This window comes from Mesorhizobium australafricanum, from assembly GCF_033977265.1.
Classification (GTDB): domain Bacteria; phylum Pseudomonadota; class Alphaproteobacteria; order Rhizobiales; family Rhizobiaceae; genus Mesorhizobium; species Mesorhizobium australafricanum.
In genome coordinates, this window is the sequence record NZ_JAVIIT010000003.1 from 1 (window position 1) to 54,659 (window position 54,659).

The following is a 54,659-nucleotide window of genomic DNA, read 5'->3' on the forward strand; positions in this document are numbered from 1 at the left end:
AGCCTCGCATGAGGCCTATCGGCCGCCGTGCCTTCCTGACAGTTGCTCCAGACACCAAGTTACTCAGCTCAATCAATACCCAAAAACAAAACCCCGCCGAAATCGACGGGGTTTGTCAGCAGTCTGACGGCCCCTAGCGGGGCCGTTTCTTTTTTTGCGGCCGCTTCGCCTGAAGCTATCCAGCCGAGGACGGAGCCTTACATCGGGCCCGGCATCATCTTGGTCGGCTTTTCCAGCATCGGGAACTCAGCCTTGGTGCATTTCACGTTCGGGTTCGTCGGGGTGAACATGCCGTTCGGATTGTCCCTGAACAGCCATGCATGCAGGTCGTAATGGACGAATTCCCTCGGGATGAGCGGGTAGTGTCCTTCCATCGGCCCCATGAATTTCTGGCCAAACAGTGTCGGAGCCTCCTTGGTGTCCGGGGTCAGCGGCACCAGCCATTCCACGCCGACCAGCTTCAAGCCTTTCTTGGTCGGCTCGTAGATCAGGACATTGGGTTTCATCGGGTCGAGCGGCCGGCCGATACTCGGCACGTTGACGAAATGGATGCCCATCGCGCCCTTCGGATAGTACATCGCACCGGCTATCTTCTCCCCGCTATAGTGGACGCAGCCGACGGTAGACAAATAGAGGTCGCGGACGGCGGCCGTATAGTCTTCATATTTCGCCAGCGATTTCTTCAGGGCTTCGATGTCGGCCTTGTTGGCGTCCTCGGCCCGGGCCGCCGCGGCGGCGAACCATGTGCCGATAAGACCCGCCAAAACGAGGACGCCGCAGCGCCCGAGACGAGCTGTTCTTGTCATGCATTCCTCCCAGATTCCCTTGATCTGGCCGTGCAAGACCGGGGCGGCAGATGTTGATTGCGCGGCCGATTGACCACCCCATCCCCTCTGGAACAACAGAATGGTAGTCTCTTCCGCGGTTCTGGAAAAGTATCAATTAGGGTAAGCTAATGTCCTAAGACCTTCGACCTATCTTTGGACCACGCCAAACAAAAACGGCCCCGTCCGGGGCCGTTTTGCCTTGATGGAGTTGCGCCCCTGCGAGCCGTTTTCGCTCAGGTGAGCGGCGACAGCTGGATTTCGACGCGGCGGTTCTGCTCGCGGCCTGCGGCGGTCGCATTGGATGCGATCGGGCGTGTCTTGCCGAAGCCGGTGACGGCGAAGCGGCGCTGATCGACGCCCTGGCCGGACAGATAATTGGCGACGGCAAGCGCGCGGCGCTGCGACAGATCGAAATTATGCTGGTCGCCGCCGGTCGAATCGGTGTGACCGAAGACGTCCACGGTGGTCTGGCGGAATTTCTTCAGCACCAGCGCGACCGAATTCAGCACCGGATAGAAGCCAGGCTTCACCGCGTCCTGGTCGACGTTGAAGGTGATGTCGGACGGCATGTTGAGGATGATCTGGTCGCCGCTGCGGGTGACGCTAACGCCGGTGCCCTGCAACTGACGGCGAAGCTCGGCCTCGTTCTGATCCATCGTCGCGCCGATCGCGCCGCCGGCGAGCGCGCCGATGCCGGCACCGATCAGGGCGTTGCGGCGGTCATTGCCGCCGGCGAGCAGACCAAGGCTGGCGCCTGCCAGCGCGCCAAGGCCGGCACCGGCCGCCGTGTTGGAGACCTTCTGGTCGCCGGTATATGGATCGGTGGTGGTGCAGGCGCTCACCAGCACAGCCGTCGCCACGGCGACGAGCACAGTCTTCTTCATGAGATTGGTCCCTCTCCAATTCGCGGCCTTTGCGGCCGCGCCAAATCAGCCCTTCCGCAGCCTTGTAGCATGAAATGCGGCGAAAAACGGAACGGGAATACGGCCGGCAAAGTTCGGCGGTCGTTCCCGCTTCGCCTCTACCACAAATTCCTGCCGTCGATGACCACCACCTCGACCTTGTCCAGATCGAAATCGTCGAACAGGCGGGAATTGACGCTGATCTTGGGATTGTCGAAATCAGGCTCGCCGGTCGACCAGTCCGGCGTTTCGGTGAAGGTGCCGCATCCGCAGGTGGCGCAGAAGCCGTGTTTGACGGTTCTCGAACCCCATTTGTAGAAGGTCACGTTTTCAGGCGGGCTGGTAAGCTTGAATTGCGACGGAACATAGTAGGCCCAAAGCGACCCGCGCTTGGAGCAGAACGAGCATGTGCATTGCGTCACGGTTTGCGGCGCTTCCGAAACCTCGAATGTCGTCGCCTTGCAGTGGCAGCTTCCCTTGATCGTCATCAAAATCACCTCTCCGTTGTCTGCCGCCACGCCGGAATTCCCCTTTGCGGCAGGGCAACATAAAGAAGCGATCCTGACAACTGTCTGTCAGCAGCCTCGGCAGATATCCCGCCGCGCGTGAAGATCCTCGCGCTTCGCGTTTGCGTCGCGAAGTCTAGAGCATTTCAGCGTTTCACGGAAACGCCGAACCGCTCTATCTCTTTGTTTAGACGCAATTCCGGACGGAAAACCGTTACACACTTTTCCTGGAATTGCTCTAATGCATGTCGCCCAGAAGTGTGCAGCGGTTCTGGGACAACGACATGCATCAAAACAAAGACTCAAAGCGTGTCGCCTGAATCCGGTTCAGCGCGACGCGCTTTAGTAAGAAGGCGGCGGCACAAACAGACAGATGGTCTTGCCGGCGTCGAGCCCAGCCTGGTGCGCGCACCAGTGAAACTCGCCATCGGGCGAGTTCTTAACCCGCTTGTCGGCATAGGCCACCACTTCGCCCGTACCTTGTATGACGTAGCCTTCGGGCCGCTCGCTGATCGAAGATTGCGGCACCTCTTTGCAGTCATAATTGGCGCAGCAGGCAAATGGGTAGCTCCAGCCCTGCGGCAATACCGCCGTGGGTTTGGCGTCGTGAGCGAAGGCAGGCGCGGTCAGCACCGCGATCGCCCCCGTCGCGAACAGGGAAAACAAAAGTCGGCCAGCCGGTCGAACGGCTTGGGCCGATCTTGATTTGGCAGCAGACATCGAAGCGTTCCTTTCGAGCATCAAGCGTTTTCGCTTGCCCGTTCCCGGAACGTGTCTTCCCAGTGGCCGGATCGTCGGTCGCAGATATGCCGCATCCGGCCATAAATGCTTTTAACCCCGGCATGAAGCTGGGCTGATTCCCTGGCTGGCGCAAGCATCCGCTTGCATCGGCAATGCCGCGCTTCACGCCAACCTCTGCCATCCAGAATCGTGCGCCGGCTTGGTTAACGAGCGGTTAGCCACGCGGAACTGGGTGCCGGACAACGAGATTCGGCTCAAGCTGGTTCCAGACGTTCAGCCGGGAACGTGCTCATCATACTGCGGCAGGTCGTCGGCGATTGTGAACCACTTCGCCTTGGAGCCGACAAAGATGTGCGCAGTCGGCCGAATGGTCGGATCGTCGACCAGCGTACCCATGGCCACATGGACGTAGGCGCCGTCGCGGACCAACGAATAGAGCAGCGAGCCGCATTGCCCGCAATGCGCGTCATGACCGCTCTCGTCGCCGAAGATCAGCAGCCTGTCGCCGCCCGCGCTGAGACGAAACTTGTCGCGCTCGATACCGGCGAAAGGCTTGAACGCGGAGCCTGTCGTGCGCCGGCAGTTCGAGCAATGGCAGTTCGCAGCGTAAACGAATTCGTCCGCCACCTCATAGTGGACGGCGCTGCAGAAGCATTTTCCCGCAAGCAGTCGCGTCATCGGCTTCCTCCGTCGCCCTGAGGCGAGGATGTGGCCTAAGCGCGTCGCGCTGAAACGGATTCAGGCGACGCGCTTTAGGTCTTTGTTTTGATGCATGTCGTTGTCCCAGAACCGCTGCACACTTCTGGGCGGCATGCATTAGTCGAGGTCCGCCACCGCTTCGCCAGCGCCGCCCTCGATGCGATGGGAGAGCGAGGCTTCCATGAACTCGTCGAGGTCGCCGTCAAGCACGCTCGACGGCGAGGTGCTTTCGACGCCCGTGCGCAAGTCCTTGACCAATTGATAGGGCTGCAGCACGTAGGAGCGGATCTGGTGCCCCCAGCCGATATCGCTCTTTGAGGCTTCGGTGGCATTGGCGACAGCCTCGCGCTTCTTCAGCTCTTCCTCGTAGAGCCGAGAGCGCAGCATCTCCCAGGCCTTGGCCTTGTTCTTGTGCTGCGAGCGCTCGGCCTGGCAGGCGACCGCGATGCCCGTTGCGATGTGGGTGATGCGTACTGCCGAATCGGTGGTGTTGACGTGCTGGCCGCCCGAGCCGGACGAGCGATAGGTGTCGATGCGGACGTCGGATTCGGAAACATCGATCTCGATCGTGTCGTCGATGACCGGATAAACCCAGACGCTGGCGAAGGACGTGTGCCGGCGCGCGTTGCTGTCATAGGGCGAAATGCGCACCAGACGGTGGACGCCGGATTCCGTCTTCATCCAGCCATAGGCATTGTGGCCCTTGATCAGCACGGTCGCGGACTTGATGCCTGCTTCTTCGCCGTCATGGACTTCCAGCACCTCGACCTTGAAACGGCGGCGCTCGGCCCAGCGCGTGTACATGCGCAAGAGCATCGAGGCCCAGTCCTGGCTCTCGGTGCCGCCGGCGCCGGCGTGGATTTCGAGATAGGTGTCGTTGGCATCGGCTTCACCCGACAGCAGGGTCTCGACCTGACGGGCCTTTGCCTCGCCCTGCATCGAGCGCAGCGCTGCCTCTGCTTCCGCGATGACGCCGTTGTCGCCCTCTTCCTCGCCGAGCTCGATCAGGCCGATATTGTCTTCCAGCGCCTGCGTCATTCCTTTGACGGCGGCGATACCGTCTTCCAGTTCCTGGCGTTCCCGCATCAGCTTCTGCGCTTCGATCGGTTCGTTCCAGAGGCTGGAATCCTCGGCGCGCGAATTCAGGTACTCAAGCCGTTTTACAGCCTGATCCCAGTCAAAGATGCCTCCTCAGCAGGGTTATCGCCTGCCTGATCTCGTCGACAATGTTGAGCGTTTCCGCGCGCATGGCTCTTCGTTCTGTCCTGTTCTTCTCGGTCTTTTCGGAATAGGCGCGATACATAGGCACGCCGTCGCGGCCTGTAAAGCGAAATGGGCCGGCGGTTTCTTGCCGGCCCATTTCGCGAATGCAGGACGTCAGTAAAGCCCGCCGCCGCCGTCCTGGATGGCCTGGTTGGCCTGCGGCGACAGCGCCCCGCCGGAACCGTTCGAGCCATCCGCGCCCATGCCGATCACCCAGTAGCTGTCGGCCGGGCCGGTGCCAGGCTTGAAGGCTTCGATGATGGTGTTCGGATCGCCTTCGGCGGCGCGCATGCCGGTCTTGCGGTTGATGGCGATCAGCTTCATCCCTTCCGGAACCTGGAAATCGGTGTTCGGCTTGCCGTCGAGCGCAACGCGCATGAAATCCTTGAAGATCGGGGCCGCCAGGCCGCCGCCAGTCGCGCCCTTGCCAAGGCCTTTCGGCGTGTCGAAGCCCATATAGAGGCCGACAACGAGGTTCGGGGTGAAGCCGATGAACCACGCGTCTTTCTCGTCGTTGGTCGTGCCGGTCTTGCCGGCGATGTGGCGGCCGAGCTCGCCGATGGTGGCGCCGGTGCCGCGCTGGACGACGCCTTCCATCATCGAGGTGATCTGATAGGCCGTCATCGGGTCGAGCACCTGCTCGGAATTGTCGACCAGTTCCGGCTCGGACTGGTTCTTCCATTCGGTGGCGTTGCAGCCTTCGCAGCCACGCTCGTCCTGCTTGAACACCGTCTTGCCGTAACGGTCCTGGATACGGTCGATGAGCGACGGTTTGATCGACTTGCCGCCATTGGCCATGATCGAATAGGCCGACACCATGCGCATGACGGTCGTTTCGCCGGAGCCCAGCGCCATCGGCAGATAGGGCGCCAGATGATCGTAGACGCCGAAGCGCTCGGCATATTCGACGACCAGCTTCATGCCCATGTCGTTGGCGAGCCGCACCGTCATCAGGTTGCGCGACTTCTCGATGCCGGAGCGCAGCGTGGCCGGGCCCGCGACCGTGCCGTCATAGTTCTTCGGCGTCCAGGTGGTGTTGCCGCTCTGGATGGTGATCGGGCCGTCCATGATCACCGAGGCCGGCGTGTAACCGTTGTCGAGCGCCGCCGAATAGACGATCGGCTTGAACGAGGAGCCGGGCTGGCGCATCGCCTGGGTCGCACGGTTGAATTCGGACTGCGCGTAGGAGAAGCCACCGACCATGGCGAGCACGCGGCCGGTATGCGGGTCCATGGCGACGAGGCCGCCCTCGACCTCCGGCAGCTGGCGCAGCATATAGGTGTCGTCGGAGCCGTCATTCTTCTGCACGAAGACGACGTCGCCGGGCTCCAGCACCTCCTCCGGAGACTTTGCCCTGACGGACTTGCCGTTGACGAAGTGGCGCATGGCGAAGCCCATGTCGTCCTTGCTGACGGTGCCCTGGACGCGTTCCTTGACGAGATCGCCGGAGGCCTGGCGCGCCGGCTGCAGGCCGATGGTCAGGCCGGAAGCCGAGCTGTCGAGCACGACGGCAAGCGTCCATTCCGGCACGTCCTCGAGACCCTTCACATTGCCAAGCGGCACGCCCCAGTCTCCCGAAACGTCGATATGCTTCACCGGCCCGCGATAGCCGCGCAGCATGTCGTATTTGAGCAGTCCGTTCTGCAACGATTTGCGGGCGATAAGCTGGATATTCGGATCGAGCGTGGTGCGCACCGACAGGCCGCCCTCGTAGAGCGCGTTTTCGCCGTAGCGCGCGATGATCTGGCGGCGCACTTCCTCGGTGAAATATTCGCCGGCGAACAGGTAGGAGCCGTTGCGGCGAGGCGTCACGCCGAGCGGCTCGGCCTTGGCCTTGGCGCCTTCCTCGCGCGTGACGTAGCCATTCTCGACCATCTGGTCGATGACCCAGTTGCGGCGCTCGATCGCGCGGTCGGCATGCTTGAAGGGATGATAATTGTTCGGGCCCTTCGGCAGCGAGGCGAGATAGGCCGCTTCGGCGACCGTCAGCTCGTTGACCGACTTGTCGAAATAGGTGAGCGCGGCACCCGCGACGCCATAGGCGCCGAAGCCGAAGAAGATTTCGTTGAGATAGAGCTCAAGGATGCGGTCCTTGGAATAGGCCTGCTCGATGCGGAAGGCCAGGATCATCTCCTTGATCTTGCGCTCATAGGTCTGGTCCGAGGTGAGCAGGAAGTTCTTCGCCACCTGCTGGGTGATGGTCGAAGCGCCGACCTGGCGCCGGCCCGAGCCAAGATTCTGCAGGTTGACGATGATGGCGCGGCCGAGGCCGGTGATGTCGATGCCGGGGTGGTTGTAGAAGTTCTTGTCCTCGGCCGACATGAAAGCGGCCTTGACGCGGTCGGGGATCGCCTGGATCGGCAGATAGAGGCGCCGCTCGCGCGCATATTCGGCCATCAGCGAGCCGTCCGAGGCGTGAATGCGCGTGGTTACCGGCGGTTCGTATTTGGCCAGCACCTCATAGTCGGGCAGGTCCTTCGCCACATGGCTGATATAGATGGCGACACCGGCAGCTACCAGCAGCGCCAGCGTCGTGCCGATGCCAAAGAAATAGCCGATGAGACGAATCATGCCCGCTCCAGTCCGAGGTTCGGGAATTTCCTAGACGAAGCCGACAGTCGCGCAAGCTTCCCGAGGCGGTCCCAATCCGCAATCAAAGACCCATGTCGCGACCATGTGGACAAAATACGGCAGCGCGAAATTTGAGGACTCGGTTCCTTGATAATAACGCCGGGTGTTGTCGTCATGCAACGCTGCTGGTGGTTGCAGTCATCCGGCGGTCGTGAGCGGGTGCGGCCGCTCAGCCACCCGTCACGGTTCCGGCCTTGGCCGCGGCAAACAGGGCAACGGCGTTGGTTATGCTTTGCGCCGCCTTGCCGCGCCAGTCGGCATTGAGCAGTTGCGCCTCGTCCCTGGCGTTGGAGAGGTAGCCAAGCTCGACCAGGACGGACGGCACGTCCGGAGCCTTGAGCACCTTGAAGCCGGCCGAGCGCTGCGGGTTGTTGATGAGGCCGACGCTGGTGGACAACTGGCCGACCAGCGTATGGGCGAAGCTCATCGAGAAACCGTGGGTTTCACGGCGGATCAGGTCGATCAGGATGTCGGTGACTTCCTTGTTGTCGTCCTCGATCTTCATGCCGGCGAATTGGTCGGACAGGTTTTCGCGATCGGCGAGCGCCTGGGCTTCGGGATCGGATGCCTTGTCCGACAGCGTGTAGACGGTGGCGCCGCGAAGACCTTTGACGGCGATCGTATCGGCATGGATCGAGATCAGCAGGTCGGCCTCGTGCTGGCGGGCAATGCGAACGCGCTCGTCGAGCGGCAGGTACACATCGTTGTCGCGTGTCATGTAGATATCGTATTTGCCCACCGCGGCCAGCTTGTCGCGCAGTTCCTTCGCAAAAGCGAGCGTGACATCCTTCTCGACCGTGCCGGCGTTGCTTTCGGCGCCGCCGTCGACGCCGCCATGGCCCGGATCGACAACCACCGTGAAGCGATGGCCAGGCGCCGAGACCGGTCCGGTGCCGACCCGTTCGCCCTTTTCGGTGGAAACCGTGGAGCCGGTCGTCAGCGACTGGTTGGCCAGCGCGTCGTCGAACTCCCGCTCCGAGGCCGCCGACATATCGATGGCGATGCGGTAGCCGCTGCCGTCGTCGTTCTTGAGCACGTCGAGCTTGTCGACGGTAAAGGGCCCCTTGCCGGTGAGGATGAGGCGCGAACCATGTCCCTGATCGCCGTAGCGGACAGCCCGCACAAGGCCGCGCGGCTTCACATCCCTGGCGTCAAGAGCGAATCGCGTTCGCGGCAGGTCGACGACCAGGCGATTGGGCCCGCGCAGCAGGAACCATTTGATGTCCGGCTCGCGGTCGAAGTTCACCACGATGCGCATCTTGGTGGCGTCGCCGGCCATCTTGCAGCCGGTCGCGCCAAGCGGGGCGTCGGCGCGCGCGGCGGCCGTGAAACAGAACAGGACCGCCAGCAGCAAGGCGGCCCAGGCCGTGCGCGGGAAATGCGCCGCGGCCCCACCCCTCTTGTCTGCGGTGCCTGCCAGTCCCATCTCTTTCCAGTCGCTCCCGGTTTGACGCATTGCGCCCAATCTTCTCGCAGAGTGCCTGTCAGGCCGCCAATTCGATTAACGATTGGTATTCAGAGAAGGTTAACCAAGCCTTTCATCGAGCGAGACGAGAGGCGCCTTCCCCTGCGGAAGCGCTTTTTGCCGGCATCCGAAATCGGGGTTGCCTTCCATCCCGCCAAATCATAAAAGCGACGTTGGATCACTGCAATCCTGGAACCGCTCGCCTCAGCAGTTTCCTGCCATAGGTCGGTCGGATGCAAAGGCGGCTCCTTACCGTTCCGGGCTCAGGTGGTCGCGACGATTTTCGCAGGCGTGCCCTCGTGGCGGGGGAATCGCTTGCGTGAGGAAAACGGCCGGGTGTGCCCCGCGCCGGCTCTTTGTGAGCAAACAAGCTGGTCCGGCTCTGCCCGGGCTTTGGTTCAAAAGGTTCTGCTGGTGCCGATGGCTTCAAGCGCAATCATGGAAAGGTCCGCATCAAACCGCGCCATAATGGCTGCGGGCGGCACCGCCATTGCGCTCAAGCGGCGGCCGGCGGACATTCAATTATCCGGCATGCACACACATACAGGCGCACAGCGGCGGGCTCTGCCACGCCAGCTGCGGCTGTCGGCTGCCGGCAGGAAACAAAATAATGCCCAACAAGATGCTGATAGACGCCTCCCACCCGGAGGAAACACGCGTTGTCGTCGTTCGCGGTAACCGCATCGAAGAATTCGACTTTGAATCTCAGGACAAGAAGCAGCTCAAAGGAAACATCTACCTGGCTCGGGTAACCCGGGTCGAACCTTCCCTCCAGGCAGCCTTTGTCGAATATGGCGGCAACCGTCACGGTTTTCTCGCCTTCAGTGAAATTCACCCTGACTACTACCAGATCCCGGTTGCCGACCGTCAGGCTCTGCTGCGCGCCGAAGCGCAGGAGGCCGAGGACGAAGACGACGAGGAGGCCGAGAGCGGCGAAGAGCAGCAGGCGCGCGATCGCGGCGGCAGGCGCAACCGCCGGCGCGGCGGCAAGAACCGCGACCGCGGCGAGCACAAGCACGCTGCCTCGGAAAATGAGGAAAGCCCGACCGAGGCCGTAGCCGAAACCGCCGCCGAGATTGCCGAGGAAGCCGGCGACGAGACGGCCGACGCCGCGGCAGAGAATACCGAGACAGTCTCCGAGGTCGTCGAGGCCGCATCGGAAACGGCTGAAGAGCCCGCCGCCGGGACCGGCGGAGATGACACCCCGGACGATGAGGAAGGCAAGCCATCCGAAGGTGGCCCCTCCTCGATTGCCGCGAGCGTCGAAGCCGATGTGATTTCCGAGGCGGTCGCGCAGGCGGATCAGCCCGAGCAGGTCGGCGAGGCCACCGCCAGCGACAATGATCGCGGCATGCTGGAGGAGGTCTCGGCCTCGCATTCGGACGAGCACGAGGTCGAATCGGTCGGCGCCGAAGACGCGCTCGAGGAGATCCGCAACCGCCGCAAGCCGGTTCGTCGTCAATACAAGATCCAGGAAGTCATCAAGCGCCGCCAGATCCTTCTGGTGCAGGTGGTCAAGGAAGAGCGCGGCAACAAGGGCGCGGCGCTGACCACCTATCTTTCGCTTGCCGGCCGCTATTCGGTGCTGATGCCCAACACCGCGCGCGGCGGCGGCATCTCGCGCAAGATCACCAACGCCCAGGACCGCAAGCGCCTGAAGGAGGTCGTGGCCGACCTCGAAGTGCCGCAGGGCATGGGCGTCATCCTGCGCACCGCCGGCGAAAGCCGTACCAAGGCCGAGATCAAGCGCGACTACGAATATCTGATGCGGCTTTGGGAAAACGTCCGCAACCTGACGCTCCAGTCGTCGGCGCCTGCCCTGGTCTATGAGGAAGGCAGCCTGATCAAGCGCTCGGTGCGCGACCTCTACAACAAGGATATCGACGAAATCCTGGTCTCCGGCGAAGACGGCTACCGCGAGGCCAAGGACTTCATGCGCATGCTGATGCCGAGCCACGCCAAGGTGGTTCAGCCGTTCCGCGACACCACGCCGATTTTCGTGCGCAACGGCATCGAGGCGCAACTCGACCGCATGCTGCAGCCGCAGGTGACGCTGAAGAGCGGCGGCTACATCATCATCAACCAGACCGAGGCTCTGGTTTCGATCGACGTCAACTCCGGCCGCTCCACCAAGGAGCATTCGATCGAGGAGACCGCGCTCCACACCAATCTGGAAGCGGCCGAGGAAGTCGCGCGTCAGTTGCGACTGCGCGACCTTGCCGGCCTCATCGTCATCGACTTCATCGACATGGAGGAGAACCGCAACAACCGCTCCGTCGAGAAGCGGCTGAAGGATCACCTCAAGAACGACCGCGCCCGTATCCAGGTCGGCCGCATCTCGCATTTCGGCCTGATGGAAATGTCGCGCCAGCGCATCCGCGCCAGCGTGCTGGAATCGACCATGAAGCCCTGCCCGCATTGCGGCGGCACCGGCCATGTGCGCTCCGATTCCTCCGTGGCGCTGATGGTGGTGCGGGCGATCGAGGAATTCCTGCTCAAGGATTCGCGCAGCCACATCATCGTGCGCACGCCGGCGGTGACCGCGCTTTATGTGCTCAACCACAAGCGCGCGAACCTGGTGGAGCTCGAAGCCCGCTTCGGCCTGACGATCACGATCGAGGCCGATGAAACGCTCGGCACCCAGCACTACTCGATCTTCCGCGGTGCCGTTGCCGACAAGCCGGAGGGCTTTGTCGAGGTGCGCAGCCTGCCCGCGTATGTCGAGCCGGAGGAGCCCGAGGACGAGATCGTCATCGAGGAGGAAGAGGAAGTTTCGGTCCAGGCCGAACAGCCGCGCCACCCGCAACAGGGCCAGCAGCAGCGGTCCGAGGACGGCGAAGGCCGCGATCGCAAGCGCCGCAAGCGCCGGCGGCGGCGTGGCGGCAGGGATCGCGACCGCGAGCAAAATGGCGATGCCGCGGCTGCACCGACGGAAGCTGGCGAAGCCGATGACGATGCAACAGATGAGGCCGCCGAGGAGGTGACAGCCGGTGGCGAGGAGGTGACCGCCGGTGGCGAGGCCGTGCTGGCCGCTGCCGAGGACGGTTCCGGCAAGAAGCGCCGGCGCGGGAAGCGCGGCGGCAAGCGCAACCGCCACGACGATGAGGCTTCGGAGGCCGTGGCCGGCGAAGCTGGCGGCGACATCGAGGACGAAGCGGCGCAAGGCGAGGACGCTGCCATTGCGCCATCAGCCGCAGCCCCGGCTGAAGAACCTTCGGCTCCGGCGGCGGCCAATGACGATGCCGAGGCGGTGGAGAAGCCGAAGAAGCCTCGCCGTTCGAGGGCTAAGAAGGCGGCTGAGGAAACCGTGGCCGAGAAGGTGTCCGAACCTGTCCCGGAAGTCCAGGTCGTATCCGTGGCTGCCGAGCCCGAGCCGGGGGCCGCCGCTCCCGCTGCGCCCGAGGCGGAGCCCGCCGCCAATGCCCATCCGACGCGGCGTAAGCCGCAGTCGGTCGATGCGCCGGCTGTCCCCGTCGTATCTTCGACTGTAAGCAACGAGGCCAAGACCGAAGACAAGCCGAAGCGCGCCGGCTGGTGGCAGCGCAAGGGTTTTTTCTAAACCTTTCAGGTCGTTAGACTAACTTTTTAAAAAAATCCCGCGCCGGATCCGGCGCGGGATTTTTCATTCCGTCGGCAGCCTTCAAAGGAAAACCGCTGCGCACTTTTCCTGGAATTGCTTTTTTGCCTCCGCAATTCCGGACGGAAGGCTACGGCGAAGTCGCCGAGCTCAACCGCTGCGCACTTTTCCTGGAATTGCTTTCAAGGCGCGAAGATCGACCAGTTCATCACGCGGGCGAGCTTCTCCAGGGCGATGGAGCCTAGTTTGGAGTTGCCGTTCTCGTTGAGGCCGGGCGACCACACCGCCAGCGAAGCCACGCCAGGCACGATGCCGAGAATGCCGCCACCGACACCGCTTTTGCCGGGAATGCCGACGCGGAAGGCGAAATCGCCGGAGCCGTCATAGTGGCCGCAAGTCAGCATCAGCGCGCCGATGCGACGCGCCCGCTCGGGCGACACCACGGAATGTCCCGTCGCAGGGTTCCTGCCGCCATTGGCGAGGAACCGGCCCGCCATGGCAAGCTGGCGGCAACTCATGGCGACCGCGCAATGATGGAAATACACACCCAGCGCGAGTTCCGGCGCGTGATGGAGATTGCCGAAGGATTTCATATAGTTGGCCAGGGCGAAGTTGCGGTAGCCAGTGGCCCGCTCTGATGCCGCCACGTCGCGGTCGATGATGATCGTCTCGTCATCGGCGAGGAACTGGATGAAGCGCAGGATTTCGCCGATCGCCTCGCGCGGCTGATGGCCGGCGAGCAACACGTCGGAGACGACGATGGCGCCGGCATTGATGAAAGGATTGCGCGGGATGCCGTTCTCATGCTCGAGCTGAACGATCGAGTTGAACGGATTGCCGGACGGCTCGCGGCCGACGCGATGCCAAAGCGCATCGCCGACCTTGCCCAGCGCCAGCGTCAGCGTGAAGACTTTCGAGACGCTCTGGATCGAAAAGGGTTGATCCGCATCGCCCGCAAGGATGACGCGGCCATCATTGGTGACGGCGGCGATGCCAAACTTCCCCGGATCGACCTTGCCGAGTTGCGGAATGTAGGTCGCCACCTCGCCGCGATCTGTGCGCTCCGCCATTTCGGCGGCCACCTCGGCCAATGCTTGCTCGAGTTCGGGCATGGCTTCTATTTCAGCCAGCGTTCGATGCGCGCCAGCGCCTCGACCATGTCGTCATGACTGCCGGCATAGGAAAAGCGCATGGTGCGGTGCCCCTGCAGCGGGTCGAAATCGCGGCCGGGCGTTGCCGCGACATGCGCTTCGGCAAGCATTTTTCGCGCAAAAGCCATGCTGTCATTGGTGTGGCGGGTGACGTCGCAGAAGGCATAGAAGGCGCCGTCCATCGGTGCGGCGAGCGCGAAACCGAGCTCCGGCAGACGCTTCATCAGAAGGTCGCGGTTCCAGGCATAGCGCGCCTTCACCTTTTCCAGTTCCTCGGTCGCCTTGAACGCCTCGATCGCGGCGATCTGCGACAGTTCCGGCGGCGAGATGTAGAGGCTCTGGGCGACACGCTCGACCGGCCGCACCAGTTCCTCCGGCAATACCATCCAGCCGATGCGCCAGCCGGTCATGCAATAGTATTTCGAGAAGGAGTTGATCGCGGTGACGCCGGCGCCGAGCGCCAGCGCGGTTACATCCGGCGCCGCATAGGCCAGCCTGTGGTAGATTTCGTCCGAGATCACGGCGATGCCGAGTTCCTCGGCCGTCTTCACCAGCGCTGCAAGTTCAGCCGCCGGAATGACCGCGCCGGTCGGATTGGCGGGGCTGGCGAACAGCACGCCCTTCAGCGGCTTCTCGCGATGCGCGGCCTTCAGATGCTCGGCATGCAGGTAGGCATCCGAACCGAGTTCGATTTCGACGACCTCGATGCCGAGCGCAGCCATGATGTTGCGGTAGGCGGGATAGCCGGGCGCGGCGATGGCGACGCGGTCGCCCGGATCGAACATTGCCAGGAAGGCGAGGTTGAAGGCGGCCGACGAGCCGGTTGTGACGGCGATGCGCGACGGCGCGACATCGATCCCGTAATGCTCGCCATAATGCGCCGCGATCGCCTCACGCAGATCGGCCAGACCCAAAGCGTCGGTGTAGCCGATGCGGCCATGCCTCAGAGCCGCGGCCGCGGCCTCGCGGACGCCGGCCGGCGCGGGATCGGACGGCTGGCCGACAGCCATCGACACCACGGGCACGCCGGCAGCCTTCAGCCGGTTGGCTTCGGCCAGGATGTCCATGGCGTGGAACGGCTCGACTTCCCCCCGGCGCGAAAACGAAACGACCATTTGACCTCTTCCAACTGCCTTTATTCGGCGAAATTCCGGACGCAAACCGTCGCAGACTTGCCCTTGAACTGCCCCGGTTGGAGGACAGCGCCGCACAAATGCCCGATTGATGTGGGGATCACAAGCGCGCAGGAAGTTACCGGCGCCGACTTTTCATCTTTCGCCCGCTCGTCTACCAGTGGACCTTATGTTGAGCCGACCCCGACCATTGATTGGCGAATCGAAATCCCTCAGCCGGACCGCGCGCGGCTTCGCGACGCTTCTGCTTGCCGCCACTGTTGCCGTCTCAAGCTCGGTCAGCGCCTTCGCGCAGAGCGTGCCGGTGGTGCGCGATGCCGAGATCGAGGCGCTGGTGCGCGACTATGCCCGGCCGATCTTCAAGGCGGCGGGGCTTGCCAATGACGGCATCGATATCGTTCTGGTCAACGATCAGAGTTTCAACGCCTTCGTTACCGGACGGCGCCTGTTCATCAACACCGGCGCGCTGGTGACTGCCGAAACACCCAACGAGATCATCGGCGTCATCGCGCACGAGGCCGGCCATATCGCCGGCGGGCACCAGCAGAAATTGCGCGACCAGCTCGACCGCGCCAAGACCATGGCCATCATCGCCACGCTGCTCGGCGCCGGCGCCATGGTCGCCGGCGCCACCACCAAAAGCAGGGACCTAGCGGGTGCGGGCATGGGCGTCGCCGCGGGCGGCGGCGAGATGGCGCAGCGCTCAATCCTCGCCTATCAGCGTACCGAAGAGATCACCGCCGACCGGTCGGCGATCGCCTATCTGAACGCCACCGGCCAGTCCGGCATGGGCATGCTGAAGACCTTCGCCCGCTTCCAGAGCGCGCTGTCGCTTGCCGGCACCCAGGTCGACCCCTACCGGATCAGCCATCCGATGCCGCAGGAGCGCATCGCCAACCTCGAAGTGCTGGTCAAGCAAAGCCCCTTCGTCAACGCTGTCGACCCGCCGGCGCTGCAGCAGCGGCATGACATGATGCGCATCAAGATCGCCGCCTACATGCAGGGCCAGGCGGCCGTTGCGCGCCTGATGCGCAAGAACCCGACCAGCCTCGCCTCGCGCTATGGCGACGCGCAGCAGACCTATCTCTATGGCAATCCGGGCGCCGCGCTGACCAAGACGGCGGCGCTGATCAAGGAGCAGCCGAAGAATCCCTATTTCCAGGAGTTGCGCGGCGATATCCTGATGAAGATCAACAAGCCGCAGGACGCGGCGGACGCCTATGCCAAGGCGGCGAGCCTCGATCCCGCGCGCTCCGGACTGCTGTTGGTCTCGCTCGGCCAGGCGCTGATGGCGGTCGGCACGCCCGATTCGCTGAAGAAAGCGGTCACCCAGCTCAACAACGGCGTCGGGCGGGATAAGGAAAATTCCGATGCGTATCGCTTTCTGGCGCAGGCCTATGGCGAACAGGGCGATATCCCGGCCGCCGACCTCGCCACCGCCGAGGGCCATTACTATGCGGGCGACTATAAGAACGCGAAGATCTTCGCCATGCGCGCTCAACAGAAATTGAAGCGCGGCGAACCCCGCTGGGTCCGCGCTCAGGATATCATAAACTACACGCCATCGAACAAACTCAAATGAACCTCCCGGACGTTGGCGACGACCAAGGCGGACCGGAACAGGCAAAAGGAACGATGATCATGAACAAGGCAATCCTGCTTGGCAGTGCCGGCGGTCTGGCAGTGGCGCTCGGCATGCTGGCCTTCGGCTTCGTGGCGGGAAACCCGCAGGCCGCGAAGGCCGACACCGTGCAGGTGGCCCAGGTCACGTCCTCCACCGACACCAAGGCCTCTGTCGACACCAAGATCGACCGCAAGGAAGTCGAAGGCATCATCCGCGACTACCTCTTGAAGAATCCGGAAGTTCTGCTCGAGGTGCAGGACGCGCTCGAGGCCAAGCAGAAAGAGGAGCAGCGGCTCGCCGCGCTCGGCGTCATCAAGGATTCGAAGGACGAGATCTTCAACTCCACCTTCGACGGAGTCGTCGGCAACCCGAAGGGCAAGGTCACGATCGTCGAGTTCTACGACTACAATTGCGGCTTCTGCAAACGCGCCATCGAGGACATGCAGGCCCTGACCAAGTCCGACCAGGATCTGCGCTTCGTGCTCAAGGAATTCCCGATCCTCAGCCCGGATTCGCAGAAGGCCAGCGTCGTCTCCATGGCGTTCCATCTTATGAAGCCGGAGAAATATGGCGAGTTCCATACCGCGCTGCTCGGGGGCCAGGGCCGCGCCACCGAAGCGACCGCGATCAAGGTGGCGCTTTCGCTCGGCGCCGACGAAGCGACGCTGCGCGAGAAGATGAAGGATCCACGCATCGCCGAAACGCTTTCACGCACCTACGACCTTGCCACGAAACTGTCGATCACCGGCACGCCGTCCTATGTGGTCGGCAACGAGGTGATCTTCGGAGCGCTCGGCAAGCAGGTCCTGGCGGAAAAGATCGAAGAGGCAAAGAGCGCGCTCTGAGCGCTTGCGAGTGCAAAAGCCGGCCGCTGTGGACAGCGAAAGAACGCACTTGCGCTCTTTTCGCGGGCGGCTATGCCCATTATAGAGGCCCAGTGCGCCGGCTTGGGGTCGGCGTAGAACAAGGTCGGCATATTGAAAACGATTTTCGTCCTCAACGGTCCCAATCTCAATGCGCTCGGCAAGCGCGAGCCGGGGATCTATGGCGGCAAGACGCTTGCGGCCATCGCCGAGGATTGCAAGGCGGCGGGCGCCACGCTCGGGCTGGAGATCGATTTTCGCCAGTCCAATCATGAGGGCGACCTGGTCGACTGGATCCAGGAAGCCGGCGACAAGGCGGCAGGCATCGTCATCAACCCCGGCGCCTACAGCCATACCTCGATCGCCATCCACGACGCCATCCGCGCCATCGCGCCGCTGCCCGTCGCGGAAGTCCATCTTTCCAACATCCACGCGCGGGAGCCCTTTCGCCACGTCTCCATGGTCTCGCCGGTCGCTGTCGGCATGATCTGCGGGTTCGGGCCGCTCGGCTATACGCTTGCGCTGCAGGCACTGGCGGCACGCCTGTGACCGGCCCCCAAACAGAAGGCTCGAAAATGTCGATAAAAAAGACCGGTGTTGACCAGCAGTTGATCCGCGACCTGGCGGGCATTCTGAACGACACCAACCTGACCGAGATCGAGGTCGAACTCGGCGATCTCAAGGTGCGCGTCTCGCGCCAGGCGCAGGCCGTCCATGCGGTTGCCGCGCCATTGCCCGCGATCGCCCCAGTTCCCGCAGGCCCGGCGGTTCAGCCGGCCGCGGCCGCCGAGCCGTCCAAGAACGCAGTGCCCTCGCCGATGGTCGGCACGGCCTATCTGGCGCCCTCGCCCGACGCCAAGCCATTCGTCGAGATCGGCCAGAAGGTGAAGGAAGGCCAGACGCTGCTCATCATCGAAGCGATGAAGACGATGAACCAGATCCCCTCGCCGCGCGCCGGCACGGTGACGGCGATCCTCATCGAGGATGCCCAACCGGTCGAGTACGGCATGCCGCTGGTGGTCCTTGAGTAGAGCCGGGACCAGCCAAGAGATGTTCCAGAAGATCCTCATCGCCAATCGCGGCGAAATCGCCCTGAGGGTGCTGCGCGCCTGCAAGGAGCTCGGCATCCAGACGGTGGTGGTCCATTCGACGGCGGATTCGGACGCCATGCATGTGCGGCTTGCCGACGAGAGCGTCTGCATCGGCCCGCCGCCCTCGCGCGAAAGCTACCTCAACATCCACCAGATCGTCGCCGCCTGCGAGATCACCGGCGCCGACGCTGTGCATCCGGGTTACGGCTTCCTGTCGGAAAACGCCAAGTTCGCCGACATCCTCGCCGCCCACAACATCACCTTCATCGGCCCGTCGGGTGACCATATCCGCATCATGGGCGACAAGATCGAGGCCAAGCGCACCGCAAAACGGCTCGGCATCCCCGTGGTGCCTGGATCCGACGGCGCGATCAGCGACGAGAAGGAAGCCAAGCGCGTCGCCGCCGAGATCGGCTATCCGGTGATCATCAAGGCCTCCGCCGGCGGCGGTGGCCGCGGCATGAAGGTGGCGCACACCGAAGCCGATCTCGAAGTCGCCTTGCAGACGGCCAAATCGGAAGCGGGCGCGGCCTTCGGCGACGACGCCGTCTATATCGAGAAGTATCTGGAGAAGCCGCGCCATATCGAGGTGCAGGTGTTCGGCGACGGCGCCGGCCGCGGCGTGCATTTCGGCGAGCGCGACTGCTCGCTGCAGCGTCGTCACCAGAAGGTCTGGGAGGAAGCCAATTCACCAGCGCTCAATGCCGAGGAGCGTTCGCGCATAGGCGGCATCTGCGCCACGGCGATTGCCGATCTCGGTTATTCGGGTGCCGGCACGATCGAATTCCTCTATGAGAATGGCGAGTTCTATTTCATCGAGATGAACACGCGCCTGCAGGTCGAGCATCCGGTGACCGAGGCGATCACCGGCATCGACCTCGTGCATGAGCAGATCCGCGTCGCTTCGGGCGGCGGGCTGTCGGTCAGGCAGGAAGACATCAAGTTCAACGGTCATGCCATCGAGTGCCGCATCAACGCCGAGGATCCGCGCACCTTCACGCCCTCGCCCGGCACGATCACGCATTTCCACACGCCCGGCGGCCTTGGCATCCGCGTCGATTCCGGCGTCTATTCGGGCTACAAGATCCCGCCCTATTATGACAGCCTGATCGGCAAGCTGATCGTGCACGGTCGCAACCGCGTCGAATGCATGATGCGGCTGCGCCGCGCGCTCGACGAATTCGTCGTCGACGGCATCAAGACGACGCTGCCGCTGTTCCGGGACCTTGTCGGCAATCCCGACATCGCCAATGGCGACTATGATATCCACTGGCTGGAAAAATACCTGGCCAAGGGTGAATAGCACGGGGATGCGATGACCCGCCCCTACGCGCCAGGCTATCGCATACCGACCGACCTGCTGCTCAGGGCTTACGCTTCGGGCGTCTTTCCGATGGCCGAGAGCGCCAACGACCCGGAAGTGTTCTGGGTGCGGCCGGAAACGCGCGGCATCATTCCGCTGGACGGGTTCCACACACCGCGCAGCCTCAGGAAGACGATCCGCAAGCATCCGTTCGACATCCGCTACGATTTCGACTTCGAGGCGACGATCGACGGCTGCGCCGAAAAGCGCGAGGAGCGCCGCTCGACCTGGATCAACGCGCCGATCCGCGAAGCCTATGTCGAGCTCTATCGCCAGGGCCATTGCCATTCGGTCGAAGCCTGGCGCGAGGAACGGCTGGTCGGGGGCCTTTACGGCGTCTCGCTCGGACGCGTGTTCTTCGGCGAAAGCATGTTCGCCAGGGAGACCGACGCTTCGAAGACCTGTCTCTACCATCTCGTCGAGCGGCTGAAGGCGCGCGGCTTCGCGCTGCTCGACACGCAGTTCACCACCGAGCATTTGAAGCGCTTCGGCGCCGTCGACGTGCCGCGCGGCCAGTATGAGAAGCTGCTGGCCGAGGCGCTGAAGGGCGAGGCCGTCTTCTACCCTTGAGCCTCGGTTTCCAACGGCGTCTGAGCATGGAACATCATCTTCCAGCCGTCGGCGCGATGGACATAGCCGGTGCTGACCAACGCCGCATAGGGCTCGCCCTTCTCGCGCCTCGCTCGCGCCTCGTAGGTCAGCACGACAATGTCGCTACCGGGTTCGACCATGCCCTTCAGCTTGATGTCGAGACCACGCCAGCGGTTGGGCTTGCTGGCCGTCTCCGCCAATTCGGCATTGGTCATCGCCTTGGCCATCTGCGGAAAAGCGACCAGGCATTCCGTGTCGGCGTTTGCTTCATAATAGGCAGAATCGCCTGTCCAGAAGCCTCTCTCGATATCGAGAAGCTCCTCCGTGTTGGCAGTAATCGGCTTTTTGGTGATCATCGCGGAATCCTCCTCGCCTTGCCGATTGGAACGGCTCAAGGGCGGGCAGGTTCCGAGATCAGTTGGCGGTGGCGGGCTCGTCGTCAGCCGGCTCGGCGGCGTCGGCCGGTTGCGGCGCCGGAGCCTTCGGCTTGGCGGCTTCGGTCTTCGGCTTGGCCGTATCGGCCTTGGCCGCGGTCGGCGCCGGCACATCCGACTTCTGCTTGCAGCCCTTGAGCCAGACGTCATAGACGGCGTGCTCGACGGCGTTGAGGCCGGGACTTTCGGCAAACATCCAGCCGGTGAAGATGCGGCGGATCTTGCGGTCAAGCGTGATCTCGTCGACCTCGACGAAGGAATCGGTCTTGGGCTGTTCCGTATCGGGCCGCGAATAGCAGACGCGCGGCGTCACCTGCAAAGCGCCGAACTGCACGGTCTCGTCGACATAGACATCGAAGGTGATGATGCGGCCGGTGATCTTGTCGATGCCGGCGAACTCGGCCACCGGATTGGCGATGCGTTCGGCGGCCGGAGGAGGCGCGGCCGGCGCCTGCGCGGCGGCGAAGACCGCCGTCGAGGCAACCAGAACGGATGTCGCCGCGATCAGCGCCTTTGAAATTTGGCCAAAAGAACTCATGCAAATACCGGTGGTTGTGCCCGGGTGATTCTTCAATGCCCAAGGCTAATCATGGCTGCGCAGTCAGCAAGCAGCTAAATGCCAATTGTGGCGATAAAGGACCGAAGCGGCGCCTTAGATTATGATCCGGGGATTACGATCCGGGCGTCCAGGCGTCGTAATCGCCGGTCACCTGCGGGCGATGCTGGTTGGTCAGAATCGACCCCTTCGGCCGATAGGCCAACGGTGTCCCGGTCGGATTCGCCTGATGCGGCTTCTGCCATTCACGTGGCTTGTAGCCTTCGCTGGAGGGGGCCGCGTCGACGCGATGATGGATCCAGCCATGCCAGCCGGGCGGGATCTTCGAGGCTTCCGAATAGTCGCGATAGATGACCCAGCGGCGGGTGCGGCCTTCCGAATCGATACCGCCCTCATAATAGACGTTGCCGGCTTCGTCCTCGCCGACCCGCTTGCCGAAGCGCCAGGTGTGAAAGCGGGTGCCGAGCGTCTGGCTGTTCCACCAGGTGAAAAACTGCAGCAGGAAAGTTTTCATCCAGATCCTCGCGGCGGCAGCGGCTGCGCCTTTCTCCTGCTTATGGCGTTCCGCCAGCACGAAGGCAAGGGTTTTGCCATGGTGTGCGTATAGACGCTTCGTGCGCTAAATCGATACAGCCGTGCCGCGAGCCCCAGCGCGGCTTGCCAAGCGCTGCCTGTCTTTCTAAAGCTCGGCCAGCCCGTGTCGGGCGCGCCCTTGAGGGAGGTGACATTGACCCGGGATCCGTCCGCCGACAACCGGATCAACGCCGAAGACATTCGCCGCCGCAAGGGCGGCGTGCCGATCGTCTGCCTCACTGCCTACACCTACCCCATCGCCCGCCTGCTCGATCCGCATGTCGACCTGCTCCTGGTCGGCGACAGCGTCGCCATGGTCCTGCATGGCCACGCCACGACGCTCGGTGCCTCGCTGGAGATGATGATCGCCCACGGCCAGGCCGTGATGCGCGGCTCGGCCAAAGCCTGCGTCGTGGTCGACATGCCGGCCGGCAGCTATGAGACCTCACCGGCCCAGGCCGCGACGTCGGCGAGGCGTATCGTCGAGGAAACAGGCTGCCAGGCCGTGAAGCTCGAGGGCGGCGTCGACATGGCCGCCCAGATCGCGGCGATCGTCACGGAGGGAATACCGGTGATGGGCCATATCGGCCTGCAGCCGCAGTCGGTGGAGAAGGACGGCGGCTACAAGATCAAGGGCCGGACGCAGGACAATATCGCTGCCCTCTTGCGCGATGCCGAAGCGGTCGAAAAAGCCGGAGCCTTTTCCGTCGTCATAGAGGGCACGATGGAGGCCGTGGCTGCCAAGCTGACCCACCATATTTCCATACCGACCATCGGTATCGGCGCCAGTGCCGACTGCGACGGCCAGATCCTGGTGATCGACGACATGGTCGGCATGACCGTCGACCGCGTGCCGAAATTCGTCAAGGAATATGCGGACTTGCGCAGTGTGATCGCGGATGCGGCGGCGCGCTACGCCGCCGAGGTGCGCAGCCGCGCCTTTCCCAGCCCCGACCACGTCTTCACGACGGCAGCCGGCAAGGACGAGACATGAACGAGCCGATCGTCGTCGACAGCGTCACCGCCCTTCGCGCGCAGGTCCGGGACTGGCGGCAGGCCGGTCTCAAGGTCGCCATGGTGCCGACCATGGGCGCGCTGCATGACGGCCATATCTCGCTGGTCAGGATCGCGCTCGAACGGGCCGAGCGCTGCGTCGTCTCGATCTTCGTCAATCCGACCCAGTTCGCGCCGACGGAAGATCTCGACAAATATCCGCGCCAGCTGGCGCGCGACCTCGACCGGTTGCGGGATGCGGGCGCGCATCTCGCCTTCACGCCGGGCGTGACGGAAATGTACCCCGCCGGCTTCGCCACCAAGATCTCGGTTGGTGGACCCTCCGGCGGCCTCGAAACGGATTTCAGGCCGAGTTTCTTTGACGGCGTCGCGACCGTGGTGGCCAAGCTCTTCCTGCAGGCGGCACCCGATTGCGCCGTGTTCGGCGAGAAGGACTACCAGCAGCTTTGCGTCGTCAGGCAGCTCTGCCGCGATCTCGACCTCCCCGTCGAGATCATCGGCGCGCCGACCGTGCGCGACGCCCATGGCCTCGCCATGTCGTCGCGCAACGCCTATCTCGGCGAGGCCGAGCTCGAAATCGCGCGCAAGCTCAACCTAATCCTGCGCCGCACGGCGGCGGCGCTTTCAACCGGCGCGGATGAGGCCGCGGCCACCGAAGATGCGGCAAAGGCGCTTGTCTCCGCGGGCTTCCGGAAGGTCGACTATGTCGCCGCCCGCGCGAGCGTCACGCTCGAACCCTGGCAGCAGAACTTCAACGGCCGTCTGCTCGCGGCAGCCTGGCTTGGCACGACGCGGCTGATCGACAATGTGGAGATTCCCTCCGCCTGAGCGCCCGCGCCCGATCGGCTGCCGATCCGCGGGCCTGTCGCCGCAGGACGCGCCACCGAAGTTATCGGGTTGCTCATGCGTCACTGGAACACGCGGTGGGTTTCACACCCCGCGCTTCTTAAGGCCGTCGGTGAGAATCTTCATCACCGTGCCGAACATGGCGTCAATTTGCGCGGCGTCCGCCCGCAGGCTGTCGGTGCGCCACATCAGGCTCAATACGCCATTCATCATGGTCCATAGGGCGGTGGAAGTGAGTTCAGGGGCGAACCCGCCATCGATGACCGCCTCGTCAATGCCCCGGCGGATCAGGGCGCCCAACTTGGCATTTTGCTCCCGGATCAAGTTCGCGATCCGCGTCAGCGCCTCAGGCTCGTTCGGCGGCTCGACCAGGATGCGAAACTGGTGCGGGCGTTCCTTGGCGAAGTTGGTATAGGCCGCAGCCACCGCGTACAAGCGATCTTCCACCCCGCCCGGCGAGGCATACGCGGCGTCCATGTATTGCCGATTCTCTTCCAGCGCGCGCTCGGCCACGGCGATTAACAGCGCCGAGAGACCGCCGACCCGGTTGTATAGGGTCTGCACCGCCACGTCGGCACGTGTTGCGACCGCCTCCAGGGTGACCGCTTCGCGCCCCCCTTCCGCCAGCAAAGTCTCCGCAGCTTCCAGGATCGACAACCGGGTAGCCTTGGCCTTGCGCTGGCTTCGAGTCTCCTTTTCCCGGCCCGCTTCGTTCTTTATTGGATTGACTTCCATGTTTAGAACCTATTACAATATCGTGTTGCAATTTTGTCGATGACCCCTAATGTTCTCACACATCGACATATCGGGGGAAGAATGAGGCGCCGAGCGAACGTAGAGTTCTTTTCTGGCCAGCGAGGAGAGCGGTGCCGGGGCTGGCTTTATGAACCGGAGGGGAACGGGCCCTTCCCCGTCATTGTCATGGCGCACGGCCTGGGCGGCATCAAGGAGATGCGCCTGGATGCGTTTGCCGAACGCTTTTCCGACGCCGGCTACGCATGCTTGGTCTTCGACTACCGCAATTTCGGGGCGAGCGAGGGGGCTCCCCGGCAGTTGCTGGACATCGGCAAACAGTTGGAAGACTGGTCCAGCGCAATAGCCTTTGCACGGCAGCAGCCCAACCTAATGCGCAACAAGGTAGTCCTGTGGGGCACCTCCTTCGGCGGCGGCCATGTCATTGCCTCCGCCGCGCGCGACCAGAAAGTGGCGGCTGCCATTGCCCAATGTCCCTTCACCGACGGCATCGCCTCCGCCCTTGCGATGGATTTGCGCAGCAGCCTCAAAGTGACGGCGATGGCCATCTTGGACAAGCTGCGCGGCATAGTCGGAATGACACCCTTGATGGTGGCCACTTCCGGCCCGCCACATTCCGCCGCCCTCATGACCGCGCCCGACGCTCATGGCGGCTATCTGGCCCTGGTGCCGAGCGAATTTTCCTTCCGCAACCACGTCGCAGCGCGCTTCGCGGTGAACATCCTGCGCTACCGTCCCGGCCGCCGGGCAGCAAAGGTGTCCTGCCCGATTCTTTTCTGCATCTGCGAGACCGACTCTGTCGCGCCCGCCGGGCCGACCCAGCGCTATGCCAAGAAGGCGCCGCGCGGCGTAGTGTGCCTGTATCGGGCCGGCCATTTCGACATCTACGTCGGCGAAGCCTTCGAACGGGTGGTGGCCGATCAGCTCGATTTTCTCAAGCGCCATATCCCCCTGAAAGGATGAACCTTGTCGAAATATGATTTGATCAATCGGGTCGTGGCCATCACCGGCGCCACCGGCGGCTTAGGATCAGCGCTCGCCGCGGCACTGCTCGCCAAGGGCGCCCGCCTGGCATTGTTCGACCTGGACTTGGCCAAGGTCGAGGCGCAGGCAAAGACCTTGGGCGGCCTCTCCCTAGCCCGCGGCTGGACCGCCAACGTGCGCAGCATGGAGAGCCTGGAGGCGGCCATGGCGGAAGCCGCGGCGCATTTCGGCCACATCGACGTGGTGATCGCCAACGCAGGCATCGACACCATGGCGCCCATGGCCACGCTCAATCCGGAGGCATTCGAGCGCGTCATCGACATCAACCTTAACGGTGTCTGGCGCACCTTCCGCGCCGGCCTGCCTTATGTGCAGAAGCGGCAGGGCTACCTCTTGGGCGTTTCGTCGATGGCTGCCTTCGTCCATTCGCCGCTCCAGGCGTCCTACACTTCCAGCAAGGCAGGAGTTTGGGCCCTGTGCGACAGCGTCCGCCTGGAATTGCAGCATCTGGGAGTCGGCGTCGGCAGCGTGCATCCCACCTTTTTCCCCACACCGATGATGGACGACGTAGTGGCCGATCCCGCCGGCCGTGCCTTGTGGGGTGGAAATGACAAAGGCGTTTGGAAAATGGTTTCGCGCGAAGCAGTCGTGCGCGACATTGTGGCTGGCATCGAGCGGCGCGCGGACATGGTGGTCGTGCCCAAGCGAAATACCATCATCGCAAAAGCGCCCGGACTCTTTCGGCGCTTTATCGAGCGCGCCGGGTTCCGTGGCAAAAACATCCAGCAAGCCATCAAGCTGGCATCGTCCACCGGATGGAACTTGCCCGCAAAAGCTCATGGGGGTCATTCCGGCAATGTTGACGTATCGATGAGCCCCGCTAAGCGCAGCAGCGTTGGATGAATCGGCGAGGAGGTGAAGAGGCCTCATCGCGCCACGCACTCCGCCCAGCGCTCCCACGGAGCGAGGCCGGCTGTTTGTCAGCGGTTTATTTGTAGGCAGTCTATCAAACACGCCTGTCCGGCAGGAATTGATACCCCTGATACGCCGAGCTAGACGCCTTCCTGCAGCTGCAAGCCACGATTCCCACGACTACTAGAGCAATGCGATCAGCTGTCCTGGCAGGATGGGCTCATGGAACTAGACGATACCGACCAACGCCGCTCCCACTGCACCCATTCCTGCCCATACCGCATAAGCAGCCCCAAGGGTAAGACCTTTAATGTGAAGGTCATTTGCCACGGCTGATCGACAATGTGGAGATCCCCTCCGCCTGACCGCTCGCGACCCGATCGGCTGCCGATTCGCGAGCTGTCGCCGCGGGGCTCCGCAACGCCTACTCTTCCGACGGCATGTGCAGATACATCGACTGGATGCCGACGCGGCCAGGACCGGTGAAGCGGTTGACGACGAAGTTCATGTTGGCGCCGAAGAAGCCGCTGGAAAGGCGGTCGATCCTGGTGTTCATCCTGACCGAGGCATCCTTGAACAGCCAGCCGCCCGGCTCGATGTCGATGGTCTCGCCGGCCGCCAGCATCTTTTCGAAGACGTTGCCGTAGCCATGCAGCCAGACGATGCCGTCGCCGGTCTCGCCACGGAAGCGGTCGATGAAGAAGCCGCTCTGGCCGAACAGCATCGTCCCAAGGCCACGCACGCGCTCGAAGGTGTAGTCGACGCTGGCGGTGGCGGCGAGAAACTGGTGCTCGCGCACCTGGATCTCCTCGCCGCGCCGAAGATGGATCGGCACGATATGGCCCGGGCCGTCACGGCTGAACGCGATGACGCCCGGCCCTGACGCTTCGGTGACGAAAATCTGCATGCCGGCGATCATGCGCTTCAGCGCGCCCTTCAGCGATTTCAGCCCGATCGTGATCGTGGTGTTCTTCCACAACAGGATGTGATGCTCGAAATAGACCGGCATGTTGGTCACATCGACCGACAGCACCGGCACCAGTTCGCCGGCGACGTGATAGGTCACGCCGCCAAAAGTCTCGTCCGACACCTCGGTCGGCATCAGTTCTGGCAAGCTCGGCATGGTTGTCCCCCTAGCGGGCAACGCCCTGCCTTATGGAGGGTACGGCGCCGGCGAGAGCAGCCTTGATCATCTGGATCGGCGCGATCAAATCAAAACCGCGCGATGAAATAGGGATGCTCGCCGGCGATCTAGCCGAGCCGCTTTTCCAGGATAAGCGCGGGCAATCCCGAACTGCCGCCGCAATCCGCTGTCCTGCCTACCGGCCGGAACCCGTTCGCCTCATAGAAGATGATCGCCGCGGCATTCGCCTCCTCGACCTCGAGGCGCAGCGTACGCATCTCGGGAAAACTGGCCACGACTTCGGCGAGCAGCGACTGTCCAATCCCTTGTCGTTGACAGGCCGGATGCACGTAGAGTTGGTTCAGGAGGACTGTCTTCGGGTCGGTGGTGGCGGCGGCGAAAGCCATGCCGCCAAGCCGCTTGCCGTCGTCGGCTACCAGGAACTCGGAATTCGGCCGCGTCAGCCGTGCCTTGAGCGCGGCGATCGAATGCCAACCGTCGGTGATCGCAGTAACCCGCTCGACGCCGTAGATGGCGTCATAGGTCGCGTGCCAGGTCTCGACCAGCAGCGCCCGGATGGCGCCCAGATCACGCTCGCTGGCGGTGCGGACGAACACTGCCCTATTCGATGCCGAGCTTGGCCTTGACGAGGTCGTTGACCGCCTGCGGGTTGGCCTTGCCGCCTGTGACCTTCATCACCTGGCCGACGAACCAGCCGGCCATGGTCGGCTTGGCGCGCGCCTGCTCGGCCTTGTCCGGGTTGGCGGCGATGACCTCGTCGACCGCCTTCTCGATGGCGCCGGTGTCGGTGACCTGCTTCATGCCGCGGCTCTCGACGAGCTCGCGCGGATCGCCGCCTTCGTTCCAGACGATCTCGAACAGGTCCTTGGCGATCTTGCCGGAGATGGTGCCTTCCTTGATCAGGTCGATGACGGCACCGAGCTGCTCAGGTGAAAGCGGAGCATTTTCAATGTCCTTGCCGGCTTTGTTCAGGGCGCCGAGCAAGTCGTTGATAACCCAGTTGGCGGCGAGCTTGCCGTCGCGACCCGAAGCCACCTTCTCGAAATAGTCGGCGATCGGCTTTTCCGACACCAGCACCGAGGCGTCGTAGGTCGACAGGCCGAGCGACGAAATCAGCCGCGCCTTCTTGTCGTCGGGCAGTTCCGGCAGGTCCTTGCCGAGCGCTTCGACATAGGCCTGGTCGAATTCCAGCGGCAAAAGATCCGGATCCGGGAAGTAGCGATAGTCATGCGCTTCTTCCTTGGAGCGCAGCGAGCGCGTCTCGCCCTTGCTCGGATCGAACAGCCGCGTCTCCTGATCGATCTTGCCGCCGTCCTCGAGGATGGCGATCTGCCGGCGCGCTTCGGATTCGATCGCCTGGCCGATGAAGCGGATCGAGTTGACGTTCTTGATCTCGCAGCGCGTGCCGAAGGCGCCGCCCGGGCGCCGCACAGAGACATTGACGTCGGCGCGCAACGAACCCTCGTCCATGTTGCCGTCGCAAGTGCCGAGATAGCGCATGATGGTGCGCAGTTTCGTCACATAGGCCTTGGCCTCGTCGGCCGAGCGGATGTCGGGCTTGGAGACGATCTCCATCAGCGCGACGCCGGAGCGGTTGAGATCGACATAGGACATGGTCGGATGCTGGTCATGCATCGACTTGCCGGCGTCCTGTTCCAGATGCAAGCGCTCGATGCCGACCTCGATATCCTCGAATTCGCCCTGGCGGTCGGGCCCTACCGAGACGGTCACCTTGCCCTCGCCGACGATCGGCTGCTTGAACTGCGATATCTGGTAGCCCTGCGGCAGGTCCGGATAGAAATAATTCTTCCGGTCGAAGACCGACTTGTGGTTGATCTCGGCTTTCAGCCCGAGCCCGGTGCGGATCGCCTGCTTGACGCATTCCTCGTTGATGACCGGCAGCATGCCGGGCATCGCCGCGTCGACCAGGCTGACATTGGCGTTGGGCGCGGCGCCGAATGAGGTCGAGGCGCCGGAGAAAAGCTTGGCCTCCGAGATCACTTGCGCATGCACTTCGAGCCCGATGATGATCTCCCAGTCGCCGGTGGCGCCGGGGATCAGACGTTTTGCGTCGGGGGTGCGGGTGTCGATGATGCTCATGGAGTGCCTGCGTATCTTAGAATTCGCGAATATGCGCAAACGGATAATTTGACGAGCAACTTCGCTAGTGCAAACCGCCTTGCGAGACAAGCGCAAAGCCCACTCGCTGGCCTTTTCCGCCACGTTCGCCTATAGGACGCCCATCCCAATGGAGAGTGGATGTCCACTTACGCTCAGTCCCGGTGAAGCCCTGACCTCGTAGCGAGGCAGGGCAGAAAAACCTGAAACCCCGTGCCGCGATGTCTCGCGGCGGCGGCTTTTGTTGTTTTTCCCGGGACTTTCCTCAAATGGACATTTCGCGCAGCGCATGACCCCGAAAATCGGAACTGATTTTCGGAAAGGATCATGCGCCAACTAAAAGTGCCACAGCGTCCTTGGCGCGTCCAAGAGGACGCGCGGCGCTGTGGGACACAGCGCATCCTGCACCTGCTCGCGCAAGGCGGGCGTATCGAAATCGAAAAGAACGAAAGCAGGAAGATCGCCTCGGTCCGGTGCCTGACCCGAGACGGCTGGCGCTATCCGGGCTTCGATCTGGAGCTGTTTCGAAAACTGAGGCGGAAGAAGGCCGTCTCATCGATCGATGGCGGGCCCTACCGCATCACCCGGCGCGGGCTCGAGCTCGTCCGCGCCGAACTCGACAACCGATAGAACGCGCCACACGCCGCCGGCTGGAAACAGCCGGCGGTTTTCTCGCCGTGCCCGCTAGGCGGTGGCGATGTAGGCCCTGATCTCCTCGGCTTCGCGCTCGACATCCTCGATGCGGCGCTTGACCACGTCGCCGATGGAGACGATGCCGTCGAGCATACCGCCCTTTTCCACCGGCAAATGGCGGAATCGGCCCTTCGTCATGATCTCCATGACCTCGTTGACGGTGTGGCTTTCGTTGCAGATCTTGACCTTTGGCGTCATCGCGGAGCGCACGGCTATGTCGAGCGCGGCGGCGCCCTCCTTGGCCACCACCCGCACGATGTCGCGCTCCGAGAGAATGCCGACGATCTTGCGGTCGCCATTGGTGATGACGAGCGCGCCGACCCGATGCTCGGCCAGCATGCGAATGGCCTCGCTGAGTTTTTCATTGGGCCCGAGCGTGAACACGTCATGGCCCTTGCTTTCAAGAATTGCCTTAACCGTCATGGCGTCCTCCACTGCCTTTGACGCCGGCTCATGCCCTGACCGGCTTTCCGCCCCGGCGCCTTAGGAAGACACCGGGTGGCTTAAAGCGCGTCGAAGCGCGCTTTAAGTTTGTGTTTTGATGCATGTCGTCCTCCCAAAACCGCTACACACTTTTGGGCAACATGCACTAGCAACATCGTGCGCCGTCATTGGTTGCATTTCAAGTGGAAGCGGGTCTCAGACCGCAGGCAATGGACGGTCGAAAAAACGCAGCCCGAAAAAGCCGGCGACGAAGCCGCCGATATGGGCTTCCCAAGCGATCTGGCCGTCGATACCCGGCGCGAAGCCGAGCAGACCGGTAGCCAGATTTATGAGCATCCAGACGCCCAGAAAGGTCATGACGCCACGCGAGCGCAAAACGGCCGCGATCGGCAAGGGTTCGCCGGCGAAGGCCGCCGTGCCGGACGAGCGGTCGACGTGGAAGCCATAGCGCGCCGCCGCGCCCATCATTCCTGAAATGGCGCCGGACGCGCCGACCAGCGGTACCTCGCCATACGGGTGCATTGCCCAGAACAGAGCGACCGAGGCCAGCCCCGTCACGGCGTAGAACACCGCGAATCGTAGCGCACCGAGACGATTGGCGAGCGGCGAACCGAAGGCAGCAAGCCAGATCATGTTGATGGCGATGTGGGCAACGCTCCCATGCATGAACGCATAGGTGAACGGACGAGTGAACAGGAACCAGTCGAAGCCGTATTGGCCGGTGTACAGCACCGGAATAAAGGCCCCGTCATAGAGCAGCGTCATTTGCTGCGCTTCGTTCAGCACATATTGCTGCAGCAGATAGACGGCCGCGCAAATGCTGATCACCGCAAGCACCACCCGCGGCAAGTTGAACACAGGCTCGCGGCGCGGTTCCGGCGCCTCTTCATCCGGCTGCGGTTCGGTTTCAGTGGGGCTTACCGGTTCGCTCATGCGCCCTTGCAGGATTGGGACTCGGGGTTTTCGGCGAGCATGTAGATCACGCCCGTTCGAATCACAAACAGCGAATCGCCACAGCTGCCGAGCGGAAAGGGAGCGAATCAGACCGGGACGAATCAAAAAGAAGGCCGTCCAGGATTTCCCTGAACGGCCGGTCGAGTCCCCTGCTCCCCATAAACTCGTGACTGAAGTGCTGCCGATCGCTGCGAGAACGACCGTTTTGGAGTGGTTTTGATGTGCCACAGGCTTCAGCGGCGCGCAATGTAAACCATTTGTTAACCTTAACGACCCCGAGGCGTGAACAAACGTTAACGATACTGGCACGCATCCTGCTCCGCACCGCATGAAGGTCATCGGAGGGCGCCCTGTCTGTTCGCCGATGGGACATCAAAAGACAGATTGTGCGGAGCGGAACGGAAATGAATGAAAAAGGATCGGTCGCGCTGTTCCAATATTGGAACCGGCTGCGTGATGGTCGCCTCGCCCCTAAGCGATCGGAGGTGGAACCGGCTGACATCAAGTCGCTTTTGGCCGACACCTTCATCCTCGAGCGCGATACGCGTGGCGAAGCGGTGTTCCGGCTGGCCGGCACGAGGCTCTGCGCCTATTACGGCCGCGAGCTCAAGGGCTTCTCCTTTCCTTCGCTCTGGCGCGAGAAGGACCAGCGGCTGGTGTCGCGGCTCATGCAGGGCGTCTTCCATCAGAAATCAGTCCTGCTCATGACTTATGAGGGGTTCAGCCGCAACGGCCGCTCCAACGGATTCGAGATCCTGGCGCTGCCGCTAGACGGAGGCGCCGAGAACCCGCGCTGCCTCGGCATCATCAGCACCGCCGACAAGCCGTTCTGGCTGGGCGCCGACCCGCTCGCCGATGCGCTCATCGACACGATCCGGGTGATAGACCCCGAGAAGGAGCCGATGTTCCTGAAGAACCGGCCGGCGATCGAGGTTCCCTCGCTCGTTCCGTCCGAATTCGATCCCCCGGAAACCATTTCGGCGCTCGGCCGCGCGCGCCGCATCCGCCACCTCGTCGTCCTCGACGGCGGGCGTCATGAATGAGCTCAGCCGCGCGCGGCTTTTGCCTCGCTCGCGGCTGGTTTTTCCACCTTTTACCAGCCTTCGGGCTTAGGCTTTCGTGGCCGATTTTTCCCGTTTGTTAACCTGCTTCGCTGTAGTTTTTGGGTGAAATTCCTCGCATCGTCGCGCGGAATGCCAACGGGGTGTAGGCAGTCATGAGGTCAGCGGCGGTAGAATATGCGCCGTCACGTGCTGAGCGGCGCAACTTTCAGCGTGTCCGGGTCAAGATTTACGGGCGTTTTATGCTGGAAGACCGCACCGAGCATCCATGCCAGGTTATCGATATGTCGCCCGGCAATGTTGCGCTGCGCACTGATCGCATCGGCATGCCGGGCGAGAAGGTCATCGCCTATATCGATCATATCGGCCGCGTCGAAGGCGTCGTGACGCGCACGTCGCAGGACGGTTTCGCCATGACCGTCATCGCCTCCGAGCGCAAGAAGGACAAGCTTGCCGCGCAGCTCACCTGGCTTGCCAACAAGCATGAACTCGACCTGCCCGAGGATCGCCGCCACGAGCGCGTGGCGCCACGCAATCCGATGAGCGTCCTGCAGCTCACCGACGGGCGCCAGTATCAGTGCCGCATCATCGACCTGTCGCTTTCCGGCGCGGCGATCGAGATCGACGTCAAGCCGGCGATCGGCATCCAGGTCATGCTCGGAACGATGCGCGGCCAGGTGGTGCGCCATTTCGAGGATGGCGTCGCCATAGAGTTCGCCGTCATCCAGCGGCCGGAAACGCTCGATCAGGAATTCAACGCGCCGCGGTCCTGACACGACCGCACCGCAGGCGCGAAAGCGAACCGGCCGTCAAGGCCGGTTTTTTGTTGCGGCCCGGACGCAGACCGCTTGGCGCGCCATCAGGATCTCGTGCGAGCCGCGTAAAAACTGAATAATCCCGGATCGCGATAGCTCAAATTTTATGTTTATTCTATTGGCGTTTTACTCAATGTCTACTTCGGGTTTTTGCGTCAAATAAATCCCAACGTGGCACAGTCTTCTCAAACGGGGAGACTACCACAATGAAAATGACGAGGGGCAAGCTGTTGCTCTTGGCAATGGCGATGCAGCTTTCCGCGTGGGGAACGGCAAGCGCAGCACCGGCTTTCATGCATACGGGTGGCCGCACCACCCAGCCGGTCGGTCACTACGATCTCTGTCAGCGCATCCCGGTCGAATGCAACGAGCGGACACCGAAGGGGGCTCCTGTCGAGCTGACGCGCAAGCTGTGGGCGACGATCGTCAACGTCAATAATTCGGTCAACACCCGCGTCAAGCCGCGCACCGACATGGAGATCTACGGTGTCGAGGAATACTGGGCCTACCCCGACAAGGGTTATGGCGACTGCGAGGACTATGGGCTGGAGAAGCGCCGGGAGCTGATGGCGGCGGGTGTTCCGGCCGGCAATTTGTTGATGACGGTGGTGCGCCAGCCGAATGGCGACGGCCATGCCGTGCTGACCGTGCGCACCAGCCTCGGCGAATTCATTCTCGACAATCTCGAGCCGAAAGTGCTCGCCTGGAACGATACGGTCTACACCTATCTCAAGCGTCAATCGACTGAGAATTCGGGCGTTTGGGTCACCATCAACGACGGCCGCGACGACGCCGTCGCCAGCGTCCGCTAGGACGCGAGAGCATGTCGCCCTTCAGCGCATGGCGGTTTAGGGCAGAGGCATGCATGAAGCGGTCAAGCGCGCCGCATTGATGCGGCGCGCTTAGGGAGAAAGCCCGGTCGAGTCCCCACCCTCCCCGTCCCCAACGACCGGGTTTTAGGAGCCGGCCCCTGTCCCCGGGGCCGGCTCCGCTATTTCTGGCGAACGGATTCGACGGCACCATCATCGGTTGCTATCTTCGCCGTCAGCTGCCGGCGCGAATGCAGCTGCGGCAACCGCGGGTATTGCACAATAGAAGCGAACCGAAAGCGTTGAATGCCGACCGAGCCCAGATCCCCGCGCCTTGCCGTTCTTATCGATGCCGACAATGCCCCGGCGAAAATCGTCGATGGCTTGTTTGAAGAAATCGCAAAGATTGGCGAAGCCAGCGTCCGCCGCATCTACGGAGACTTTTCAAGCACCAGATCGAAGGGGTGGGCGGACGTTCTTTCGAAATATGCCATTATCCCGCAACAACAGTTTGCTTACACGACGGGAAAGAACGCATCCGATATCACCCTGGTGATCGATGCCATGGACATGCTTCACAGCGGCCGCTTTGACGGGTTCTGCTTGGTTTCGTCCGACAGTGATTTTACCAGGCTTGCAGCCCGAATCCGCGAACAGGGCGTCGATGTTTTCGGCTTCGGAGAGCAGAAAACACCGGAAAGCTTCCGGCAAGCATGTCGCCGCTTCGTCTACACTGAGAACCTCCTTCCCGGCGCGGTGAATCCTCAGGACGCAGCCCCGGCTGCAAAGCCGCTTCAGTCGCCAAGCGCCGCTGCGCCGATACTCAAGAAAGTCATACGCCAAATGGAGAGCGAGGATGGATGGGTCCTGCTCGGCACCTTCGGCAAACAGCTTTCAAACTTGTTCTCCGATTTCGATCCTCGCACCTATGGCTTCGGCAAACTCAGCGACCTCGTGAGGAAGACAGCGGAATTCGAAATCGAGACATCGAAGAGCGGCGCCATGCGGATACGGCTGAAGCCCAGGCCGATGAAAGGATCAAAGAACAAAACCGGATAAAACCGGAGACCACTGTTCAGCTTCCCAAGACTGATCGATCTAAGCACTATCTTGCTTTTCGGACCACTGACTATGCTGGAGATACCTAAGGACCGCTGCGAGCGTCATCGGCTTTTCAAGGCCATCGATGACGCCTTCAAGGCCGGAGATTTCGAGGCCTTGGGAACGGCGCTTGGCGGTTCAGCGCACTGGTTCGACGAGAGGATGCCGTTCGAGCTCGGCCTTGGCCATCCGCTGGAATATGCCGTCTACTGGAGCCCGGCCCCGTTCATCACCGCCTTGCTCGATGCCGGCTCGAACCCGAATTATGAGGATCTTGCCGGATTTCCCTCGATCATTGCCGCGTTGTCGACGGAACGGCCAGACCGGCTGGACGTCATTCGTATCCTGCTCGAGCATGGCGCCGACCCCGATATGCGCGGCGTGAACGATTGGACGCCGCTCCACTATGCGGTGTCCCGGCGTGACACTGACGCGATCCGCCTGCTGCTCCTCTCAGGCGCGGACCCGTCGCTGAGGACCCGCATCGACGACTATGAAACGGCGCTGGAAGGCGCGGAGCGCGCCGGCTTCGAAGCCGGTGCTTCCGTGCTGCGTGAAGCGATGGACAGCCGCCGCGTCTGATGGATGCGCGAAGCAGCTCGCCGCTGTCAAACTGTCTTCAGTTTGGCTTTGAAGCGTTTGGCGTTGGCCACATAGTGGGCGGCCGAGACGCGCAGGCGCTCGATCGCAGCAGCGTCCAGCGTCCTTATCACCTTGGCGGGCGAGCCGACGATCAGCGAATTGTCCGGGAAAACCTTGTTTTCCGTCACCAGGGCGCCGGCCCCGACCAGCGAGTTGTTGCCGATCCTGGCGCCGTTCAGCACGATGGCGCCCATGCCGATCAGGCTGTTGTCGCCGATCGTGCAGCCATGCAACAGCGCCCTGTGGCCGATCGTGCAGCCTTCGCCGATCGTCAGCGGAAAGCCCGGATCGGTATGCATGACCGTATGTTCCTGCACATTGGTGTCCGCGCCGATCGTGATGGGCTCATTGTCGCCGCGGATGACGACACCGAACCAAAAGCCGGCGTGGCGGCCAATCCTGATATCGCCGATCAGCGTCGCGTCCGGCGCAATCCAGTTCGTATCGGCGTCCTCGAACCGGGGCACTTTCCCATCGATCGCATAGACCGGCATTTTCGTCTCCGAATCGTCTCAACCAGAGAATTCGAAGGACCCTAAGTTGACGGTCGCCCAGGATGCAATGGCGATCAACACGACGCCGAGCGCCAGCGCCCAGGCAATGGCCGTGCAACCGCAGGACAACAGCGCCATCGTGCCGATGCGGCCCTCGCGCCGGGCGGCCAAAGCCTCGTTGGTGAGCATGAAAGGCCCGGCGCAAGCAGTTGCGGCGAGCGAACGCAGGATATGGACGGGCGAGACATAGGGTTCGGCAAAGGCCAGGCGTCGGCCGGACAGCAGCTCCATGACCGATCCGGCCAGCCCGCAAGCCGTGAGACCAACCGCAAAAGCGTAAAGAACAAGCACAACGGGATCCATGTTTACCAGCCGTTTACCATGAAAACGCACAGTCGTGCCAACGCGCTGCAAGAGCCGTGCCGCGCGAGACTGTGCCGCCGCAGGACAGGTGAGCGGATCGGGGAAGAGCGAATGAGACAGGCAACCGTCGCCGAGAGCCCGGACATCGAGGTCGTCGATTCGACCTTGATGAAGCGGGTCTTCTGCACGTTCGCGGCGCTGGCGCTGCTTTCGGTGGCCATCAGCGTCGGCGGCAAATGGCTAGGCCGATCAATCGCCATGGCCGGCTATTCGGATGACACGACGGTGCGCCGGATCGTCATGGGCAACAATCTGATCAGGGTGCCGGCGAACTTCATCCGCTTCGACCAGGCGAGGCGCGACGGCATCGCCTCGCGGCTCGATCTCTATCTGCGCTACCCCGAGATGGACGGCTACAGCACGGCCGCGCGCGACGACTTCAACCACGCGACGACCAGGAAGATCGTTTTCCTGTCGTTCGAGCCGCGGATGATGTCGCGCGATATGAGCGGCCGCTTTGCGCCGATCTACAGCGCCCTGATCGAAAAGCCGGGCACGCCCGGTCCTGGCGGCACGACGGTTTACGCCTTCGCTGAAAAATCAGGCTATCTGAACGAGGTGCTGGCCGTCGCCGAACGTCCCGGCAAGGATCCATTCGTCGCCCGCTGCCTGAGCGGGCCAAGCGCGGAAGAATCGCTGGCGCCCTGCGAACGCGACATCCAGGTCGGCGACGATCTCAGCCTCACCTACCGTTTTCCGCGCGAGCTTCTCGCGAATTGGCCGGCGCTCGACGCGGCAATCGCCGCCAAGGTGGCAGGTATCCTGAAGACGGTGCACTGAAACCACGTCAATTAGCCGGCTATCCAACTAGATCATTTCGGCGCGCAACCAGCGTTTCAGGCCGGCAATGTCGCCGTCTCCGATGGCCCTTGCGACACGTCGCCCGACACTTGCGCCGAATTTGTAGCCATGGCCTGAACAGGCCGAGACGACCAGGCATTTGCCTTTCTCATGCGCGAGGAATTTCTCGTCGGCGGTAAAGGTGTAGGCGCAGGTAACGACCTCGGTCACCTTGTATTCGGTGATGCGGGCGATCGGGGGCGAGAACAGGTTGCGGATCACCTCGCCCTCGCCCGGCACCGGTTCACGGTTCCAGTCTGCGTCGCTGGTCGGCACCTTATGCAGGCCGGAGCCGAACTTCATACCAGCGCCGCGCGTGATCGGGATCATATAGCCGTCGGTGACGCCGCCGACATCGAGTATGACGGGCGCCACTTCCCAGGCGGCCTTGAGATCCGCCGGCGGCTCGACATAGGCGAGCGCGGTGCGAAACGTCTTCAGCTCGCCGCCGAGCTCCGGAAACAGTTTCAGCACCCAGGCACCGGCGGCCACCACGACGCGATCGGCCTGCATCGTCTCGCCACTTTCCAGCACGATGCGGCCGGCATCGGCGTCGACCTCGACCACCTTGCTGTTCTCATAGACATTGGCGCCACGGGCGCGCAGCCATTTTGCCAGGCCGGCGGCGATTTTCTTGCAATGCAACGCGCCGCCTTCGGTAGAGAAATAGGCATAGCGGAAGGTGCCCGGTTCGAGGAACGGCCAGCGCTCCACGGCAGCTGCCGGATCTAGCAATTCGAAGGGAAAATTTCCCTCCTCCAATCCCTCGCGGTATTCCTCTGCCTCGTCGCCAGGCTCGCGCGAGACACAGAGGAAACCGCGCGGATCGAGGTGGTTTTCGCCGAGATCGACCCAGAGCTCGTCCCAGGCATCATAGGCCTCGCTGATCAGCTGGCCGTAGCCGGTGCCGGCGCGGTAGGCGCGGCGGATGATGCGATGATGATCGCCGGAAGCCGCGAGCGGGTTGGGGATAGGCCCTTGCTCGACGATCGAGACATTATGGCCGGCTCTGACCAGCGACCAGGCAGTAGACAGTCCCGCGATGCCTGCGCCGACGACGATCACATTCATCAGAACATCCTTCCCGGCTCGCCTGGCTCAACGCTTCGGCTTCACGGGCGCCAAGATACGGTCTGGCATCGGGCTGACAAGGCGCGCTAATGATCAACCATGATGCCAGCCTATCTCGACTTCGACACCTTGAGCCGCCGCCTGCGTCTCGACCCGCACGAGCCAGCCTTCGTGCAGAACCCTTATGAGGCCTACGCCTTCCTGCATGGCAATGCCAACGCCTTCTTCTGGGAAGACTATGGTTTCTGGTGTTTCGGCGGCTTCGACGACGTCAACCGCTTGCTGCGCGACCGCCGCTTCGGCCGCCAGAACCCGGCCGGAATTCCCGACAGCCGCGGCGTGAGCGACGACCGCTCGCATCTCGTGGCCTTTGATGCGATCGAGGCGAATTCCATGCTGGAGCTGGAGCCGCCGGTGCATACGCGGCTGCGCACGCTGGTCAACCGCGCCTTCGTCTCGCGCCAGGTCGAACGGCTCAGGCCACGCATCGAGGCTCTAGCCAACGAGCTGATCGACCGCTTCGAGCCAAACGGCGTCGACCTTCTGCCTGCCTACGCCTCGCCCTTGCCGATCACCATTATCGCCGAGATGCTTGGCGTTCCGGTCGAGATGGGGCCGCAACTGCTCGACTGGTCGCACCGGATGGTCGCCATGTATATGCATGGCCGCACGCGCGAGACCGAAGACACGGCCAACCGCGCCGCCCACAATTTTTCCGATTTCCTGCGCGGCTACGTCGCCGAGCGGCGCAAGAAGCCGGGCGACGATCTGCTTTCGCTGCTGATCGAAGCCCGGGACAATGGTCAGAGGCTTTCGGAAGACGAGCTGGTGTCGTCGGCCATCCTGCTTCTCAATGCCGGCCATGAAGCGACCGTGCACCAGACCGGCAATGCGGTGCGCTCGATCCTGGCGCAAGGCGGCGATCCGCGCCGCTTCTTCGGAACGCCGGAGAGAAACGCTGCGGCGGTCGAGGAATGCCTGCGCTACGACGCGCCGCTGCACATGTTCCTGCGCTACGCCTATGAGGAAATCGAAGTTTCGCCGGGCATTTTGGTCAGGCCTGGCGAGATGGTGGCGCTGCTGCTCGGCATGGCCAATCATGATCCCCTGGCCTTTGCCGAACCCGATACTTTCAACCCGGCCCGCACAGACCAGAAGAACGTCTCCTTCGGTGCCGGCATTCATTTCTGCATCGGCGCGCCGCTGGCCAGGCTGGAGTTGCAGGTCTCGCTGAAAACGCTGTTCGATCGGTTGCCCGATTTACGCCTGGCGCAGACGCCGCGCTTCCGCGACAGCTATCATTTTCATGGGCTGGAACGGGTTGCCGTCACCTTTTGAGCAGAGACCTACGCGACTTCGTCATCCTTGGGCGTAGCGACGCGAAGCGGCGCGCAGACCCAAGGATCCATGCCGTGACCTTGGCCGAAGGATGCTGCGGTGCAGAATTCTGCATCGCTGCAACGCGTCAAAGTCGTGGCATGGATTCTATGGTCTGCGCGCGTCGCTTCGCTCCTTGCTCCGCCATAGAATGACGAAGCGGTAGGCATTTCGGCCAGCCTCCAACGTACGAAACCTCCACCAATAAGAAGCCTATTCAGAGCCGGATCACATATTCCTTGCGCGTCGTCTCGAGCACTTCCCAAGTTCCTTTGAAACCCGGCCTCAGCACGAAACTGTCACCTGCCCTGACCGTGCGCGCCTCGCCACCGTCCTCGGCGATCACCGAGACGCCCGACAGGATGTGGCAGAACTCCCATTCGTCATAGACGATGCGCCACTTGCCCGGCGTCGCTTCCCAGATGCCGGCATAGAGGCTGCCATCGCGCTCCTCGACATTCCAGGTGCGGAATTTCGGATCGCCCGAGATCACCCGGTCCGGGGCCGGCGCGCCGGCCTCCGGTTCGACGCTGTCGACATTGACCGCAAGAAAGGCCGACATGTCAGACCTTGCCGAGCGCCTGCTCGAGATCGGCGACGATGTCGTTGACGTCCTCGATGCCGACCGAGAGGCGGACGGTGTCTGGCCCGGCACCGGCCTTGACCTTCTGCTCGTCGGAAAGCTGGCGATGCGTGGTCGAGGCCGGATGGATGACCAGCGACTTGGTATCGCCGACATTGGCCAGATGCGAGAACAGTTCCAGCGCCTCGACGAACTTGATCCCTGCTTCATAGCCGCCCTTGAGGCCGAAGGTGAACACGGCGCCTGCGCCCTGCGGCGAGTATTTCTTCTGCAGCGCGTTGTTCTTGTCGCTTGGCAGTCCGGGATAGTTCACCCAGGCAACCTTGGGATGGTTGGAGAGCCAGCCGGCGACACTCGCGGCGTTGTCGCAATGGCGCTGCATGCGCAGCGGCAGTGTTTCAAGGCCGGTCAGGATCAGGAAGGCGTTGAAGGGCGAGATCGCCGGGCCGATGTCGCGCAGGCCTAGCACGCGCGCGGCAATGGCGAATGCAAAATTGCCGAAGGTCTCGTGCAGCACAAGGCCGCCATATTCGGGACGCGGCTCCGACAGCATCGGATATTTGCCCGACTTCGACCAGTCGAACGTGCCGCCGTCGATGATGGCGCCGCCGATAGAATTGCCGTGGCCGCCGATGAACTTGGTCAGCGAATGGACGACGATATCGGCGCCGTGCTCGATCGGCCGAACCAGATAGGGCGAGGCCAGCGTATTGTCGACGATCAGCGGCAGGCCATGCTTGCGGGCGATGTCACCGATCTTCTCGATATCGACGAAGATGCCGCCGGGATTGGCAAGACTTTCGATGAAGATCGCCTTGGTCTTGTCGTCGATCTGGCTTTCGAAGGTCGCCGGATCATTCGCTTCGGCCCAGCGAACTTCCCAGCCGAAGTTCTTGAACGCATGGCCAAACTGGTTGATCGAGCCGCCATAAAGCTTGTTGGCAGCGATGAAGTTGTCGCCGGGCTGCATCAGATTGTGGAAGACCAGCACCTGCGCGGCGTGGCCAGAAGCGACGGCAAGTGCCGCGGTGCCTCCTTCCAGCGCGGCAAGGCGCTCCTCGAGCACCGCCTGCGTCGGATTCATGATGCGGGTGTAGATGTTGCCGAAGGCTTTCAGCCCAAACAGCGACGCGGCATGGTCGGCATCGTCGAAGACAAAGGAGGTGGTCTGATATATCGGCGTGGCGCGGGCGCCGGTTGCCGGATCCGGCTTGGCGCCGGCATGAACGGCTAAGGTGTTGAAACCGGGCGTACGGGTCATCAAAATCTCCCTCTCCTAACCTTTCGAAAATCGCCGGGCATTCTTGGCGAAGCCCGGCCGGGAATGCAAAGAAGAAAATACCTTTCGGGGTGCGACCTTGGGCGAACGCCCGGGAAAATGCATTTCGTCCAGGAATAATTTTGCGCGGGCTGCCGCCGCTTATTTCTGCCGCACGCCGAAGCTCTGAAAACCCTGTCGCATTATCGGCTTCTTCGACGACAGAACGCCGGAGTTGACGCCGGTCCAGCCGATCTCGCCCGACAGCTTGCCGTATTCAATCTTGGGGCAGCGATTCATCACCACCTTGATGCCGGCCGCCTCGGCGCGGGCAGCCGCCTCGTCATGGCGCACGCCAAGCTGCATCCAGGCGACCTTGGGCAACGGATCGAGCTTCAGCACCTGGTCGACGACCCCCGGCACGGCCGAGGAGGCGCGAAAAATATCGACCATGTCGACCGGCTGCGGCAAGTCGGCCAGGCTGGCATAGACCGTGCGGCCAAGGATCTCCTTGCCGGCATGGCCGGGGTTGATCGGGAACACCGAAAAGCCTTTGGATAAAAGATATTTCAGCACGAAGTAGCTCGGCCGCACGTCGTTGGGCGAGGCGCCGACCATGGCGACCGTCTTCACCGAGTTGAGGATGCCGGCGATGTAGCTGTTGTCGTAGGTATCGTGATTCATGGCTCGTCCTCATACAGCGCTTCGGCGAGAAAGGCAGCCGGGTCGCTGCAGAAGTCGCGCATCATGCGAAAATGATCGGTGTCCTGAAAATCGATCAGATCGAGGCCGAGGCGGCTGATGCGGAAAAGCCGCGCATTGGGACAAGCCATCAGCAGCGGCGAATGCGTGGCCATGATCACCTGCGCGGTGCCGGATTGCTCCATGCGCCGAAGCAGTTTCAGCAGTTCGATCTGGCGCGTCGGCGACAGCGCGCTTTCAGGCTCGTCGAGGATGTAGATGCCTTGCCGGCGGCAACGCTCCTCGAAGAAACGGATGAAGCCTTCGCCATGTGACCAGGAGAGGAAGTCGGGTGGCGGTGGCCGGAACGGATCTTCGAGCGCCGCCCGGTCGAGATAGCGTGCGACGGAATAGAAGGATTCCGCCCGGAAGAACCAACCGGCGGTGACCTTCGGCAGCCAATGGCCGCGCAGTGTGTCAGCGAGTGATGCGCCGCTCTTGTCGATGGCAATGGAATGGTCGACCGGGCGGTAGCCCTTGCCGCCGCCAGCTTCGTCATAGCCGGCCAGCGCACCGATCGCTTCGAGCAGCGTCGATTTGCCGGTGCCGTTCTCGCCGACGATGATGGTGATGGCGCTCGTGAATTCGAACTCGAATTCGCGGGTGTGGAAGATCGGCAGGCTCCAGGGATATTGGTCCCAGTCAGCGACGCGCGAAGGCTCAAGCAGGATGCGCTTGAGATAGGGCGCTTTCAGCCGCGTCAGTTGCTTGCGGGCGGCCACGTCGAACCTTCAGCGATGGAATGGCGCGGCTCCATTCAGGTCGGCTACTCGTCGGTCCATTCCGGCTTGCGCTTGCCGATAAAGGCGCCGATGCCTTCCTCCGCGTCTCGCGTCAGCATGTTTTCCACCATCACCCGGCCGGTATAGGCATAGGCGTCGGCCAGCCCCATTTCTGCCTGGGCATAGAAGGCTTCCTTGCCGGTCTCGACGACCAAAGAGGATTTGGATGCAATGGTTTGCGCGTATTTGTTGACAACCTGATTCAGATATTCGCGTGGCACGATGCGGTTGATGAGGCCGAATTCCCTGGCCGTCGCAGCGTCGATCGTCTCGCCGGTAAGCAGCATTTCCATCGCCTGCTTGCGCGAGACGTTGCGCGACAACGCCACCATGGGCGTCGAACAGAACAGACCGATGTTGACGCCCGGCGTGCAGAAGGTCGCTTCGTGCGAGGCGATGGCAAGGTCGCAGCTTGCGACCAATTGCAGGCCGGCGGCGGTGGCAAGGCCATCAACCTCGGCGATAACCGGTTTGGGATGACGAACGATCGTTTGCATCAACGCAGCGCAAGCAGCGAAAGTCTTCTCGAAAAAGGCCTTGCCGCGATCCTGCTCAGCGCGGTGCGCGGTCATCTCCTTGAGGTCGTGACCGGCGCAGAACACTTTTCCGGATGCCGCCAGGATGATGACGCGCACGGATTTGTCGGCCTTCACGCGATCGAATTCCGCCTGAAGCGCTGCCATCGTGGCCAGCGACAGCGCATTGGCCGGCGGACTGGCAAGCGTCAGGCGCAAAACACCTTTGTCCTGGCTGACAAGAACGGGGCCGTCGGCGACGGCGGGCTTGATGGCAACGACTTCAGCCACTTGTAAAACCTCTCGATTTGCTCGCGCAGCCCATGGAGCAACAGAACTAGCACGCTGCCGGTTGAAGAACAGCTGCGAGGCGTGTTTTCTCCGTCGCACCGTTTGATCCAGGCGCATCGCCCGGAGCTTGCCAATTCATATAGGACGCCGCCCATGCCTGCCCAAAGCAATCTGAAGCCAATGCTCGACGCGGCTGAAGTCAATGCGCTGATGGCGAGCGTCTATCCTCAGCTCAACGACAACTTCACCTCCTATGAGGCGATCGACGTGTTTCCGGGTGGCTGCACGGTGCGGCTCAATGCCGACGAGCGGCATCTGCGCCCCGGCGGCACGGTCTCGGGGCCGTCGCTGTTCACGCTGGCCGACATCGGCGGTTATGTCTGCGTGCTCAGCCACGCCGGGCCGGACGCGCTTTCGGTGACGGTCAACCTCGACATCAACTTCATGCGCAAGGCCGAGGCCGGCCCGATCGACGGCCACTGCCGGATCCTGAAGCTCGGCAAAAGCCTGATGGTGTTCGACATCGACATCGTCGCCGGACCGGATGGTCATACCGTCGCGCATGCCACCGGCACTTATTCGATCCCACGGAGCCGTGGAAATGATGCGGTAAAATAATACCGTCTTATCAAGCCATTGTTTTTGCTTTGTTTTATTCGCCGAACTCATTCTCGATCGCCTTGACGCGTCAGGCACCCTCGCCTATAAGCGCTCCCGAAGCAGCGGCCCGTAACGGCCGCCGTTTTGTTATTGGCGGGTGGCTCCGGCTGCTTAAGCCAATCCAAGCAACAAGAAACGCCTTTTCCTGCCCGTGGCAGGAAAGGTCAACCTGAGAGCAAAACCATGGCTACCTTTTCGCAGAAGCCTGCGGATGTGGTGAAGAAGTGGGTGCTGATCGACGCCGAGGGTCTCGTCGTCGGTCGTCTGGCCACTGTCATCGCCAACCATCTGCGCGGCAAGCACAAGCCCACCTTCACCCCGCATGTCGATGATGGCGACAACGTCATCGTCATCAATGCCGACAAGGTGGTGTTCACCGGCAAGAAGTTCACCGACAAGGTCTATTACTGGCACACCGGCCATCCCGGCGGCATCAAGGAGCGCACCGCGCGCCAGCTGCTCGAGGGCCGTTTCCCCGAGCGCGTCGTCGAAAAGGCCGTCGAGCGCATGATCCCGCGCGGCCCGCTTGGCCGTCGCCAGATGAAGAATCTCCGCGTCTATGCAGGCGCCGAGCATCCGCACACCGCCCAGCAGCCCGTCGCGCTCGACGTGGCCAAGCTGAACTCCAAGAACAAGAGGGCTTCGTAATGGCTGAGCTTTCCTCGCTCGCAGAACTCGGGACTGTCGCCGCGCAGCCGGCCGCGCCCGTGCATGTCCAGAAGCTCGACAAGTCGGGCCGCGCCTATGCCACCGGCAAGCGCAAGAACGCCATCGCGCGCGTCTGGGTGAAGCCGGGCTCCGGCAAGATCACTGTCAACGACAAGGAATTCGCGGCCTATTTCGCGCGTCCGGTGCTGCAGATGATCCTCAACCAGCCGATCGTCGCGGCCAACCGCGCCGGCCAGTACGACATCGTCGCCACCGTCATCGGCGGCGGCCTCTCCGGCCAGGCTGGTGCGGTGCGTCACGGCATCTCCAAGGCGCTGACCTACTACGAGCCGGGCCTGCGCTCGGTGCTCAAGAAGGGCGGCTTCCTGACCCGCGACAGCCGCGTGGTCGAGCGCAAGAAGTACGGCAAGGCGAAGGCCCGCCGCAGCTTCCAGTTCTCGAAGCGCTAAGCGCTGCGAGGTCCAAATATTCGAAAAGGCCGCCTCCGGGCGGTCTTTTTGTTTCTGCTACCAGGGCCCAGTCGACCCCTTGATGTAGTCGATAAAGGCGCGCAGCGGCGCCGGCACCAGCCGGCGTCCGGGATAGTAGAGAAACGGCCCCGAGAAGCTTTGCCACCACGGCTCCAGCACAGGTTCCAAGGCGCCGCTCTCGAAATGCGGCCGCACCCAGTCCTCGAATAGCCAGAGAACGCCGACGCCGGCGATCGCCGCATCGATGGCGAGATCGACGCCTCCGCCGATGCTGACGACCAATGGTCCCGTGGTATCGACCCGCACCACCTCACCATCCCGCTCGAACTCCCAAGGCGTCATGACCCCGCTCGGGAAGCGGCCACGCACGCAGGCATGGCCAAGCAGATCACGGGGATGCTGCGGCCGACCGTGCCGGTCAAGGTAGGCCGGCGCGGCGGAGGTGGTGAAGCGTTGCGTGCGCGGTCCGACCGGCACGGCGATCATGTCCTGCTCCAGCCGCTCGTCATAGCGGATGCCGGCATCGCAGCCGGCCACCAGCAGATCGATAAAGTTCTCCTCGGCAATCACCTCCAGGCGAATGGCAGGATAGGCCGCGAGAAATCCCGGAACGATCCTGGGCAGCACCAGCCGCGAGGCACTTATCGGCACGTTGAGGCGCAAGGTGCCGGCAGGACGGTCGCGAAAGCCGTTCACCACATCGAGCGCCGCCTCGACCTCGCCAAGCGCCGGGCCAAGCCGCGCCAGCAGGCTTGCACCAGCCTCGGTCAGAGCGACGCTGCGCGTGGTGCGGTTGAAGAGCCGCACACCGAGCTGGGTTTCCAACCGGCGGATGGCTTCGCTGAGCGCGGACGCGCTGCCCGCCGTGGCGCGGGCTCCTTCACGAAAACCGCCGGCGCGCGCCACGGCCATAAATGCCTGAAGATCGTTGAGATCAGTCGCCATTGTTCTCAATTCCGCACAAGCCGTGCCGGTTATACCCGGTTATCGGGACAGCGGCCATGCCCTATCTCCGTCGTCGACAGCGAAGGAGAACCACGATGTCCAGCGTAAACAAATCCGGCACCTACAAACTCGGCGACCGCTCGGTCCGCCGCCTCGGCTACGGCGCCATGCAGCTAGCGGGCAAAGGCGTGTTCGGTCCGCCGAAAGACCATGACGCGGCCGTTGCCGTGCTGCGCGAGGCGATAGCGCAAGGCGTGAACCATATCGACACCAGCGACTATTACGGTCCGTACGTCACCAACAAGCTGATCCGCGAGGCGCTGGCGCCCTACCCCGACGACCTCACCATCGTCACCAAGATCGGAGCCCGTCGCGGCAGCGATGCGTCATGGCTGCCGGCCCTTGCGCCCGAGGAGCTTGAGCAGGCCGTGCACGACAATCTCAAGCATCTCGGTCTTGAGGTGATGGATGTGGTCAATCTGCGTATCATGTTCGATAGCCACGGCCCGGCGGAGGGCTCGATCGAAGTGCCGTTGACCGCGCTTGCCGAACTGCAGCGCAAGGGCCTGGTGCGTCACATCGGCTTGAGCAACGTCACTCGCGCGCAAATCGCGGAAGGCCGCCGGATCTGCGACATCGTCTGTGTGCAGAACCAGTACAATCTGGCGCATCGCGACGACGACGCGCTGATCGACGAACTGGCGCGCGCCGGCATCGCCTATGTGCCGTTCTTCCCGCTCGGCGGATTCAGCCCGTTGCAGTCGTCAACCTTGTCGGGTGTCGCCGAACGGCTTGGCGCGACGCCGATGCAGGTGGCCCTGGCGTGGCTGTTGCAGCGTTCGCCAAACATCCTCTTGATCCCCGGCACGTCATCGGTCGGGCATTTGCGGGAGAATCTTGCGGCGGCAGAGCTGGAGCTGTCGAGGGATGTGCTGGCTGAGTTGGATGGCGTGGCGAAGGCGGCGTAGGCCGGTGCTGTCACCCCGCCCGCGCCTGCGGCGCGACCTCCCCATCAGGGGGAGGTAGGGCGCCGCGCCATTCGCTCGAAGGATCGCTTAGCACTCATCGAGTTCGCCGGCGTCCAGCGACGGTGAGTTGGCACGACGCTCTACCTCCCCTCGATGGGGAGGTCGCGCCGCAGGCGCGGGCGGGGTGAAGCGCTGACGCTAGTTAATTGATGCTCGCGGTATGCGCAGGCTCCGCCGGCTTGATGTCCGTCGCATAAGGCACCCGGTAACCATTGGCCGTCAGCCATTCGATCGCTGCTTTCGGCTCATCGGTCTGGATGATCGTTGCGCCGCGATCGACCCAGAAGCCCCAGGCTTCGCGCGGCAGGCTGGCGGCGACGGCAAGCTCGTCGCCGCGTCCGCCGGCGAGGAATCCGCCGGGCTTGTTGACGATGGCGTAGGTGTCGGCCCAGAGATGCCAGTCGCCCCGCGCCGCCTCGGCCCGCATGCGGTTGCTGAACAGCGGCCCGCCGGTGGCGGTCAGCGTCTCGGCGCCGTTGCGCCAGTTGATCAATTCGATGGCGCGCGGCGCAAACGCCTTGTCGACCTCGCCCGCGAAGGCGGCATCATGCACGGCATCGTCTGCAAGGATCGGCATGAACTCAAAACCGCCGCCGGCTTGGGCAAGCGCGGTCCTGGCGGCATCGATGCGCTGGCGGTTCCATAGGTTCTCCTTGACGATCACCTGGTCGGCCATGCCGAGATCGCGGGCCACCGCGATCATGCCCGGCAGGTCGGTCACCTCCAGCTTGTTGTCGAGGTTGATCAGGATCCTGTCCCTGGTCGCGAGCAGCATCTCACGCAGGGTGGATACCGTCTCGTTGGTGACGGCGCCTGTGCCTTCGATGACGAGCCGGCACTTCTTCAGCTCCGCCAGCGTATAATTTACGACCTCGCCCCTGCAGGTGGTCGTGCGGTCGAGCCAGCTGTCATGCATGATGACGAACTCGCCGTCCTTCGCGCGCCGGACGTCGACCTCGACGATCTCGGCGCCGATCGCGATCGAGCCCCCGACCGCGGCCAGCGAATTCTCGGCGTAAAGGGTCTTGCGGGCCTGCATGCTGCCGGCGCGGTGCGCGGCGATCATCACGTGATCGCGCCACTGATTGGCATGTTCGAACCGGTCGAGGATTTGGGCAGCACGTGTCTCGCCGGCAAAGCTTTGGCCACAAATTGCGGCAAGCGCGGCGGACAGAAGAAGGCTCAGCCAGAGTGTTCGCATCGGGGAATCGCTCCGTTCCGGGTCGGGACCCGGTTAGGCGATGCCCATGACAGGGCGGTGAACGAAGCCGGCTAGTTGTTTGGGTCAAATCCGCTTGGAGAAGCGGCGGAACCAGGCGAGCGCGGGCATTTCGACGAAGCGCCAGGTGAACCACGACGCGACGATGACGGCGATCAACATTGCGATCAAAGCCGCGAAACCGATCCAAGGCGAGCCGGTGCCGAAGCCGGTCGCATGGTCGCCGCGCAGCATCAGTTCGCCGACGATGCCGAGCCCGAGCTTGCGTTCGATGAGGCCGCCGACATTGATCATGCGGGCCTGGACGAAGATGTGGACCATGTAGATCGAATAGGAGAGCGAGCCGAGCAGCAGCATCGGCCGGCTGCGCAGAGCCAAGCTGACCCACCCGCCCTCATGGGCAAAAAGATAAAGCGCCAGCGCGAAGACGACCGGCGCCGCGATGCCGGCGTCATTCGTTCCCGCCACCGAGACGAACAGCGCGATCACCGCGATCATCGCAAGCTCGGCCAGCGTCCAGGCGACGCGCCCTGCCCCGCCGCTAAGCGCCTGTCGCGCCTCTGCAATGGAATCGTGCTGAAACCAGGCAAGCAAAGCGCCGAGCGAGAAGCCGTAAAGGCAGCGGATGAAGCCGAAATCGAAGGACACGTCCATATGACGCGTCGACAACGCAAGCAGGAAAAGGGGCGCCGTCACGACGGCGGCGACGAACCATATCCAGGCGCGTTGGCCGGCGGTGAAGACGATGGCGGCAAAGAGCAGATAGGTGAAGAACTCGGCCGAAATGCTCCAGCTCGGCGCGTTCCAGCTCAGGTGATTCTCAACACCCATGCCCTGCAAAAGGAAAAGGTTGGCGACGAGGCCTTTCACGTCGAAACCGCCGGTGAAGGGCGCGGCGCCTGTTCCGTGCAAGGCCGGCAGAACGAGCCGCAGCGCCTCGAAGCCGGCGAAAGCGGCAAGCATCAGGACATGCAGTGGATAGATGCGGCCGAAGCGCACCAGCGCGAACCGGGCGAGGTCGTCCTGATCGGCGAGCCGGCTGCCATAGGCGCTGGCGATGACGAAACCGGAGAGCACGAAGAAGAAATCGACGAACAGATAGGAGCCGCCGACAAAGGCGCTCTGCGAGACTATCGAGGTGGTCGGGAAGTGGAACAGCGCCACCAGCAGCGCGCAGATGCCACGCCAGGAATCCAACACCAGGAAGCGCTCGCCGGCCGCCGTGTCGACACGGGTCGCCGCGGGCGCGGACGCAAGGTTGAGCAAGGCGGTCTCAGCCATAATGATACAGATCCTGTGTTGCCATGGCACTCGCCGAGCGCCGCTCCGTTTCCGCAAGCTGTGACTGGCATGTTGCGTGCCGCTTCTGTAGTTGTGGCTGCCCCGATGAAAACCGAGGATCCCTAATGGCGAATAACGAGATCGACCACGCCTTCACCGCCCGCTCCAAGACGGGCGCGTCGTTCGAGCCGACCTATGCCGGCGCGCTGTCGTTCATGCGGCGCAGATACACGAAGGACGTGAAGGGTGCGGACGCTGTCGTGTGGGGCATTCCTTTCGACGCCGCCGTCACCAATCGGCCGGGTGCGCGCTTCGGGCCGCAGGCGATCCGCCGCGCCTCGGCGATCCTCGACAACGATCCGCAATACCCGTTCTCGCGCGACCTGTTCGAGCACCTTTCGGTGGTCGACTATGGCGATTGCCTGCTCGACAGCGGCAATCACCAGAAGACCCCCGGCACGATCGAACGCGAAGCGGCCAAGATCCTGAAATCAGGCGCGTTCCTTTTGACGCTCGGCGGCGACCATTTCGTCACCTGGCCGCTGCTCAAGGCACATGCCGCGATCCACGGGCCGCTGGCCCTAGTGCAGTTCGACGCGCATCAGGACACTTGGCCGGATGACGGCAAACGCATCGATCATGGCTCCTTCGTCGCGCGCGCGGTGAATGAAGGCATCATCGACCCCGATCGCTCGATCCAGATCGGCATCCGCACCCACGCGCCCGACACGTTCGGCATCAAGATCCTGTATGGCCACGAAGTCGAGGAAATGCGCGCCTCCGATATCGCCTATGCCATCGTCGAGCGCACCGGCGGCAAGAAGACCTATCTGACCTTCGACATCGACTGCCTGGATCCCGCCTTTGCGCCGGGCACCGGCACGCCGGTGGCCGGCGGCCCTTCCTCGGCAAAGATGCTGTCGACGCTGCGCCAGCTCGGCCAGATCGATATCGTCGGCGCCGACATCGTCGAGGTTGCGCCGGCCTATGATCATGCCGATATAACGGCGATCGCCGGATCGATCATCGCCATGCACTATCTCGGCCTGTTGGCGGAGCGAAAGGCACGGCTCGACGAACTGAGCAACGGCAATCATACCGCGGTAAATTACGCTCACGGCATATAACACTGGAATCGCAAGGAATTTGGCAAGCGATGAAACCGAAAATCTTCATTGACGGCGAACATGGCACGACGGGCCTGCAGATCAGGGCGCTGCTGGCCGACCGCGGCGACCTGGAGATCATTTCCATCCCGACGGAGCGCCGCAAGGAAGCCGCGGCGCGCGCCGAATTCCTCAACGCGGCCGATGTCGCGATTCTTTGCCTGCCGGATGCGGCGGCCAAGGAAAGCGTGTCGCTGATTACGAACGACACGACCAAGGTGATCGACGCCTCGACCGCGCACCGCGTCGCCGAGGGCTGGGAATATGGCTTCGCCGAAATGGACAAGGACCAGGCGAAAAAGATCGCCAGCGCGAAACGGATCGCCAATCCTGGCTGCTGGCCGCAGGGGCCGATCGCCACGCTGCGGCCGCTGGTTTCGGCCGGCCTGCTGCCCGCCGACTTCCCGGTCACCGTCAACGGCATTTCCGGCTATTCCGGCGGTGGCCGGCCAATGATCGAGGACTATGTCGGCAAGGGCGAGGACGCGCCCGAGTTCCTGCCCTACGGGCTGACGCTGCAGCACAAGCACGTGCCGGAGCTGAGGGCCTATGCGAAGCTCTCGCACGACCCGATCATGCAGCCGGCGGTCGGCAATTTCGCGCAAGGCATGATCACGGTGGTGCCGCTGCAGCTCGGTGGCCTCGACCGCGTGCCGACTGGCGCCGAACTCCACGCAGCGATCGCGGATCATTTTGCGTCCATCAAGGGCGGCGTGGTCGAGGTAGCTCCCTATACGCATATGGAGCGCATGCCGGAGATCGACCCGGAGGTTTATAACGGCACCAACCGGATGAAGGTCTATGTGTTCGCCAATGACGAGCGGGCCCAGGCGCTGCTGATGGCTGTCTACGACAATCTCGGCAAGGGGGCGTCGGGGGCCGCGGTGCAGAACCTCGACCTGATGCTCGGCATCAAGCACTGACCAGATCAATAAAGCGCGAGCTGTCAGTCGCCGAGGCCATCCCAAAGGTGTCTCAGCTTGCGACCTTGATCTCGTTCGGCAGCGGATAAGCGCCCTTGGTGCCCCGCCAATGCGCGGCGGCGAAGCCGAGCAAGACCAGCGCGAAACCCTGATGGGTGAGCGCTAAATGCAGCGGCACTTGCATCAGCAGCGCGCCGATGCCGATCGAAGCCTGCACCACGACAAGCAGAAACAATAACGTGGCGCGGCGCGCATGTGTGGTGCCCGGCAAACGCCGCCAGGTAGCGATCATCTGCCATAGCGCCACGAGGAACACCGTGTAGGCGCCGATGCGATGTACGAACTGCACGGTCTTCGGGTTCTCGAAGAAGTTGCGCCAGGCGGGTTCGAGCAGCAAGAGATCGGACGGGATCAGCTTGCCGTCCATCAGCGGCCAGGTGTTGTAGGACATGCCGGCATCGAGGCCGGCGACCAATCCTCCAAGGTAGATCTGGATCAGCGCCAGGAGCACGATGAAGCCGGCGAGCCGCTGCGTCGAACGGTCGGCCGCAGGCTCCGAATGCGGTGCGAGACCTCGCGCGACCACCATGGTCGCGGTGAAGATCAGCGCGGCAAGCGTGAGGTGCGTTGCCAGCCGGTACTGGCTGACCGAGACACGGTCGATCAGGCCCGATGCCACCATCCACCAGCCGATGGCGCCCTGCATCCCGCCGAGCGCCAGGATGCCGACAAGCTTGAGCCCAAGGCCGCGTTCGATACGCCGCGTCGCCCAGAAGAACAGGAGCGGCAAGGCAAAGACGACGCCGACGCTGCGGGCAAGGATGCGATGCGCCCATTCCCACCAGAAGATCGACTTGAACGCCTCGATGCTCATGCCCTTGTTGAGCTCGGTATATTGCGGGATCTGCTGGTAGCGCTGGAACTCTTCCTGCCATTCGGCGGCGTTCAGCGGCGGGATCACACCATGGATCGGCTGCCATTCGGTGATCGACAGACCGGACTCGGTCAGCCGCGTCGCGCCGCCGACCAGCACCAGCGCGAACAGCACAAGCACCACGACGTACAGCCAGCCGCGCACCAAGGCGCGGTTGGTGAGGTCGCGGTCGCGTTCGGCATAAGGAGCCGTGGCGGTGATGGCGGCCATTTCGCTTTCCCGACGGTTGAAACGCGCGATTGGTGGACCAAGGCTTGCGCCGTGGCAAGACTGCACGGCGCGGCACGCCGTCGCGCCGGGCAGCGACGCTTGCGCGCGGGCTCCAATCGGCCTAAGCGGGGCCGGTCAACGAGACCGCGACATGCCCATTCGCCTGAAAAAGCTGATCGGAACCATCCTGCTGGTGGCGCTGGTCGTCATCTACGCGCTGATCGCCTCCGCCGTCGCGGTCACCAGGCTCGCCGAATATGGGCCCACCGCGCATTTGCTGTTCTTCCTGCTCAGCGGCCTGCTCTGGGTGCTGCCGGCGATGGGTATCATCAAATGGCTGATCCTCGAACCGCCACCGAAGGGCTGAAACGCCTCAGGATCAAAACCAATTACTCCGAAGCGACTGAGTTCGCCCAATATACGTCCTTCAGGACGAACCAAATTCTCTGTCCAGCAACCCCATAATGATGTCGTCCTGCCAAACCCCATTGACGAGTGC

The 54,659-nt window shown here is 62.9% G+C and carries 59 protein-coding genes (1 of these 59 running past the window's edge); 26 read left to right on the forward strand and 33 right to left on the reverse strand.

Features of this window, described 5'->3' with window-relative positions; all coding sequences use genetic code 11:
* Positions 1–197: 197 nt before the first annotated feature.
* From RFM98_RS06825 to RFM98_RS06860, 8 genes are all read right to left on the reverse strand, one after another.
* On the reverse strand, positions 198–806 hold the full coding sequence (locus tag RFM98_RS06825; RefSeq protein ID WP_320308157.1) for a hypothetical protein: 609 nt from the start codon (positions 804–806) through the stop codon (positions 198–200).
* 254 nt (positions 807–1,060) lie between these two features.
* Positions 1,061–1,711: a YiaD family glycine zipper/OmpA-like lipoprotein gene (locus RFM98_RS06830; RefSeq protein ID WP_320214027.1), complete on the reverse strand. Its 651-nt coding sequence runs from the start codon at positions 1,709–1,711 to the stop codon at positions 1,061–1,063.
* Between the two features lie 137 nt (positions 1,712–1,848).
* A complete protein-coding gene (locus RFM98_RS06835) occupies positions 1,849–2,217 on the reverse strand; it encodes a GFA family protein (protein ID WP_320308158.1) in 369 nt (122 codons plus the stop codon).
* A gap of 360 nt (positions 2,218–2,577) precedes the next feature.
* Complete coding sequence (locus tag RFM98_RS06840; RefSeq protein ID WP_320308159.1) at positions 2,578–2,955, reverse strand: hypothetical protein; 378 nt, start codon at positions 2,953–2,955, stop codon at positions 2,578–2,580.
* Between the two features lie 294 nt (positions 2,956–3,249).
* Positions 3,250–3,654 (reverse strand): GFA family protein, encoded by a 405-nt coding sequence (locus tag RFM98_RS06845; protein WP_320308160.1) that lies wholly within the window; start codon positions 3,652–3,654, stop codon positions 3,250–3,252.
* Between the two features lie 138 nt (positions 3,655–3,792).
* Positions 3,793–4,924, reverse strand: a protein-coding gene (prfB, locus tag RFM98_RS06850) for a peptide chain release factor 2 (RefSeq protein WP_320308161.1) whose coding sequence is annotated in 2 segments (ribosomal slippage) — positions 3,793–4,857 and positions 4,859–4,924 — 1,131 coding nt in all. Because the reading frame shifts where the segments join, the coding sequence is not laid out codon by codon here.
* 128 nt (positions 4,925–5,052) lie between these two features.
* The gene (locus tag RFM98_RS06855; protein WP_320308162.1) at positions 5,053–7,509 is read right to left on the reverse strand and encodes a penicillin-binding protein 1A; all 2,457 of its coding nucleotides are present in this window, start codon (positions 7,507–7,509) and stop codon (positions 5,053–5,055) included.
* 229 nt (positions 7,510–7,738) lie between these two features.
* A complete protein-coding gene (locus RFM98_RS06860; protein ID WP_430682276.1) occupies positions 7,739–8,995 on the reverse strand; it encodes an N-acetylmuramoyl-L-alanine amidase in 1,257 nt (418 codons plus the stop codon).
* A gap of 649 nt (positions 8,996–9,644) precedes the next feature.
* On the opposite strand from RFM98_RS06860, the gene RFM98_RS06865 reads away from it, so the two are divergent.
* Positions 9,645–12,593 (forward strand): Rne/Rng family ribonuclease, encoded by a 2,949-nt coding sequence (locus RFM98_RS06865; protein WP_320308164.1) that lies wholly within the window; start codon positions 9,645–9,647, stop codon positions 12,591–12,593.
* 200 nt (positions 12,594–12,793) lie between these two features.
* Here RFM98_RS06865 and RFM98_RS06870 read toward each other — a convergent pair whose 3' ends face one another.
* Together RFM98_RS06870 and RFM98_RS06875 are read right to left on the reverse strand one after the other, a co-directional pair.
* Positions 12,794–13,723 (reverse strand): glutaminase, encoded by a 930-nt coding sequence (locus RFM98_RS06870; RefSeq protein ID WP_320308165.1) that lies wholly within the window; start codon positions 13,721–13,723, stop codon positions 12,794–12,796.
* A 5-nt stretch (positions 13,724–13,728) separates the two neighbouring features.
* Positions 13,729–14,877, reverse strand: coding sequence for a pyridoxal phosphate-dependent aminotransferase (locus RFM98_RS06875; RefSeq protein ID WP_320308166.1), 1,149 nt, complete (start codon positions 14,875–14,877; stop codon positions 13,729–13,731).
* Positions 14,878–15,064: 187 nt separating this feature from the next.
* On the opposite strand from RFM98_RS06875, the gene RFM98_RS06880 reads away from it, so the two are divergent.
* The 6 genes from RFM98_RS06880 to aat all read left to right on the forward strand — a co-directional run bounded on the left by RFM98_RS06880 (position 15,065) and on the right by aat (position 20,406).
* On the forward strand, positions 15,065–16,477 hold the full coding sequence (locus tag RFM98_RS06880; protein WP_320308167.1) for a M48 family metalloprotease: 1,413 nt from the start codon (positions 15,065–15,067) through the stop codon (positions 16,475–16,477).
* Positions 16,478–16,536: 59 nt separating this feature from the next.
* Positions 16,537–17,364 (forward strand): DsbA family protein, encoded by an 828-nt coding sequence (locus tag RFM98_RS06885; protein ID WP_320308168.1) that lies wholly within the window; start codon positions 16,537–16,539, stop codon positions 17,362–17,364.
* Positions 17,365–17,496: 132 nt separating this feature from the next.
* Positions 17,497–17,931 carry a type II 3-dehydroquinate dehydratase gene (gene aroQ, locus RFM98_RS06890; protein ID WP_320214016.1) on the forward strand — a complete coding sequence of 145 codons (435 nt, stop codon included), beginning with the start codon at positions 17,497–17,499 and terminating at the stop codon, positions 17,929–17,931.
* A gap of 26 nt (positions 17,932–17,957) precedes the next feature.
* Entirely contained in the window at positions 17,958–18,413 is a 456-nt protein-coding gene (gene accB, locus RFM98_RS06895) for an acetyl-CoA carboxylase biotin carboxyl carrier protein (RefSeq protein ID WP_320308169.1), read from the forward strand.
* Positions 18,414–18,432: 19 nt separating this feature from the next.
* Positions 18,433–19,776: an acetyl-CoA carboxylase biotin carboxylase subunit gene (gene accC, locus RFM98_RS06900; RefSeq protein ID WP_320308170.1), complete on the forward strand. Its 1,344-nt coding sequence runs from the start codon at positions 18,433–18,435 to the stop codon at positions 19,774–19,776.
* A gap of 12 nt (positions 19,777–19,788) precedes the next feature.
* Positions 19,789–20,406 carry a leucyl/phenylalanyl-tRNA--protein transferase gene (gene aat / locus RFM98_RS06905; protein WP_320214013.1) on the forward strand — a complete coding sequence of 206 codons (618 nt, stop codon included), beginning with the start codon at positions 19,789–19,791 and terminating at the stop codon, positions 20,404–20,406.
* Here aat and RFM98_RS06910 read toward each other — a convergent pair.
* The 3 genes from RFM98_RS06910 to RFM98_RS06920 form a co-directional block, all read right to left on the reverse strand.
* Positions 20,397–20,783, reverse strand: a complete 387-nt coding sequence (locus RFM98_RS06910) for a hypothetical protein (RefSeq protein WP_320308171.1) — start codon at positions 20,781–20,783, stop codon at positions 20,397–20,399. The two genes, aat and RFM98_RS06910, sit on opposite strands and share 10 nt — an antisense overlap.
* Before the next feature lie 58 nt (positions 20,784–20,841).
* The gene (locus tag RFM98_RS06915) at positions 20,842–21,399 is read right to left on the reverse strand and encodes a DUF2155 domain-containing protein (protein ID WP_320308172.1); all 558 of its coding nucleotides are present in this window, start codon (positions 21,397–21,399) and stop codon (positions 20,842–20,844) included.
* Between the two features lie 133 nt (positions 21,400–21,532).
* Positions 21,533–21,931 (reverse strand): NADH:ubiquinone oxidoreductase subunit NDUFA12, encoded by a 399-nt coding sequence (locus tag RFM98_RS06920; protein ID WP_320308173.1) that lies wholly within the window; start codon positions 21,929–21,931, stop codon positions 21,533–21,535.
* 213 nt (positions 21,932–22,144) lie between these two features.
* Here RFM98_RS06920 and panB point away from each other — a divergent pair, with 213 nt between their 5' ends.
* Both panB and panC read left to right on the forward strand, forming a co-directional pair.
* Positions 22,145–22,984, forward strand: a complete 840-nt coding sequence (gene panB, locus RFM98_RS06925) for a 3-methyl-2-oxobutanoate hydroxymethyltransferase (protein WP_320308174.1) — start codon at positions 22,145–22,147, stop codon at positions 22,982–22,984.
* A complete protein-coding gene (panC, locus tag RFM98_RS06930) occupies positions 22,981–23,832 on the forward strand; it encodes a pantoate--beta-alanine ligase (protein ID WP_320308175.1) in 852 nt (283 codons plus the stop codon). The genes panB and panC overlap by 4 nt, the downstream gene beginning before the upstream one ends.
* A gap of 102 nt (positions 23,833–23,934) precedes the next feature.
* On the opposite strand, the gene RFM98_RS06935 is transcribed toward panC, so the two are convergent.
* Positions 23,935–24,585: a TetR/AcrR family transcriptional regulator gene (locus RFM98_RS06935; RefSeq protein ID WP_320308176.1), complete on the reverse strand. Its 651-nt coding sequence runs from the start codon at positions 24,583–24,585 to the stop codon at positions 23,935–23,937.
* An 81-nt stretch (positions 24,586–24,666) separates the two neighbouring features.
* Between RFM98_RS06935 and RFM98_RS06940 the strand changes: the two genes are divergently transcribed.
* Positions 24,667–25,566, forward strand: a complete 900-nt coding sequence (locus RFM98_RS06940; RefSeq protein ID WP_320308177.1) for an alpha/beta hydrolase — start codon at positions 24,667–24,669, stop codon at positions 25,564–25,566.
* 3 nt (positions 25,567–25,569) lie between these two features.
* Positions 25,570–26,490, forward strand: a complete 921-nt coding sequence (locus RFM98_RS06945) for an SDR family NAD(P)-dependent oxidoreductase (protein WP_320308178.1) — start codon at positions 25,570–25,572, stop codon at positions 26,488–26,490.
* A gap of 237 nt (positions 26,491–26,727) precedes the next feature.
* Here the strand turns inward: RFM98_RS06945 and RFM98_RS06950 are convergent, their stop codons facing one another.
* The 4 genes from RFM98_RS06950 to gatB form a co-directional block, all read right to left on the reverse strand.
* The gene (locus RFM98_RS06950; protein ID WP_320308179.1) at positions 26,728–26,829 is read right to left on the reverse strand and encodes an SMR family transporter; all 102 of its coding nucleotides are present in this window, start codon (positions 26,827–26,829) and stop codon (positions 26,728–26,730) included.
* A 94-nt stretch (positions 26,830–26,923) separates the two neighbouring features.
* Entirely contained in the window at positions 26,924–27,622 is a 699-nt protein-coding gene (locus tag RFM98_RS06955; protein ID WP_320308180.1) for an AIM24 family protein, read from the reverse strand.
* 128 nt (positions 27,623–27,750) lie between these two features.
* Positions 27,751–28,239 carry a GNAT family N-acetyltransferase gene (locus RFM98_RS06960; RefSeq protein ID WP_320308181.1) on the reverse strand — a complete coding sequence of 163 codons (489 nt, stop codon included), beginning with the start codon at positions 28,237–28,239 and terminating at the stop codon, positions 27,751–27,753.
* A 4-nt stretch (positions 28,240–28,243) separates the two neighbouring features.
* Complete coding sequence (gene gatB / locus RFM98_RS06965) at positions 28,244–29,743, reverse strand: Asp-tRNA(Asn)/Glu-tRNA(Gln) amidotransferase subunit GatB (RefSeq protein WP_320308182.1); 1,500 nt, start codon at positions 29,741–29,743, stop codon at positions 28,244–28,246.
* 345 nt (positions 29,744–30,088) lie between these two features.
* On the opposite strand from gatB, the gene RFM98_RS06970 reads away from it, so the two are divergent.
* Complete coding sequence (locus tag RFM98_RS06970) at positions 30,089–30,391, forward strand: YjhX family toxin (RefSeq protein WP_320308183.1); 303 nt, start codon at positions 30,089–30,091, stop codon at positions 30,389–30,391.
* A gap of 54 nt (positions 30,392–30,445) precedes the next feature.
* Here RFM98_RS06970 and RFM98_RS06975 read toward each other — a convergent pair whose 3' ends face one another.
* Together RFM98_RS06975 and RFM98_RS06980 are read right to left on the reverse strand one after the other, a co-directional pair.
* Positions 30,446–30,877 (reverse strand): CBS domain-containing protein, encoded by a 432-nt coding sequence (locus tag RFM98_RS06975; protein WP_320214001.1) that lies wholly within the window; start codon positions 30,875–30,877, stop codon positions 30,446–30,448.
* Positions 30,878–31,093: 216 nt separating this feature from the next.
* Positions 31,094–31,831, reverse strand: a complete 738-nt coding sequence (locus RFM98_RS06980; protein ID WP_320308573.1) for a rhomboid family intramembrane serine protease — start codon at positions 31,829–31,831, stop codon at positions 31,094–31,096.
* Positions 31,832–32,256: 425 nt separating this feature from the next.
* Between RFM98_RS06980 and RFM98_RS06985 the strand changes: the two genes are divergently transcribed.
* From RFM98_RS06985 to RFM98_RS07005, 5 genes are all read left to right on the forward strand, one after another.
* Positions 32,257–32,895, forward strand: a complete 639-nt coding sequence (locus RFM98_RS06985) for a PAS domain-containing protein (RefSeq protein ID WP_320308184.1) — start codon at positions 32,257–32,259, stop codon at positions 32,893–32,895.
* A 173-nt stretch (positions 32,896–33,068) separates the two neighbouring features.
* The gene (locus RFM98_RS06990; protein ID WP_320308185.1) at positions 33,069–33,686 is read left to right on the forward strand and encodes a PilZ domain-containing protein; all 618 of its coding nucleotides are present in this window, start codon (positions 33,069–33,071) and stop codon (positions 33,684–33,686) included.
* A 248-nt stretch (positions 33,687–33,934) separates the two neighbouring features.
* Entirely contained in the window at positions 33,935–34,540 is a 606-nt protein-coding gene (locus tag RFM98_RS06995; protein ID WP_320308186.1) for a transglutaminase-like cysteine peptidase, read from the forward strand.
* Between the two features lie 303 nt (positions 34,541–34,843).
* Positions 34,844–35,596, forward strand: coding sequence for an NYN domain-containing protein (locus tag RFM98_RS07000; protein ID WP_320308187.1), 753 nt, complete (start codon positions 34,844–34,846; stop codon positions 35,594–35,596).
* Positions 35,597–35,668: 72 nt separating this feature from the next.
* Positions 35,669–36,220 carry an ankyrin repeat domain-containing protein gene (locus RFM98_RS07005; RefSeq protein ID WP_320308188.1) on the forward strand — a complete coding sequence of 184 codons (552 nt, stop codon included), beginning with the start codon at positions 35,669–35,671 and terminating at the stop codon, positions 36,218–36,220.
* A 26-nt stretch (positions 36,221–36,246) separates the two neighbouring features.
* Here the strand turns inward: RFM98_RS07005 and RFM98_RS07010 are convergent, their stop codons facing one another.
* Together RFM98_RS07010 and RFM98_RS07015 are read right to left on the reverse strand one after the other, a co-directional pair.
* Positions 36,247–36,774: a gamma carbonic anhydrase family protein gene (locus tag RFM98_RS07010; RefSeq protein WP_320213995.1), complete on the reverse strand. Its 528-nt coding sequence runs from the start codon at positions 36,772–36,774 to the stop codon at positions 36,247–36,249.
* 18 nt (positions 36,775–36,792) lie between these two features.
* The gene (locus tag RFM98_RS07015) at positions 36,793–37,137 is read right to left on the reverse strand and encodes a DUF6949 family protein (RefSeq protein WP_320308189.1); all 345 of its coding nucleotides are present in this window, start codon (positions 37,135–37,137) and stop codon (positions 36,793–36,795) included.
* A gap of 111 nt (positions 37,138–37,248) precedes the next feature.
* Between RFM98_RS07015 and RFM98_RS07020 the strand changes: the two genes are divergently transcribed.
* Complete coding sequence (locus tag RFM98_RS07020; protein WP_320308190.1) at positions 37,249–37,977, forward strand: hypothetical protein; 729 nt, start codon at positions 37,249–37,251, stop codon at positions 37,975–37,977.
* Between the two features lie 27 nt (positions 37,978–38,004).
* Here the strand turns inward: RFM98_RS07020 and RFM98_RS07025 are convergent, their stop codons facing one another.
* Positions 38,005–39,108 (reverse strand): NAD(P)/FAD-dependent oxidoreductase, encoded by a 1,104-nt coding sequence (locus tag RFM98_RS07025; protein ID WP_320308191.1) that lies wholly within the window; start codon positions 39,106–39,108, stop codon positions 38,005–38,007.
* A gap of 99 nt (positions 39,109–39,207) precedes the next feature.
* Here RFM98_RS07025 and RFM98_RS07030 point away from each other — a divergent pair, with 99 nt between their 5' ends.
* Positions 39,208–40,446 (forward strand): cytochrome P450, encoded by a 1,239-nt coding sequence (locus RFM98_RS07030; protein WP_320308192.1) that lies wholly within the window; start codon positions 39,208–39,210, stop codon positions 40,444–40,446.
* A gap of 256 nt (positions 40,447–40,702) precedes the next feature.
* On the opposite strand, the gene RFM98_RS07035 is transcribed toward RFM98_RS07030, so the two are convergent.
* From RFM98_RS07035 to RFM98_RS07055, 5 genes are all read right to left on the reverse strand, one after another.
* Positions 40,703–41,047, reverse strand: a complete 345-nt coding sequence (locus tag RFM98_RS07035) for a cupin domain-containing protein (RefSeq protein WP_320308193.1) — start codon at positions 41,045–41,047, stop codon at positions 40,703–40,705.
* Between the two features lies 1 nt (position 41,048).
* A complete protein-coding gene (locus RFM98_RS07040) occupies positions 41,049–42,329 on the reverse strand; it encodes an O-acetylhomoserine aminocarboxypropyltransferase (RefSeq protein ID WP_320308194.1) in 1,281 nt (426 codons plus the stop codon).
* A gap of 159 nt (positions 42,330–42,488) precedes the next feature.
* On the reverse strand, positions 42,489–43,010 hold the full coding sequence (locus RFM98_RS07045; protein WP_320308195.1) for a CoA-binding protein: 522 nt from the start codon (positions 43,008–43,010) through the stop codon (positions 42,489–42,491).
* Complete coding sequence (locus tag RFM98_RS07050) at positions 43,007–43,789, reverse strand: AAA family ATPase (RefSeq protein ID WP_320308196.1); 783 nt, start codon at positions 43,787–43,789, stop codon at positions 43,007–43,009. Before RFM98_RS07050 ends, RFM98_RS07045 begins: the two co-directional genes overlap by 4 nt.
* A gap of 44 nt (positions 43,790–43,833) precedes the next feature.
* Entirely contained in the window at positions 43,834–44,655 is an 822-nt protein-coding gene (locus RFM98_RS07055) for an enoyl-CoA hydratase (RefSeq protein ID WP_320308197.1), read from the reverse strand.
* A gap of 153 nt (positions 44,656–44,808) precedes the next feature.
* Between RFM98_RS07055 and RFM98_RS07060 the strand changes: the two genes are divergently transcribed.
* The 3 genes from RFM98_RS07060 (at position 44,809) to rpsI (ending at position 46,433) form a co-directional block, all read left to right on the forward strand.
* Positions 44,809–45,273, forward strand: coding sequence for a PaaI family thioesterase (locus RFM98_RS07060; RefSeq protein ID WP_320308198.1), 465 nt, complete (start codon positions 44,809–44,811; stop codon positions 45,271–45,273).
* A gap of 225 nt (positions 45,274–45,498) precedes the next feature.
* On the forward strand, positions 45,499–45,963 hold the full coding sequence (gene rplM, locus RFM98_RS07065) for a 50S ribosomal protein L13 (protein WP_320308199.1): 465 nt from the start codon (positions 45,499–45,501) through the stop codon (positions 45,961–45,963).
* Positions 45,963–46,433 (forward strand): 30S ribosomal protein S9, encoded by a 471-nt coding sequence (gene rpsI, locus RFM98_RS07070; protein ID WP_112099693.1) that lies wholly within the window; start codon positions 45,963–45,965, stop codon positions 46,431–46,433. Before rplM ends, rpsI begins: the two co-directional genes overlap by 1 nt.
* Before the next feature lie 57 nt (positions 46,434–46,490).
* On the opposite strand, the gene RFM98_RS07075 is transcribed toward rpsI, so the two are convergent.
* Positions 46,491–47,399 carry a LysR family transcriptional regulator gene (locus RFM98_RS07075; RefSeq protein ID WP_320308200.1) on the reverse strand — a complete coding sequence of 303 codons (909 nt, stop codon included), beginning with the start codon at positions 47,397–47,399 and terminating at the stop codon, positions 46,491–46,493.
* A gap of 95 nt (positions 47,400–47,494) precedes the next feature.
* Here RFM98_RS07075 and RFM98_RS07080 point away from each other — a divergent pair, with 95 nt between their 5' ends.
* Positions 47,495–48,367, forward strand: a complete 873-nt coding sequence (locus tag RFM98_RS07080) for an aldo/keto reductase family oxidoreductase (RefSeq protein WP_320308201.1) — start codon at positions 47,495–47,497, stop codon at positions 48,365–48,367.
* A 202-nt stretch (positions 48,368–48,569) separates the two neighbouring features.
* On the opposite strand, the gene RFM98_RS07085 is transcribed toward RFM98_RS07080, so the two are convergent.
* Both RFM98_RS07085 and RFM98_RS07090 read right to left on the reverse strand, forming a co-directional pair.
* Positions 48,570–49,628 (reverse strand): glycerophosphodiester phosphodiesterase family protein, encoded by a 1,059-nt coding sequence (locus RFM98_RS07085; protein ID WP_320308202.1) that lies wholly within the window; start codon positions 49,626–49,628, stop codon positions 48,570–48,572.
* An 84-nt stretch (positions 49,629–49,712) separates the two neighbouring features.
* Positions 49,713–50,927, reverse strand: a complete 1,215-nt coding sequence (locus RFM98_RS07090; RefSeq protein ID WP_320308203.1) for an acyltransferase family protein — start codon at positions 50,925–50,927, stop codon at positions 49,713–49,715.
* 125 nt (positions 50,928–51,052) lie between these two features.
* On the opposite strand from RFM98_RS07090, the gene speB reads away from it, so the two are divergent.
* Both speB and argC read left to right on the forward strand, forming a co-directional pair.
* A complete protein-coding gene (gene speB / locus RFM98_RS07095; RefSeq protein WP_320308204.1) occupies positions 51,053–52,054 on the forward strand; it encodes an agmatinase in 1,002 nt (333 codons plus the stop codon).
* 29 nt (positions 52,055–52,083) lie between these two features.
* Positions 52,084–53,016 (forward strand): N-acetyl-gamma-glutamyl-phosphate reductase, encoded by a 933-nt coding sequence (gene argC / locus RFM98_RS07100; protein ID WP_320308205.1) that lies wholly within the window; start codon positions 52,084–52,086, stop codon positions 53,014–53,016.
* A gap of 52 nt (positions 53,017–53,068) precedes the next feature.
* Here the strand turns inward: argC and RFM98_RS07105 are convergent, their stop codons facing one another.
* Positions 53,069–54,160 carry a COX15/CtaA family protein gene (locus RFM98_RS07105; RefSeq protein WP_320308206.1) on the reverse strand — a complete coding sequence of 364 codons (1,092 nt, stop codon included), beginning with the start codon at positions 54,158–54,160 and terminating at the stop codon, positions 53,069–53,071.
* A gap of 151 nt (positions 54,161–54,311) precedes the next feature.
* Here RFM98_RS07105 and RFM98_RS07110 point away from each other — a divergent pair, with 151 nt between their 5' ends.
* Positions 54,312–54,527, forward strand: a complete 216-nt coding sequence (locus tag RFM98_RS07110; RefSeq protein WP_320308207.1) for a DUF2842 domain-containing protein — start codon at positions 54,312–54,314, stop codon at positions 54,525–54,527.
* 60 nt (positions 54,528–54,587) lie between these two features.
* On the opposite strand, the gene RFM98_RS07115 is transcribed toward RFM98_RS07110, so the two are convergent.
* Positions 54,588–54,659, reverse strand: the 3' end of a protein-coding gene (locus tag RFM98_RS07115; RefSeq protein ID WP_320308208.1) for a GNAT family N-acetyltransferase. 468 nt of this gene lie beyond the right edge of the window; only the last 72 of its 540 coding nucleotides appear in the window; its start codon lies beyond the right edge, outside the window; the stop codon is at positions 54,588–54,590.

What these genes read in the sequence shown, in the direction of transcription:
- RFM98_RS07090 (WP_320308203.1), bottom strand. Translation starts at nt 50,927, where the DNA reads ATGGCTGAGACCGCCTTGCTCAACCTTGCGTCCGCGCCCGCGGCGACC.
- RFM98_RS07085 (WP_320308202.1), bottom strand. Translation starts at nt 49,628, where the DNA reads ATGCGAACACTCTGGCTGAGCCTTCTTCTGTCCGCCGCGCTTGCCGCA.
- RFM98_RS06920 (WP_320308173.1), bottom strand. Translation starts at nt 21,931, where the DNA reads ATGAAAACTTTCCTGCTGCAGTTTTTCACCTGGTGGAACAGCCAGACG.
- RFM98_RS07035 (WP_320308193.1), bottom strand. Translation starts at nt 41,047, where the DNA reads ATGTCGGCCTTTCTTGCGGTCAATGTCGACAGCGTCGAACCGGAGGCC.
- RFM98_RS07060 (WP_320308198.1), top strand. Translation starts at nt 44,809, where the DNA reads ATGCCTGCCCAAAGCAATCTGAAGCCAATGCTCGACGCGGCTGAAGTC.
- RFM98_RS06970 (WP_320308183.1), top strand. Translation starts at nt 30,089, where the DNA reads ATGCGCCAACTAAAAGTGCCACAGCGTCCTTGGCGCGTCCAAGAGGAC.
- RFM98_RS06940 (WP_320308177.1), top strand. Translation starts at nt 24,667, where the DNA reads ATGAGGCGCCGAGCGAACGTAGAGTTCTTTTCTGGCCAGCGAGGAGAG.
- RFM98_RS07005 (WP_320308188.1), top strand. Translation starts at nt 35,669, where the DNA reads ATGCTGGAGATACCTAAGGACCGCTGCGAGCGTCATCGGCTTTTCAAG.
- RFM98_RS07040 (WP_320308194.1), bottom strand. Translation starts at nt 42,329, where the DNA reads ATGACCCGTACGCCCGGTTTCAACACCTTAGCCGTTCATGCCGGCGCC.
- RFM98_RS06845 (WP_320308160.1), bottom strand. Translation starts at nt 3,654, where the DNA reads ATGACGCGACTGCTTGCGGGAAAATGCTTCTGCAGCGCCGTCCACTAT.
- accB (WP_320308169.1), top strand. Translation starts at nt 17,958, where the DNA reads ATGTCGATAAAAAAGACCGGTGTTGACCAGCAGTTGATCCGCGACCTG.
- gatB (WP_320308182.1), bottom strand. Translation starts at nt 29,743, where the DNA reads ATGAGCATCATCGACACCCGCACCCCCGACGCAAAACGTCTGATCCCC.
- RFM98_RS07020 (WP_320308190.1), top strand. Translation starts at nt 37,249, where the DNA reads ATGAGACAGGCAACCGTCGCCGAGAGCCCGGACATCGAGGTCGTCGAT.
- RFM98_RS06865 (WP_320308164.1), top strand. Translation starts at nt 9,645, where the DNA reads ATGCCCAACAAGATGCTGATAGACGCCTCCCACCCGGAGGAAACACGC.
- argC (WP_320308205.1), top strand. Translation starts at nt 52,084, where the DNA reads ATGAAACCGAAAATCTTCATTGACGGCGAACATGGCACGACGGGCCTG.
- RFM98_RS07015 (WP_320308189.1), bottom strand. Translation starts at nt 37,137, where the DNA reads ATGGATCCCGTTGTGCTTGTTCTTTACGCTTTTGCGGTTGGTCTCACG.
- aat (WP_320214013.1), top strand. Translation starts at nt 19,789, where the DNA reads ATGACCCGCCCCTACGCGCCAGGCTATCGCATACCGACCGACCTGCTG.
- RFM98_RS06995 (WP_320308186.1), top strand. Translation starts at nt 33,935, where the DNA reads ATGAAAATGACGAGGGGCAAGCTGTTGCTCTTGGCAATGGCGATGCAG.
- RFM98_RS06955 (WP_320308180.1), bottom strand. Translation starts at nt 27,622, where the DNA reads ATGCCGAGCTTGCCAGAACTGATGCCGACCGAGGTGTCGGACGAGACT.
- RFM98_RS06985 (WP_320308184.1), top strand. Translation starts at nt 32,257, where the DNA reads ATGAATGAAAAAGGATCGGTCGCGCTGTTCCAATATTGGAACCGGCTG.
- panC (WP_320308175.1), top strand. Translation starts at nt 22,981, where the DNA reads ATGAACGAGCCGATCGTCGTCGACAGCGTCACCGCCCTTCGCGCGCAG.
- rplM (WP_320308199.1), top strand. Translation starts at nt 45,499, where the DNA reads ATGGCTACCTTTTCGCAGAAGCCTGCGGATGTGGTGAAGAAGTGGGTG.
- RFM98_RS06855 (WP_320308162.1), bottom strand. Translation starts at nt 7,509, where the DNA reads ATGATTCGTCTCATCGGCTATTTCTTTGGCATCGGCACGACGCTGGCG.
- RFM98_RS06830 (WP_320214027.1), bottom strand. Translation starts at nt 1,711, where the DNA reads ATGAAGAAGACTGTGCTCGTCGCCGTGGCGACGGCTGTGCTGGTGAGC.
- rpsI (WP_112099693.1), top strand. Translation starts at nt 45,963, where the DNA reads ATGGCTGAGCTTTCCTCGCTCGCAGAACTCGGGACTGTCGCCGCGCAG.
- RFM98_RS07075 (WP_320308200.1), bottom strand. Translation starts at nt 47,399, where the DNA reads ATGGCGACTGATCTCAACGATCTTCAGGCATTTATGGCCGTGGCGCGC.
- RFM98_RS07105 (WP_320308206.1), bottom strand. Translation starts at nt 54,160, where the DNA reads ATGGCCGCCATCACCGCCACGGCTCCTTATGCCGAACGCGACCGCGAC.
- RFM98_RS06935 (WP_320308176.1), bottom strand. Translation starts at nt 24,585, where the DNA reads ATGGAAGTCAATCCAATAAAGAACGAAGCGGGCCGGGAAAAGGAGACT.
- RFM98_RS07030 (WP_320308192.1), top strand. Translation starts at nt 39,208, where the DNA reads ATGATGCCAGCCTATCTCGACTTCGACACCTTGAGCCGCCGCCTGCGT.
- RFM98_RS06835 (WP_320308158.1), bottom strand. Translation starts at nt 2,217, where the DNA reads ATGACGATCAAGGGAAGCTGCCACTGCAAGGCGACGACATTCGAGGTT.
- RFM98_RS06870 (WP_320308165.1), bottom strand. Translation starts at nt 13,723, where the DNA reads ATGCCCGAACTCGAGCAAGCATTGGCCGAGGTGGCCGCCGAAATGGCG.
- RFM98_RS07000 (WP_320308187.1), top strand. Translation starts at nt 34,844, where the DNA reads ATGCCGACCGAGCCCAGATCCCCGCGCCTTGCCGTTCTTATCGATGCC.
- RFM98_RS06910 (WP_320308171.1), bottom strand. Translation starts at nt 20,783, where the DNA reads ATGATCACCAAAAAGCCGATTACTGCCAACACGGAGGAGCTTCTCGAT.
- RFM98_RS06885 (WP_320308168.1), top strand. Translation starts at nt 16,537, where the DNA reads ATGAACAAGGCAATCCTGCTTGGCAGTGCCGGCGGTCTGGCAGTGGCG.
- RFM98_RS06875 (WP_320308166.1), bottom strand. Translation starts at nt 14,877, where the DNA reads ATGGTCGTTTCGTTTTCGCGCCGGGGGGAAGTCGAGCCGTTCCACGCC.
- RFM98_RS06840 (WP_320308159.1), bottom strand. Translation starts at nt 2,955, where the DNA reads ATGTCTGCTGCCAAATCAAGATCGGCCCAAGCCGTTCGACCGGCTGGC.
- RFM98_RS06915 (WP_320308172.1), bottom strand. Translation starts at nt 21,399, where the DNA reads ATGAGTTCTTTTGGCCAAATTTCAAAGGCGCTGATCGCGGCGACATCC.
- accC (WP_320308170.1), top strand. Translation starts at nt 18,433, where the DNA reads ATGTTCCAGAAGATCCTCATCGCCAATCGCGGCGAAATCGCCCTGAGG.
- RFM98_RS07010 (WP_320213995.1), bottom strand. Translation starts at nt 36,774, where the DNA reads ATGCCGGTCTATGCGATCGATGGGAAAGTGCCCCGGTTCGAGGACGCC.
- RFM98_RS07080 (WP_320308201.1), top strand. Translation starts at nt 47,495, where the DNA reads ATGTCCAGCGTAAACAAATCCGGCACCTACAAACTCGGCGACCGCTCG.
- RFM98_RS07045 (WP_320308195.1), bottom strand. Translation starts at nt 43,010, where the DNA reads ATGAATCACGATACCTACGACAACAGCTACATCGCCGGCATCCTCAAC.
- RFM98_RS06880 (WP_320308167.1), top strand. Translation starts at nt 15,065, where the DNA reads ATGTTGAGCCGACCCCGACCATTGATTGGCGAATCGAAATCCCTCAGC.
- speB (WP_320308204.1), top strand. Translation starts at nt 51,053, where the DNA reads ATGGCGAATAACGAGATCGACCACGCCTTCACCGCCCGCTCCAAGACG.
- RFM98_RS07025 (WP_320308191.1), bottom strand. Translation starts at nt 39,108, where the DNA reads ATGAATGTGATCGTCGTCGGCGCAGGCATCGCGGGACTGTCTACTGCC.
- RFM98_RS06990 (WP_320308185.1), top strand. Translation starts at nt 33,069, where the DNA reads ATGAGGTCAGCGGCGGTAGAATATGCGCCGTCACGTGCTGAGCGGCGC.
- RFM98_RS06980 (WP_320308573.1), bottom strand. Translation starts at nt 31,831, where the DNA reads ATGAGCGAACCGGTAAGCCCCACTGAAACCGAACCGCAGCCGGATGAA.
- RFM98_RS06860 (WP_430682276.1), bottom strand. Translation starts at nt 8,995, where the DNA reads ATGGGACTGGCAGGCACCGCAGACAAGAGGGGTGGGGCCGCGGCGCAT.
- RFM98_RS07110 (WP_320308207.1), top strand. Translation starts at nt 54,312, where the DNA reads ATGCCCATTCGCCTGAAAAAGCTGATCGGAACCATCCTGCTGGTGGCG.
- RFM98_RS06975 (WP_320214001.1), bottom strand. Translation starts at nt 30,877, where the DNA reads ATGACGGTTAAGGCAATTCTTGAAAGCAAGGGCCATGACGTGTTCACG.
- RFM98_RS06825 (WP_320308157.1), bottom strand. Translation starts at nt 806, where the DNA reads ATGACAAGAACAGCTCGTCTCGGGCGCTGCGGCGTCCTCGTTTTGGCG.